This is a genomic window from Corynebacterium aurimucosum (genome assembly GCF_046895345.1).
Classification (GTDB): domain Bacteria; phylum Actinomycetota; class Actinomycetes; order Mycobacteriales; family Mycobacteriaceae; genus Corynebacterium; species Corynebacterium aurimucosum_G.
The window spans coordinates 1,428,435-1,483,740 of record NZ_CP160096.1 but is presented as its reverse complement, the minus strand read 5'-3'; the positions used below and the strand labels follow the sequence as shown (position 1 = coordinate 1,483,740).

Here is a 55,306-nt window from a genome sequence, read left to right as displayed (position 1 = left end):
CGCTATCATCCTCGGCGTTTCCGGCGGCTTGGCCGTGATCCTTATGGTTCTCCGCGCGGCTGGCCCCTTCCTTAAGACCGTTCTGCCGCCGCAGCTGGCGGCAATGCTTCCGCTCTAAAACTTAGGTGCCATTAGAGCGCGTAAAGCTCTTCCTGTACTACGCGTAAGGCCTTTCCAGCGCTACGCCTAAGGCCTTTAGGCTTTAGGCCCAATCGACGTTGGTGCGCAGGGAAGCCAAAAGGCCCCGCACGGCGTCGCGACGGCGCGCAGACGCCGTTCCTTCCTCTATGCTGAGGTCCAACCCGCATTCGGGGTCCGCGGGTGGCCCGGCGTGGGTGCAGCCACGCGGGCAATCCTCAATAGCCTCGGCAAGATCATCGAAGACCTCAATGACGTTTTCCGCATCAATGTGGGCTAAGCCGAAGGAGCGGATGCCTGGGGTATCAATGATCCACCCGCCATGCGGGGTGCTTCCGTCCGCCGGCAGTCGCAGCGCCACCGACTGCGTCGATGTATGGCGGCCTTTGCCCACGGCGGAGACTTCGCCGGTTTCGCGGTTGGCATCCGGGACGAGCCGGTTGACCAAGGTTGATTTACCCACACCGGAGTGGCCGATGAGGGCCGTGACATGTCCATCAATTGCGGCACAGACCTGCTCCAGTCCATCGTCCACGCCAGCTTCAACCACGGTGACATCCAAGTCCGCAAACTCTTGGGCGAACGGAGTGGGATCGGTGAGGTCGGTCTTCGTCAGGCACAGGACCGGGTGGATATTGCCGGCGAAGGCCGCGATGAGGGCACGCTCCACGAATCCGGAGCGCGGCGGTGGATCCGCCACAGCGCTCACGATCAGCAGGCGGTCCGCATTCGCCACCACGATTCGCTCATAAGGGTCTGTGTCATCTGCGGTGCGCCGAAGGACGGAAGTGCGCTCCTCTAGCTTCACGATGCGCGCGAGGGTGTCCTTCTTACCAGAAGTATCGCCCACGACGCCGACCCGATCACCGACCTCGACGGGCGTGCGGCCCATCTCGCGGGCGCGCATAGCGGTGACGACTGGGCCATCATTATCAAGGGCAACTCCCCAGCGCCCGCGGTCCTTGGTGATGACCATGCCGAACTTGGCATCCTTGTGCTTCGGACGGTCCTTCGTGCGGGGGCGCGACCCTTTGCCCGGCCGGATACGGACATCAGATTCGTCGTAGCTGCTCGCGCGCCTAGCCATGGATCATGGCCTCCCACATCTTGGCGAAGCCGGGCAGAGTCTTGGACGTGGTATCGATGTCCTCGACCTTGACACCATCGACTGCCAGGCCAATGATGGCGCCAGCGGTGGCCATGCGGTGATCGGCGTAGGAGTGCCACTGGCCGCCGTGGAGTGGGGCAGGGGTGATGCGGAGGCCGTCGTCAAGCTCAGTGACGTCGCCGCCCAAGCCGTTAATCTCTGTAGCGAGGGCCGCCAGACGGTCCGTCTCATGGCCGCGCAGGTGCGCGATGCCGGTCAGGGTCGACGGCGTTGAGGCCAGAGCACACAGCGCGGCTACGGTCGGGGTGAGCTCGCCGATATCTCCCATATCGAGATCGATGCCGCGCAGGCCTGCTAGACCCTCCTGCGGGCCAGTGACCTGCAGGTAGGGATCCTGGCGAGGTGCCTGCGGGACGTACTCAACCTGTGCCCCCATGTGCTCCAGGATGCCGCGGAAAGCATCACCTGGTTGGGTCGTTTCCTCCGGCCAATTCAGAATGCTCACGCTGCCGCCGGCGACTGCCGCTGCAGCCAGGAAGGGCGTGGCGTTAGACAGATCTGGTTCGATGTACCACTCGCGTCCCTCAATCTTTCCAGGCCGCACGACCCAATTATCCTCGCCCGCGAGCACATGCACGCCGGCCTCACGCAGCATACTAACGGTCATGAGAATATGTGGTTGGGAAGGGACGGTGCCGCCTTCGTGGCGCACGCTGATACCGTTGCGGTAGCGCGCCCCGGCCAGGAGCAAGCCGGAGACGAACTGGGAAGAAGCGGAGGCATCAATAGTGACTTCGGCGCCCTCCGGAACGCCATCGGGTGTGATAGTTAGTGGCAGGCTATCGCCTTCGATGTCGACGCCCAACTCACGCAAGGCCATGGTCATCGTGGACATGGGGCGCTTGCGGGCATAAGGGTCACCGTCGATGACAACGGGCCCATCGGCCAGCGCTGTCACCGGTGGTACGAAGCGCATAATTGTGCCAGCCAGGCCGCAATCGACCTTCGCTCCATGCAGCCTTCCGGGAGTCACACGAAGGTGCGGGCCTTGTTCGGAGATGCCCACGCCCATGGCCTGCAAGGCTTCTTTCATTAGATTGGTATCGCGGGAGACCAGCGGGTTATAGATGATCGACGGGGAGTCAGCCAACGCAGCGAGGATGAGGGCGCGGTTGGTCATCGATTTTGACCCGGGGAGGTTCTGCGTCCAGGACAAGGGCCCAGACGGTTGGGGTGCGCTCCAGAAATCAGACATGTAGTCCATAATAAAGGGCATGTGCGGAAGATTTGTTCTGTTCACCGAGTCCCTACTGGAGGAAGTAGGCGCGTGGGAGTCCATCACGGAGGTCCACGCGCCGGAAGGCTTGCCACCGGCTCGGTATAACATCGCTCCAACCCAGCCCATCGCCATCGTGCGAACTGAGGAGCATACCGCTCGCGTGGAACCTGCGCGCTGGGGGCTTATTCCGCACTGGAAGAAAGATCTGGACGGCCCGCCGCTGTTTAATGCCCGCGCGGAGACCGTGGCGAAGAAACCCTCCTTCCGTGATGCCTTCAAAGCACAGCGCTGCGTTATCCCGCTGGACGGCTACTACGAATGGAAAGCCGGTGAGGATAAGAAGGCCAAGAAGCAGCCCTATTATGTCACCGGTCCCGATGGCCTGCTGTGGGCAGCGGGTCTGTGGGCCACGGGGATGGATAGGCTTTCGGCCACGATGGTGACCACGGATGCCACGGAGGAGATGGCGTGGCTGCACCACCGGCTGCCCAAGCTCTTAACCCAAGAGGAAATTGCGCCCTGGCTGGCGGGGGAGGCGCTTCTAGAGCCGAGCTCTGTGCGCGGCTTTCAGGCATGCCCGGCCGACCCTGCGGTGGGCAATGTGCGCAACGACTACGCAGAGCTTATCGACGAGCCACCGGCCACTGCCTTGTTCTAGTGCACGAGAGGCTAGTCGGCGAGCACGTCGGCGAAGGAGAGCTCCAGCACGCGGGGGAGATCTTTCGGATTCATCTCAATGTCGAGGCCACGCTTGCCGCCGGAGAAGAAGATGGTATCGAAGAGCAGCGCGGTCGCGTCAACGACAGTGGGCAGGACGTGTTTGTGCCCTAACGGGGAGATGCCGCCGGGGATGTAGCCGGAGGACTTGGAGGCGTCGGCAGGCGTGGCCATCGTGGCCTTAGAAGCGCCGAAGGCAGCGGCGGCCTTCTTGAGACTGAGCTGGTGGGTGACTGGAAGGACGCAGACGGCGAGTTGGCGCTTGGGGCCTTTGCCAGCGCTCAGATCAATGACCAGGGTTTTGAAGATGCGCTCAGGAGCAACGTCGAGGGCCGCAGCGGCTGCCTCGCCGAAGTTTTCGCGACCGCCATCAAAGGTGGAGACGTGGTGGTCAATACCTGCCTCTTCGAGGAGTTTGAGAGCGGGGGTGGCGGCACGCCGGGTCTTCTTGGACATATAAACCACCCTAGTCCTGAGCGCTAGGATGGTCGGTATGGCCACAGAAACGACGAGCGAGACGCTTCAGAAACAGCGGTTGTTTGAGGAGCAAGCCTTGCCTTTGCTGGACCAGCTTTACGGCGGAGCGATGCGTCTGACACGCAACCCGCAAGACGCGGAGGATTTGATCCAAGAGACCTACCTCAAGGCCTTTAGCAATTTCGATTCCTTCAAACAGGGGACGAATTTGAAGGCGTGGCTGTACCGCATCATGACGAATACATACATCAATTCCTATCGGAAGGCCAAGCGCCGCCCGGTGGAATCCTCAGCGGATGAGCTTAGTGACTTTCAGCTGTATACCACGTCCGGACATGACTCCACGGGCTTAGAGTCAGCGGAGGTCGAAGCGCTCAAGCAGATGCCAGATTCGGAGATTTCCGAGGCCATGAATGATCTGCCGGAGGATTACCGCATGGTGGTGTATTACGCGGATGTGGTGGGGTTGGCCTATAAGGAAATCGCAGAAGTGATGGGCACCCCGTTGGGGACGGTCATGAGCCGACTCCATCGCGGAAGAAAATTGCTTCGTGCGGCGTTGAAAGACGTAGCACGAGAAAAAGGCATCGGTCGAAACCACCCAGAGATGGAGGAGAAGTAATGGAACGCGCAACAGGACGCAATTGCGGTGCGTGTAACTCTCCCGAGGTTGAAGCGCTCTTTCGGGAGCTGTTCGATGAATCAACAAGCTATGCGCGAGCACTGGAAATCCGCGAGCACCTCGCGCAGTGCGAAGCCTGTCAGCAGCGCGTCGAGAGTGAAGAAGTAGTCCGCGCACTCGTGCGCAAATGCTGTGGGGGACAGGCTGCACCGCAGTCATTGCGCCAGCGCATTTGCGTGGAGATTACGCGGACTGAAATCACCTGGGGCTAGGACCGCCGAGTCGCATAAGCAAAGGGCTCGTTTCCGTCCTCGGAATGAGGGAGGAAACGAGCCCTAATTGATTGCTGACGTTATGCGTTAGGACGCTTGCCGTGGTTAGCGGACTTCTTACGGCGATCCTTGCGCTTACGGCCACGCTTGCTCATCGCGTACTCCTTCTGTTAAGGGTAAATGAACTTATTTAACTGTAGCGGCAGGGTATGCCGAGGTGTTAATCGGGGGTGCAGCTTTTGAGGACTCTTTAAGCAGAGACGCGGGCACGGCCGCGGCTGCGGTTGCGACGCTTGATAGCGCGACGCTCCTCCTCAGAGAGACCGCCCCACACACCGGCGTCCTGTCCGGACTCGAGGGCCCACTTGAGGCAAGAGGAAGCAACCGGGCAGCGGTTGCAGACCAGCTTGGCCTTAGCGATCTGGGTGAGTGCAGGGCCGGAATTACCGACAGGGAAGAAGAGCTCCGGGTCTTCGTCGCGGCAAACAGCTTCGTGGCGCCAATCCATGATTGAAATCTCCTAACAAATTTTTGACAGCAGTAGATGAAAGCAGGCGCACCAAGGGCAGTTCACGGCAGTGAACTGTTCCGAGTGCTACGGGGTTTAAGTGAACTGGTCTGCGGTCAGTGGGGCCCTGTCTTGAGTTGGGGCCAGCGTCGCCGCCGCCATGGTTCACTTTTGGTTAACTTGGAGTTTTCTCCGAGTTAAGAACTGATTTAACAGCTCGTTGTTTTTGCTACCTGAGAATAATGACACGTTTACTCAAACTCCGCTAGGGGTAGAGACCAAAAAGTGTCCAAAGTCACTAAATAAATTCCGTCAATTCATGCATTTATTATGGATTGGGTCCTGTAAGAATCCTGTCAGAAACGCTTCCATCTGCGGTGATGGGGGTAAGGCGGTGAGTGTGGTGACCTGGATCGCGTCAAATCCGGATTGCTTCCTCTGCCCCCGAAACGCGGAGGGTGGGAAGCTGAAGCTGAGCATAATGAAGTTGTATTCGGAAAGGGGATATCCGTGGGCGCGTGAGGCACTGGCGTGGAGTAGTCCTAAGTACAAGGCTGAGAAGTAGACTAAATCTCCGTGAATAAGAAGCAGAAACAGTCCTCGACCACGCCTGTCCAAACTGAGGGAGGCCGTCCCCCGGGAACGGTGATAGCGGCTGCCGGCATCGCCGTGCTCCAGTCCATCGCGGTTATTATCTTCGGCATTTTCCTCATCGTCCGTGAGATAACCGGTGCTGAGAACGACTCCATGGTGTCCGATTCTGGGGCGACGGGCTTCGTCGGCCTAGGGACGGCCATCTTCATTTTTATCGTCTTCGGCTTTGTCATCGTCGCCTCGTGGGCCTTTGTTAAGGGCAAGCGCTGGGGCCGCGGAGCTATCGTGCTCGTGGAGTTTATTTTGGGTGCCATCGCCTTCCAGATGTTCAGCGGAGGCTCAGCAGCGCTCGGCGTCGTGACGCTGGCCAGCGCAGCGCTGGTGCTCTACCTGCTCATGGTGCGCCCTGAGGCAGCGCAATGGGCTGAAAGCCACTTCTAGGCGCGCTGCTTCTTAAACAACGAAGAAGTTAAGAGGCAGTGAGCGCCACGGCGGTGTTTCCACGCTGCTCGATGATGGCAGTACCCGCAAGAGTCAGCGAAACTGGACCGTTATAGCCGTCACGGTCGACGGGAATGCTGCGCTCGGTCTTTCCAGTAGCCCAGTCCACCACGTCGATCCCTTCTTCCGTGGGCACCAGTAGCCGTTCGCCGACGGCGATGCCGGTGCCGACTGCCTGCTCCAGAACATGGTCCACTTTGAGCTCGGTTGGGGTAAAGAGATAAAGACGTTCGCCGTCGAACCACGTCATGTGGTGGGGAAGATCAGCGACCGCGGGGGCGAAGGGGGAAGCTGAATCCATGATGGCCTTCGATGGCTCCACGTCCGTGGAGGAGAGCGTTTTACCCTCAAAGCTACAGGTGATGATGCGCGGGGTATCTCCTGGCAAGAAAATAGCAGCTGCTTCCTGACTAAAAGCGACGAGGCGCGCGCCTGGGGTCTCGATTTTTATTGCCGTTGTGATCTCTGGTGAGCGGGAATCTTCAGGTGTGACTTTCTGAATGCGCAGCCACGTGGAGTCCGGAGAATCTGGGCAGGATTCGGTGACCCCCATCGTCTCTGTACGAGTCAGGGCTGAGGTGATGGTGCAGTCTTCATGAGGCTGCAGATCGGGTTCTTGTTTGGCATCGACATCACCGTATTCAACGGTGCGTACCATGTCTGAGCGCCACAGCTCCACTCGCTCGGTAGAAACGGTTCCTACGCGGTCGTTCGACAGAATGGGGACCACCTGTTCGGAATTGCGGGAGCTACGGGTGTCGGAGTACTGGCCGGTGGCGGCATCGATCGATACCACATCGCCGCAGCCATTCCCAGCATCATAGGCCGCCACGACCTTGTCCCAAGCCGAACCGAGCACGCACAGATCAGCATCTCTGCGTTGATAGGTCCAGACCGTATCGCCAGAGGCATCCGAAGCGTTGAGCGTATCGCCGTCGTGGGTAATCAATAGCCCCTTTGCGGTTACTGCGCGGGTCTGGCCTGTCACTAGGGCGTTGGGAAGGCTAAAGGCTTCAGTCAAGGCGCTCGGGGCTGCATCGAGAAGTTGAGGGTGGGCCACCGCATTTACCGCTGGTGTGAGTTCAGCCTTATGAATCGGTGCCGTGATGATCGCGCCGCCAATTGCGACCGCGCAGACAGCGCTGATTGCGCCTACAGCTAGCCAGTCCGCCTTGGTGGCGCGCAAAATGGGAGTCCTCCCGGTATCAGGTTTGTTAGCCGGGAAGTTTCGTGCGTACTGGGTGCTCATCGGCGTCCTCCTTGAAAGGGAATACGTTTGCGGGAACGGGGGTGGTGGGAGGTGTGGTCGGATACCGGGGAAGAACGTTGGCCGCTTGCACGTGAATGTGAGCGCCGCGGTGCACCCAGCACTTTTGTGGGTGGGCCGACGGTGTCAGCAACCGCCTCTGGGATATCGAGGGCTTCCGCAAGCTCCGGGGAGGTGCTGAACCACTGCGGTGGCTCTGGCTGGCCCAAATCGAGATCATCGTTGATGACTTGCCATTTGCCCAGCTCGTCGTAGCCGACGAGAGTGATGGCTGTGCCGGTGTGCCCCGCGCGGCCAGTACGGCCTATGCGGTGGACGAAGGTCATGGGGTCATCGGGCACCTGGTAGTTGATGACGTGGGTGACATCGTCAATGTCGATGCCGCGAGCGGCGACGTCCGTGGCCACGAGAATCTCCACGGTGCCTTCCCGGAAGGCATCGAGCGAGCGTTCGCGTGCTTTTTGGTCCAAATCGCCGTGGACCGCGCCCACGCGAAAGCCGCGCTGTGCCAGCTCGTCCGCAACGGCGGCGGCCGAGCGTTTCGTACGCGTGAAGATGATGGTGCGTCCGCGGCCTTCTGCCTGCAGGACCTTTCCCAAGACCGCGATCTTATCCATACGGTGTGCCTGGAAGGTGACCTTGCGCGTGGAGGCATGCGTCTGCTGGGCGTCACCAGACTCGGCGCGGATGTGGACCGGCTTTTCAAGGAAGGTACGTGCCAAGGTCACGATGGGCCCAGGCATGGTGGCGGAAAAGAGCATGGTTTGGTGTGGATTGCCGTGCAGGAGTGAGAGGATCTTCTCGATGTCCGGCAGGAAGCCCAAGTCCAGCATCTCGTCGGCTTCATCCAGAACTAGAACACTGACGTGGTCGAAGGAGAGATGCTTCTTCTGGCAGAGATCGAGCAGGCGGCCCGGGGTGCCGACGACGACGTCTGCACCCGATTCAATCTGCTGGATCTGTTCTTCATAGGGGCGCCCGCCACACAGGGTGACCACGCTGAGCGGAAGATTCGCGGCGGCGAGCTCCAGGTCGCCGCTGACCTGGATTGCTAACTCGCGCGTCGGTGCAATGACCAGTGCGCGGGGAGTGCCATCAAGCTCCGGAATGTCAGCGTCATCGAAAACGCGATCCAGCAGCGGGACACCGAAGCCATAGGTCTTGCCCATGCCAGTGCGCGCTTGGCCGATGAGGTCCTGGCCATTCAGAGCGATAGGTAGGGTGAGTTCCTGGATGGCAAAGGTGTGCGTAATCCCGTTGTCAGCGAGGGCATCGCAGATCTCTACGGCGACGCCGAGTTCGGCAAAGGTAGGGGATTCGCGGGATTCGCGGGATGATTTCGGGGCAAGCACACCTTGATAGTAGAGGACGTGGCTATAGTGGGGCCATTAGAGCGCCGGGGGCGCAGTTCTCACGGCACCGATTAAAGAACACGATTTAAGGGAGACACACCACATGGATATCAAGTTTGGTTTTGCCGATACCGCCCGCGAGCTGGTTATTCACGCGGAAGGTGAGCGCGAAGAACTGACCCAGACCATCAATAACGCCTTGGCAGACAACTCCACCCTCGAATTGAAGGACACCAAGGGGCGCGCCTACATCGTGCGCACCGAGCGGGTGGTCTACGTGGAAATCGGTACCGCACGCGCCCATACCGTCGGATTTGCGGGCTAAGTACGCGAGCGCTGGCTCAGCGGGTAGCCTAAATGGCCATGGAGAATCCCGCGGATTTTAAGCAGCACCCACAGCGCCTTTCAGCGGTGGAGCGCTTCGCGCGCGAGTACGGCTGGTGGCGCGTGGTGGCGATCCCCGTCATGGTCGTCATCACTGTGTGGGTGCTGGTTGATGTTTTCCGCTCCCCGTCCCAGGAGTCGGAGTTGACGGCGGCAGGGGAGACGTCGGCAAGCAGCACAGCCGGATCCGCCTCCTCGCGTAAGGGGCCGGATCCCGCCAATGCCAGCGCGGTGGCCGCCGCCAAGAATGGTTTGCCCGCCGGCGGTGACTACACCGAGCAAGGTGAGGAAACTTACCGCGATGCAGGGCCGTCCACCATGCACGCGGGCAAGGGCGGGAAGCAAACCATCCGCTTTTCCGTTGAGATTGAAAACGGCATCGACACCTCCGCATATGGTGGGGACGGTGCTGTCGTTGCGCTTGTTGACGCCACTCTGGCCGACCCTCGCGGGTGGACGGCCAACGGTGACTTTGAATTCATCCACGTCAAAGCCGATGACAACCCTGATACGCACATCCGTCTGACGTCATTGGGAACCACGGCGAAGTTGTGCGGCGCGCAGTTGGAATCAGAAACCTCCTGTCACACGACCATTACGGGGGAATCCGCGGTCAACCTCAACGAGTCTCGGTGGGTGCGTGGCGCGACGCCCTTTGAAGGAGACTTGGGCAACTACCGCCAGTACCTGATCAACCATGAGTTTGGCCACGCTATCGGTTTTGCGTCCCATCAACCCTGCGGCGGGGACGGTAAACTTGCGCCGGTCATGATGCAGCAAACGCTGAGCTTGAACAACGCCAAGCTTTTTGAGAAAGAACCCAACGAGGTTTATCCGGACGAGGATGTCACGTGCGAGCCGAACCCGTGGCCCTATCCGAACCCGGCTAATTCTGATCACGCTAAGCCCGAGTAGGTCGCCCCAAACCTAAGGATTATTTTCCCATGCCATTGCCACCTGAGCCCGTTCTTGCCGCTTTCAACGCCGAATTTTACCCGCGCCGAACGCAGGGTGAGCTTGTGGGGCCTGCGTGGGATAACGGGATCCGCGTGGGCGATATTGTCTTCGCCGAGGCTCGGCCGTGGACTGGCTGGTCCGCCAAGGTCCGCGAGAAACTCAGCCTGCCAGGAGCACGTATTGCCCGGCCAGTGCTGACTGCGGATGGTCGCTACACTGCTGCCGGATGGAAGGCCACGCACTTCGTGGAGGGGCAGTTGCGGGGGCGTATTGATGAAACGGTGCAGATGGCACTGCGCCTTGATGAAGCGCTCGAGTTGGCGCCGTTGCCGACAGTGGACCGGCGCGATGATGTGTTCGCACGGGCAGAACGGGCAGCGTGGGAGGAGAGCGGCGAGGCCTATTCCGATGCTGAGCTTGCGCAGCTCCCACTTGTTACCGCCCACATGGACGTGCTGGGGACCACGGTTTTCTCTGGTGCGAACCCGCCAGCGCTGACCGATATCGTTCCTTCCGCGGCACCGCGCCCGGTTGGCTGGTCCGCCGCGCTGGTCATAGTGGATGGCCTCATCGCAGGCGCAGTGGATGATGATATTTCTGCCCGCTTTGCGTCGGTTCCCGGCATACAGCAGCTGCTCTTGCGCGCAGTGGCGTATCGCCGTTACGTCAATACCCTGCACCCGCGCTCCAAAGCGACCGTGCGTTCGAATATTGAAAGGGTCGAAGAGGCCCTCGTGTCCGCAGCATCTGACACACTATAGGGCGTGAAGTACAGCAGCGAATCCCCCACACGTACCGGCGTCACGCTTCCCCCCTCGCCGGAAGTCCGCCTCATTCCCCGAAGCCGCCGCGCCACGTCGCGCGAGTGGGATGTTCCCTTGCCACAGCAAGGTACCTGGCGGGTGCTTGGTGCGGCGGGGTCAGGGGTGTCGAGCCTGTTGATCGACGTTGTCTTGGCCCAACTCAATGCTGGAGCCGATGCCTCCGGCATCCTCGTCGTCGCCCCATCCAAGGAATCCGGCTCGTTGCTGCGCCGGGAGTTAGCAGAAAACCTCGATGACTACGCCGCACAGACTTCGATGGTGCGCTCGGTGCACTCGTTGGCTTTTGCGCTTCTGCGCCAAAGCAGCGAGGAGGAGCTGCGTCTCATCACCGGTGCGGAACAGGATGCAGTGATCCGTGAGCTGCTGCAGGGCCATGCGGCCGATCGCCGGGGCGCGTGGCCAGAGGAGATGCGCCCGGCCCTGGAGTATGTGGGCTTTGCGCGCCAATTGCGTGATTTGTTGCTGCGCGCCATCGAACGGGGGCTGGGCCCGACGGACTTGGAGGAGCTGGGACAACGCTACGGCCGGCCCATGTGGGTGGCTGCCGGAGACTTCCTGCGCGAGTATGAGCGCACTCAGGCGCTGGCGGGTTCGCATTCCTATTCCGCTGCGGAGCTGGTCAGCCAGGTGCTTTTGCGCCCAGAGCTGTTGCGCGAGCACCCCTGGCACACCATCGTGGTCGATGACGCGCAGTTGCTGGACCCGACCTCCGGCCAGCTGATCGCGGAGCTGGCGAAAACTGCACGCCTCACCGTGATCGGCGGTGACCCCGACCAAGCAGTCTTCGCCTTCCGTGGTGCTAATTCGGAATTCCTCACCACCTGGAAGGCAGAGAACGAACTTCGTCTGAGTTCTACGTACCGCAGGCCGTCCCCGGCGTGCGTGAGCGTCGTGGATTCCCGCGGCACCTTGCGTGATGTCCTAGCCAATACGGTTCGCCGCCGGCACTTAGAAGACGGCGTGGACTGGCGTGATATCGCAGTGATCGTGCGCTCTACCGGGGATATTGGACCTACCCGTCGCACGCTGCTTTCTGCTGGCGTGCCGGTGCACATTAACCCCACGGACGTGGTGCTCGCTGAGCAGCGCTTGGTCAAAGCAGTACTTCTGGCTTTGCGCGCTCTGGAGAATGAGCTTGAGCCCGTGGAGCTCGAGGACCTGATTATCGGTCCCGTGGGCGGTGCTGATCCGGTGACGCTGCGGAGGCTCATCCGCGGCCTGCGCCGTTGGAAGCCGGAGCAGCGCGGAATGAATACACTGCGGGAGTTGCTGGACGGTGAGTTGCCGGACTTCAATAACCTCCTCACCGAGCGCGAGGAAGCGATTTTGGCGCGTATTCGCGGGGTGCTGTCTGCCGGGCGTGAAGCCTTGCAGCAAGGCGCTGCTGTTGAGGAAGTCCTGTGGGAAGTGTGGCAAGCCACCGGTTTGGATACGCGCCTGCAGGCAGCCGCCCTGCGCGGCGGTGCCGCGGGTTCGCAGGCGGACCGTGACTTGGATGCGATGATGGCCTTGTTCGACGCCGCCGGCGATTACGCCGAGCGCCGTCCGGCGGCTTCGTTGGAGTCCTTCATTCTGCACATCACGGAGCAAGAACTGCCCACCGGCGTGCGGGATCGCCGCTCGGCATTGCCCAATGCAGTAGAAATCCTCACCGCGCACGGCGCAGTGGGGCGCGAGTGGGACACCGTCATCGTGGCGGGCATTCAGGAAGGAACGTGGCCCTCGGTAGGGGAGACCGGTTCTCTTTTTGGGCAAGAAGATCTCATCGATTTGCTGGATCGCAGCATCACTCCCGGCACCCCAGTCAGCCACGTGTCGGGGCGCTTGGCGGAGGAGCGCCGTCTCTTCCACGTGGCCACTACCCGTCACCGGCAACGGCTGCTCATCGTGGCGGTGGACTCACCGGAGAGCGATGTCGTGGAAGAACCCTCGCGCTTCATCGATGAATTCCTTTCCACTCGCGGTGTCGATGTACCGGGAGCCCAGGCGCGCCGAGAGGCGGGCAAGCGCCTCGCACGCCAGGCCTGGCCACGTGAGTTGGGCCTCGAGGTGCCGGAGCCGAATCCGGTGACGCTGCCCAGTGTTGCTAGTGGGGAGGAAGAGCTCGATCCTCTCGATGTCTCCGTACTCTCGGTGCCCGCGTTCGTGGCGCAACTGCGCCGTTGTGCAACTGATCCGGAGACCAATGAGGCGGAACGCTCCCAGGCGGTCCGGCAGTTGGCCCGTTTGGCGGAGGCCGGGGTCCCTGGGGCGCATCCGGATCAGTGGTGGGCCGCGCGTGGCGTGGCTTCGGAATTGCCGCTGCGTGGTTCAAGCACGGTGTCGCCTTCCCGGGTCGATGCCTTGCTCACGTGTCCGCTCAACGCGGTGCTCGGGCAGCTCGTGGAGGATGATTCTGCGAACATCAACCTGCTACGTGGTAATTTGGCGCATGCTTTCTTGGAAGCGCTGGGGCGCGGTGCTGCCGCCGAGCCTGCGAAGCTGCTAGTGCTCGATGCCTTCGATGCGCTTGTGGAGGGGCCAGCGTGGCACCGTGAGGCTGAGCGTGTGGACTTTGAGCGCCTTATCGACCGCACTCATAGTTGGGTGCTCTCGAGCTCTACATCACTCGAACCCGTTGGTGTTGAGGTCCCCGTCAGCGTGGACATCGACTCCGATGTCACCATTCGTGGGTTCATTGACCGGTTGGCGAAGGCCGGGGAAGACTACGTCGTGGTGGATCTCAAGACGGGGACAAAAGTCCCGTCGGTGGCCCGCGCCCAAGACAATACCCAGCTCATGACATATCAGTTGGCGCTAGCACACGGCGAGCTTGTCACAGCACCCGCGGAACCTGGCGGCGAGTCGCAGGCTGTGTCTATCCGGACGGGTGATGGCTTGCCGCGTGGCGGAGGTGTTCTGGTGTATCCGCGATCCAGTACTGCCGCCGTGTCCACCCGGGAGCAAGCCACCAAGCCTCCTGAGGAGCTCGAAGAGTTTGCGCAGTCGCTGCCCGCACTCGTGGCTGAGCTGCGTGGTCCGGACCTGACTGCACGTGAAAACGCTGATTGTGATCGCTGCCCGATCCGCTCTATCTGCCCTGTGATGAATGAAGGAGGTCTGGTGACCGATGCCTAAGAATCCCGCTCAACACTTCAGCCCTGAGGAGCTGGCTGCCGCGCTGGGCAAGCCCTTTCCTCCCACCCCGGAACAGGCCGCCGTTATTGATGGCCCGCTTGGACCGAAGCTCGTCGTGGCCGGCGCAGGCGCTGGTAAGACGGAGACGATGGCCTCGCGTGTTGTATCGCTCGTGGCCAATGGGCTCGTGCGGCCTGAGCAAGTCCTTGGCCTAACCTTTACCCGCAAGGCAGCCCAGCAACTAGAGCAGCGCATCCGCCGCCAGCTGCTAACCCTGCGCTCCTCTGGAATCCTTGCCCCGGGCAGCCCAGCGGCAGAAGCAGTGGAAAATATCGCGCCAAACGTGTCCACCTATGACTCTTATGCGGGTGATCTTGTCCGTGAGTATGGCCTGCTCATGCCGGTCGAGCCGAATGCCCGCATCATCACCGAGGCGGAGCGCTATGCCATCGCCCACGAGGTGGTCAGCAATTACTCGGGTTCGCTCAGCACAGATAATGCGGTGGCCACGGTCACCGCTACCTTGCTCAAGCTCGCGGAAACGATGGACGGGGAGCTTAAGAATCCGCAGGATCTCTATGAGCACGAGGACATCTTCCGCAAGACCGCTGAGGACCTAGAAAAGAGCAAGAGGACCAAAGGCGAGTTCGGCAAGGACTTGCAGAAATACCTGGATACCCAACGCCTGCGCCTGGAGTACCTGCCCTTGGTGGAAGCTCTCAAGAAGGAACAAGCGGAGCGCGGGGTCATCACTTTCGGTGAGCAGATGTCCATCGCCGCCACGCTGGCCAAGAACTTCCCGCTCTTAGGCGAGCAACAAAGCGCGCGCTACCGCGTCATCATGTTGGATGAGTACCAAGACACCTCCCATGCGCAGCGCATCTTGCTGCGCTCGCTCTTCGGAGGCGAGCGTGAGGGTCTATCAGTTACCGCGGTGGGTGACCCCATGCAGTCCATCTATGGCTGGCGTGGCGCGACGGCGGAAAACCTGGAAGCTTTTGTCACGGACTTTCCGCAGCCGGATGGCACCCCGGCCCCGAAGGATCAACTCACCACCTCCTGGCGTAATCCCTCGACGGTACTTAGCTTGGCTAATGACGTGGCGTCGAAGCTCTTCTCCTCAAGCCCCGGCGAGCGCCCAGTAGATGAGCTGTCGCCCAAGCCCACCGCGCCGGCCGGCAAGGTAGAGCTGAGCTATTTCGCTTCTGAGGACGAGGAGCGCGCTTTCATCGCTGAGCATCTCCGCCAGCTCTATGAGTCCACGCCGGAAGGCGAGGATTTCAATGCCGCCGTACTCGTGCGCACCAATAAGCAATCGCCGTTGATCGCCGCTGCTTTGGATGAGGTCGGTGTGCCCAACGAGATCTTCGGCCTGGGTGGACTTCTCTGGCAGCCGGAGATCCAAGATCTTGTGGCGGTAGCCACGCTTTTGGTGCGTCCACAAGACACCGCCGCAGCGCTGCGTGTGCTGACCGGACCGATGTGCGGTCTGGGCATCGCCGATATTCAGGCGCTGCATTCGCGTCAGCGTAATCTCGCCGGCGCCACCGAAGGCCGCACGCGGTGGGAAGGCGGTGATCCCCTGGCGCACCTAGCCGCCCAGGTTGAGGAGATTACCGCGGAGGGGCCGGACCAGGTGCTGGGGCTTGCCGACGCCCTCGCAGACCTCGGCGAACGCGATCGCTACAGCACCGAAGGCTTGGAGCGCATGGAGGAGGTCTCCTCTAAGCTGCGCTACCTCCGCACCTATTCTCTGGGAAAGTCGCTCAACGACATCGTGGCCGATATTGAGCTTCTCTTCGGCTTGCGCACCGAAGTCCTCGCCTCAGGCAAGCCGGGCGGGGCAACGCACCTCGACGCTTTCGCCGACTTTGTCGCGGGCTTCCACGGTGATGGCTTGGCCGGCCTTTTGGACTATCTTGAGTTGGCCAAGGAGAAGGAAGACGGGCTCGAACTGGGAGAGGTCCCGCTTGTGCGCAACCGCGTGCAGATCATGACGGTGCACAAGGCCAAGGGCTTGGAATGGGAACACGTCTGCGTGGCACATGCGGATTCCTCGAGCTACAAAGCGCAGGCGGAGACCTTCCTGACCAAGATCGAAAAGGCCCCAGGCGACGAGGACGTCATCGATGTGCCCGAGGATGCGGTGACGCGCTCTGACTTTGATAAGGCCTGCACGGCTTTCAAAGAACAGAACCGCGAGTTCCAAGCAGAGGAAGCGACGCGTCTTTTCTACGTGGCCATGACCCGCACCGAGTCCACGCTGACGGTGACTGGTTCCGGCACGAATAGACTCAAGGGAAAAAGCAAGAAGGGCCCCTATTCCTACCTGCAGTTGTTGGCGGATAAGCACCCAGAATTGGTCGGGCATTGGGATATCCCCGACATCCCTGTGGAAGAGGAGAAAGGAGGTGCAGTTGAGGCCTCCTTCCCTTCTTTGACCCCGCAGACGGAAGCGCTGCAGGCAGCAGAGGCGGTACGCACGGCAATGGAGAACCTCCCCCCGCTGCGCGATGGCGAAGTCTTCGGTCTCTGGGAACAAGAGGCGAGCGCGCTCATTGAAGAGCACAAAGCGCTGCAGGCCCCGGTGGTCGATGTAGAACTACCCGGCGAGCTGACGGCCTCTGACATGGTGGCTATGTCGGCGGATCCCACCCAATTCGCACGCCGCCAGCGCCGCCCCATCCCCTTCAAACCTAATTCCTACGCCAAGCGCGGCACTGCTTTCCACGCCTGGCTGGAGGATCGTTTCGGTTCGCCTGCCTTGCTGGGGGAGGATGAGCTGCCCGGTTCGCATGACGCACCGGACCACGACATGGAGTCCCTCAAGGAGTCCTTCCTAGCCTCGGAGTGGGCACAGCGCACGCCGGCTTTCGTGGAGGCCCCCTTCGAGATCACCATTGGGGACTCCGTCGTCCGCGGCCGCATGGACGCGGTATTCCAGCAGCCGGATGGCTCCTGGCTCATCGTGGACTGGAAGACTGGCCGCCGTCCACAGGGTGCCGCATTGGCCTCGGCGCAGATTCAGCTCGCCGTCTACGCGGAGGCATGGCGGCGCATCCATCGCGTGGAGACTGTCCGCGCGGCTTTCTTCTACGTGCATGAGAACTATCTTTTGGAGCCGGAGGACTTGCCCACCGGGTCACGGTTGGCTGAGCTTTTAAGCTCTGCAGTTTCCACGCCACCAGGGTTGAGTCTAAGGTAGTCTCACGAGGAAATCCGCATCATCTAGGGAGGTTGGCGTTTCGTGCCCAAGCACTTAGGCAAACGCATTACGTCGCGTTTCTTGTCGCAGGTAGAGCTGACCTCGCAGCCTGACCATGCGCTCATTGACGTCATCACGATTCCGCGCACGCAGAGCACCAGCCCGTGGAAGCAACTGGCGCGCCGAGTTATCTGGGCTATGGGGCTGATGGTCTTTGTCACCATCATCGTCTTTTTCGACGGGGATGGCTACAGCGAAGACCTGTCCTTCCTCGATGCCGCCTACTATTCAGCGGTGTCGTTGACCACTGTGGGCTATGGCGATATCGTTCCCGTCACCCCCACCGCGCGTTTCATCAACCTCATTATCGTTACCCCGGCCCGCCTGCTCTTCCTTGTTTTGTTGGTCGGTGCTACCTTGTCGGTTCTGACGGATCGAGCCCGCCGCACCTTTGAAATCCAGAATTGGAGAAAGCAATTGCGTAACCACACCGTTGTCATCGGCTATGGCACCAAGGGCGCAGGTGCGGTCGCCGCGCTTATCGCCGATGACGTTCCCGCCTCCCAAATCGTGGTTGTTGACAACAACCGCGCGGCCCTAGCCAGCGCCGAGCACCACGGCCTCGTCACCATTTACGGCTCCGGAACCAAGCAAGACGTGCTGCGCATTGCCGGCGCGCAGCACGCCTCGTCCGTGGTGGTGACTCCGTCCACGGACGATACCGCGGTGCTGTGTACCTTGTCCGTGCGCGAGCTCAACCCCAAGGCCAAGGTGGTCGCTTCCGTGCGTGAATCCGAGAACCGCCACCTTCTCCTCCAATCCGGTGCCGATTCGGTGGTCACCTCCGCAGAGACCGCCGGACGTCTCCTGGGCCTAGCCACCGTGACACCGACGGTGGTGGAGATGATGGAGGACCTCCTCTCGCCGAACGAAGGCTTTTCCGTGGCCGAGCGCGCGGTGCGCGAATTCGAAGTGGGCTCCAACCCACGTCACCTCGCAGACATTGTTCTGGCGGTCCTGCGCAACAACGAGCTACACCGCGTCGATACGGCAGACGCGTATGCACTCAAGCCTGGTGACCGCCTGCTCTATATCAAGCATGAGATGCAGCAGGCCGCGGAAGAGACCGATGAAGACGAGGACGAAGGCAACTAATGTTCCTGCCCGTCACCGAGACTGGCCGCGTCCCAGTTACGCCACAGGGCCAGCCGGTCTTTCTGACTGAGCCGACGGGGAACATCGTTGTCACGGCCGGGGATATTCACGCTTTCCTGGTGGAGTCCGAGGCCGCCGAGCGGCTCGGTACACTGCGCGATGCCACCTTCTTCAACGGTCAGCGCGACATTCTCAAAGCCCTGCATCTGATCCGAAACCGTCGGGAAGCGCGCTTTGATCCACGCACTGGGCGGGAGCTGTCTTACCCTGCGCCAGGGGCCGTGGGGCACGATGGCGAACGCCTCGTCTTTCCCCGCTTGGATCCCGCCGTCATCGGCATCATTCACCACGCGGAGTCGGACCGTATCCTGCTGGCTCGCAACCGTCACCGTCCAGGATTCTTTTCACTCATTGCCGGCTATGTCGATCCCGGCGAGACCCTTGAAGAGGCGATGGTCCGCGAGGCCTTGGAAGAAACCGGTCGCCGCGTTGAGTCAGTTTGCTATTGGGGCTCGCAGCCCTGGCCGCCTAGTGGCTCTTTGATGGTGGGCTTTTCCGCGGTTACGGAGGATGTCCAGCCCGTGTGCGATACTGACGAAGAGCTCGCAGAAGTGCGGTGGGTGTCCCGCGCTGAGCTGCCAGAACTGACCATTGCCCGCAAGGGGTCAATTGCACACACGATGATTATGGAGTGGTTCCACGGTGATGAGACCGGATCTGTCCCTGCTCGATGAAGACCAGCGGGCCGCAGCCACGGCGCCGCGCGGCCCAGTCTGCATCCTGGCGGGTGCCGGAACGGGTAAGACCCGCACGATTACCTATCGCATCGCTCACATGGTGGACCAGGGTTTCGTCAACCCGCAGCGCGTTCTGGCCGTCACCTTCACCTCTCGCGCCGCGAGTGAAATGCGCGAGCGGCTCAACCAGATGGGCGTTGGGGGAGTGCAAGCCCAAACCTTTCACGCCGCAGCGCGCCGCCAGTTGAAGTACTTTTGGCCGCAGGTTGCTGGGGATCTGCCCTGGCAGCTCATCGACAACAAGTTCAGCCTGGTCGGCCGCGCGGTCCGCTCGCTTGGTCTGGACAACAACAAGGACACCATTCGTGATTTCCTGGGGGAAATCGAATGGGCAAAATCTTCGCTGATTAGCCCCGAGGGCTATCCCGGTGTCATCGAATCCACGGACCGCGAGGCACCAGGGGATCCGGCCAAGGTGGCGGAGGTCTTCCGCCGCTATGAGGATATGAAGGCCACCCCGGATCTCATGTACCTCGATTTTGATGATTTGCTCATGCATATCGCCGGCGCCATCGAGAACGTGCCTGCGGTGGCGGAGGTCTTCCGTGAGCAGTACCGCACCTTTGTGGTGGACGAGTATCAAGACGTCACACCGCTGCAGCAGCGAGTACTGGAGGCCTGGTTGGGGGAGCGCGATGACCTGACGGTCGTGGGCGATGCCAACCAGACCATCTATTCCTTCAACGGTGCTTCCCCGGACTACCTTCTGAATTTTTCCCGCACCTACCCGCAGGCCACCGTGGTCAAGCTGCAGCGAGACTACCGCTCCACCCCGCAAGTGACGGACCTGGCTAACGAGGTCATCTCGAAGGCTTCGGGCCGCGCGGCGGGGACCCGTTTGGAGTTGCAGGGCATGCGCGAGCCTGGACCCGAGCCCACGTTTAAGGCCTATGAGTCTGAGGAGATCGAGGCCAAGGAGGTCGCAGGCCAGGTCCTGACGCTGCTCAACCAAGGCGTGAAGGCTTCTGAAATCGCCATCCTTTACCGCATCAACGCGCAGTCGGAGCAGTTCGAGCAGGCGCTTGCTGACGCTGGAGTGGTTTACCAAGTCCGCGGTGGCGAAGGCTTCTTCCGCCGCCCAGAGATTTTGGAGGCCATCCGCGTGCTCATCGCTGCCACGCGCCGTGATGATTTGCCGAATGATCCGGTGGCTGTGGCACGTGCGGCCTTCGTAGAGTTGGGGCTGTCCGCCACGGAACCGCAGGGTGCGCAGGCCCGCGAGCGCTGGCAGTCGCTCACGGCGTTGGTGGACCTCATCGCGCAGATCGTGGAGGACCACGAGGGGATAGACCTGCCTGGCGTGCTAGGAGAGCTGCACCGCCGCTCCGAAAACAAGCACAACCCCACGATGGAGGGCGTGACCCTCGCTACCATTCACGCTGCCAAGGGCCTGGAGTGGGATGCGGTGTTCCTCGTAGGCCTCACCGAAAAACTCCTGCCCATTAACCACGCCATCAAGGCCGGCGATGAACACGTGGAGGAGGAGCGCCGGCTGTTTTATGTCGGCATTACCCGTGCCCGCGAGCACCTAGCTTTGTCGTGGGCGCTGGCTAAGACCACGGGTTCGCGGGCCTCACGTGAGCGAACTCGTTTCCTGGACGGCGTTGTCCCGGGAATCGAGGAAAGCCAGTCATCAAACCGTCGCTATCGCCCGCGCCGTTGCCGAGTGTGCTCGGGGCAGCTCAGCAGCCCGGCGGAGAAGGTCCTCGGCCGCCACGAGTGGTGCGAGTATGAGGGTGATGAGGATGTCTTCAACGCGCTGCGCGCGTGGCGGGCGTCTGTGGCAAAGGACTCTCAGGTTCCTGCCTACGTCGTCTTTTCTGATGCGACTCTGCAAGCGATTTCGGAGGCTCTTCCCGCAAATGAGGCGGAGCTGCTGGATATCTCCGGGGTGGGCCCCTCCAAGCTGGAGCGCTATGGTGCGGAGGTGCTGCAGATCATTGCTTCTTCCCGCGGCTAAGAGGAGCTAAGAAGCAGCGCAGTACGTGCATCGAGGATGTTCCATGAGAAGCCTCCGCTGCTCTAGGCCGTAGAGGTCTATCTCCGTGAGTTCGCCGGCGAGCGGCTTGCCGCCGGGCGCTCCTGGCGGGGCCGGCCGTCCCAAGAGCCGGCGAATAATCACCACTGCATGCATCACTATCGCAGTGCGCACGATGGGGTCGCCCGGTGCTTCCACTGTCGCGGCGCGGTGGGCCACCTCGTGCCATAGCTCGTCTGATTCGATGCGGTGCAGATGCGCGCACAGCGGGCAGGGGCCAGCCCCGTCGATGCGAACTGGTCCGATGATGCCGCGGGCATCGATCATAGATACTGGCAACCAGGTGGCTGGGGTATTGCGCAGGGCCTGTGCCCATTCCGTGGCGCCATCCAGCATGTCGACAGCCACGATAGGCAGGTGCCCGGCCACGTTTGCGATGTACTCGGCGGGGGTTTCGCTGTGGAGAGGAGAGCGTGGTTGGAAGGAATCACCAAGTAGGACGTCGCGCAGCTCATTGGCCAGGGCGGAGGTCCCCAGCACAGCCACACGCTGCGGCCGGGGCGCCGGCCACAAAACACGGTAGCTAATCAGATCCTCCACTAAGCTGCGGGCAGCTGAGGGGCTCATGCCCGTATTCTCAATGGATTTTTCAATGGTTTGTCGGGTCAGCGGCGTGCGCAGTCTGTTGAGCAAGCCCGCTAGCTGCGGGTGGGCTTCGAAAACTCCGACTCGCGTGGCATCCATCCCACACTGGAGCATTCCGGGTTCGCGCTCAAGAATGGTGGTTTCCGGCGCCAGCATGTACGTCTGTGCACTCAAGACTGTCCTCCCCGTTTTGCCCCACCCCAGGTGTGTTTAGACACCATTGCACCACAGGTAGAATGCCCTGTCATGTCGAGCAATCCCGAGGTACGTGTCATCCGTTCGGCACGGCGCCGTCGCACCGTCCAAGCCCGCGTGGTCGACGGTGTTCTGGAGGTGCGCATTCCCGCGTGGATGTCAGCGGCGGAAGAGCGCGAAGCGGTGGATGGCATCGTGGCGAAGGTGCGCAAAAAGAACACTTCTTCGCAGCTTTCCGACGATTCCCTGGCCGACCGCGCCCGCACACTGAATGCCCGCTTTTTGGAGGGCCGCGCCACGGTGGGCTCCATCCGGTGGGTGAGTAACCAAAAATCCCGCTGGGGTAGCTGCACTACCTCAACGGGAGATATTCGGATTTCTGACCGGCTGCAGGATGTTCCCGACTACGTCCTCGACGCGGTCATCATCCACGAGTTAACGCACACCTTCATACCGGGCCATGGTCCGGACTTCTGGGAGTGGGCCGATCGAGCCCCCAAAGCCGAGCGCGCGAAGGGATACCTCGAGGCCTACCAGCGCTTCCGTTAGTTCTCGTCTTCCGGCTTGTCCTTTTTGTTTTCCTTATCCTCGTCGGCGTCCTTCTCCTTGCCAGCAGTATCACCGGCGTCCTGCTGGCGGAGCATCTCCTCCAGCTTGGAGAACTCCGCTTCAAAGCCCTCATCAGGGGTGTCATCGAGCAAACCGTCGATGAAGGAAGCCGGGTTCTCCAGGTGCTCTGCAGTGGGCAGCAGGTCCGGGTGGTCCCAGGCGGAATCGCGCTTGTCGGCGCCCACTGCGACGGTGGCGCGGCGCCACAGCTCAGCTGCTGCCTCCACCTTCGGGGCGTTCAGCTCAATGCCAACGACCTGGGAGAAGGCCTTTTCCGCGGAGCCACCGGTGGAGCGGCGATGAGCCCACGCCTCATTCATTGCCTTCGTAGACGGGATGCGCTCACCCAAGGCCTCCGTCACGACGTGCTCAACCCAGCCCTCGACGAGTGCCAGGAGGGTCTCCAAACGGGAAGCTGCTCCCGCGTTGCGGGAGGTGATCCGCGGGGACAGGTCCATGCCTTGCAGCTTGTTCATTGCGTCCTGGATGGCCTGCGGGTCACCGGATTCCAGGTTGAGCTCGCGGGTAGCCTCCTCGATATGGGAGGTATCGATAACTAAGCCCATGGCGTATTCCTCAACGGAGGAGACGAGGCGCTCGACCAACCACGGCACATGCTTGAACAGGCGCTGGCGGGCGGCTTCACGGGCGCCGATGTAGACGAGCACTTCCTGGCCCGGAACGTTGAGATCGCGCGCAATGGCCTGGATATTGTGCGGCAGGAGTGCAGTGGTGCCCGCGGGGGAGACAGGCAAGCCGAAGTCAGAACCGGTCAATGCCTGCGCAGCCAGATCACCCAGAGCGTGGCCCAGCTTCATGCCGAAGTTCATGCCGGACATCGAGTTCATCATCGAGGTCATCGGGCCCATCATCTCGCGGGCTTCCTCCGGCAGGGATTCCAGCTGCGCGGAGTTCATGTGCTCCGCAACCGGGGTGACCATGCGCTGCCACATCGGCAGCGTCTCATCCAGCCACTGCGCGGAATTCCACGCGGTGACGGTGCCGGATGCGGTGGGCAGGATCGTGGCATCATCTAGCCACAGTTCCGCCAGCCTCACGGCTTCCTGCACGGCGGTGCGGTCTTTATCATTGATCTCTTTATCGCCGGAGATCTGCTGGTGCGCGATGCGCTTGGCCAGGTCATAGTTGACCGGGCCGGCACCCTCCGGGGAGTTCATGGAGGAACCCATGCCGGAGAGCATCTGGCCAAATTGATTCAACATGTCGCCTAGGCCACCGTTGCCCGCGCTGAAGCCGAAGGCACCGAACGGGTTCTGGTCGCGACGATCGTTATCATCGTCATCGTCGTTGTTGGGGAAGGAAAAACCGAATCCGTTGCTCATGGGCCCCAATCTACTAGGTTTCCTAGCGCGGATTCTAGGACCACGGCAACGCTGAGAGCGAACAAGCTCCACAAGGCTGTAGGCTGATCCTCCGTGAAAACTCCGCAGAACCCCCGAGCCCGCCGCCTGTCCACTTTGACGTGGGGAGCCATCCCGGTGGTACTGACGGGAGCCCTGCTCAGCATCGACCACATCCCGGGCACCGATATCAGCTTGTCGGTGCCGTACGCCGCCGAGGGGCCAGGTCCTACCGTGGATACCCTGGGCAAGGTGGATGGGGAACCCGTCGTCAACGTCGAAGCCCCGGAAACATTCCGGCCGAAGGGGCATCTCAACATGACGACGGTCTCAGTGCGCACCAACATGACGCTGGCTCAGGCCCTGGGCCGGTGGCTGTTGACGGATGACACCATCGTCCCCATCGAGAACGTCATCCCACAGGGCAAGACGGACGAGGAAGTCCAGGAAGCTAATCAACAGGCCTTCACTCAGTCCGAGTCGGCGGCCACCGTCGCCGCCATGGACTATTTGAACAAGCCTGTGAGGATTGAGGTCGCGCAGGTACTCGATGACGGGCCTGCAGTGAGCGCGCTTGACGACGCCGACATCATCTCCACCATCAATGGCGATAAGGTCACGGAGCCTGGCCAAGTGCAGGAGAAGATTCGAGCGCTTAACCCTGGTGATGAGGTGAAGCTGGGCATCATTCGCGATGGCGAGGAGAAGACCGTCCCGGTGACCCTCGGCTCCCATCCCGAGCAGGAGGACGTGGCCCTGCTAGGCATCCTTATGACCTCGGTGCCCACCGAGGACATCACGGTGGATTACAACCTGCAGGACGTCGGCGGCCCCTCGGCCGGCATGATGTTTACCTTGGCGGTGATTGACAAGCTCTCTAGTGAGGATCTCACCGGCGGCCGGTTTGTCGCCGGCACCGGCACTATAGGTGAGGACGGCGAGGTCGGCCCCATCGGGGGTATCGTCCACAAGGTCCACGCGGCTCGGGAAGCGGGCGCTGAGCTTTTCCTTGCCCCAGCCGACAACTGCGCAGAGGCAGTAAGCCGCGAGACCGGAGACATGGTGGTGGCCAAGATCCACACGCTGGATGATGCCATCGAAGCCATGCACGACTTTGCCGAGGGAAGCCCCGTCGAGACCTGCGAAGGCTAGCCCTCTAAACCAGGCCTAGCTCCTTGAGTCGCTCTTCCGGATCGTCCTGGTCCGTGGAAATCATCTGCTGCATGATGAGGCCCTCATCGTTATCCACCACGGTGAGGATGGCCGTGTTGCCCAACATGGACCAGCCCACGACGCGGTTGCCGCTGTCCTCGATGACACGAGAGCTGCGCAGCTCGGTGAGAACCTGAGTGGTCTGGGAAGCCTTGGTCTTGGACTTGAAGAACTGGAACTGGCCTACCTCGGAACCGGAACAGTTGAAGGAGTCCGCCACGCCATTGGGATCGCAGCGGTCGAATTGAGCGAAGATCTCCTCCGGGACGAGCCCACCGAAGATCTCATAAGCCTGCTCCACGGAAGCATTAAACGCCCCGCTGGGCTCCGCGGACTCGCTGGCGTCCTTGTCTTTGTCTTTGCGGTCGGTGGAGCTGCGGGCTGAGGATTCATCCTTCGCGTCTGAGCTGGTCTCAGACTCGGATGCGGCAGGAGAGGTCGTCTCGGATTCCTCGGCGGACGTCGCCGGGGCCGGCGCGCTGGTCTTCTCCGCGGCGGCGGTGGTTGCTTCGCTCGCAGGCGCTGGGTCAGGGGAGGGGGCATCGTCCTTCCCACATGCGGAGAGCAGGCAGCCGGTGGCAAGCACGGCCGAAGCTGCGGCGGTGAAGCGGGATGTCAAGCGCACGAGAGACTCCTCTATCAATTGTGTGCCCAGCCCCGAGAGCTGAGCGCTAATGGCCACTGCAGTCTGAGTTTAGTCGATGAGAGGTTGAGCCGATTAGAGCATCTCCTCCGGATCCTGCTCCAACCCGTAGCGCAGCGCAGCGATGACCCCCGGTGCCACATTCGGTCCGCCACGCAATTGGATATCGTCCTCTGCGAAGGGGCCGGCCTCCGCTAACTCCTCCTCGGTCGGACGCAATTGCAGCAGGGTCAGCTCCGCGCCATCGTTGTCGACACTCTCCGCATCGGCTGTGGAGCTTCCGTCCAGGGCGGTAGCCCGCAGGACTCCGGAGAAGAGGCGGGCGGGGCGGGCGCCGCCAAGCGCGGCGTCCGAGGTGTCCTTAAACATGATCTCCTGGGCTAGGATGACGCCGGCGATCTCCCGCGGCCATGCTAGCCGCGAGACGTAGTCCGCGAGGTGCTCCGATCCCGGTTCGATGCCTTCCGGCAACTCTTGCACCACGAGGGTGAGGGGAGAGGAGTCATCGACGTCCCCAAGCTGGGCGGCCACCAGCTCAGTGGGGACGAGAGCAAAAAGGGTAGGAGGCGCATCCCAGCCTTCGGCGTGGATGAAATCCACGGCCTCGCGCATCGCCTTGTTGAGCGCGCGGTGTACAGCGGGCTGGGAGGAAGGTTGGGAACTCATAAGCGTCCTTGTTCGTTGACGGTCATAGTGCTTCTCTAGACTAGAAGCTTGATACCTCTATATTCGCACGACACTTGATTGGAGCTGGAGTTGGCTTCCGGACTCAACCGACCCGCCGCCCCGATGAAACGTCCGCCCAAATTTCTCTCGTGGGTTGTCGCCATCATCGCGGTCCTCTTGTTCATTGGCCCCATGTTGGTGGGCTTCTATACGGATTGGAAGTGGTTCGGCGCGATTGAGTACCGCGGGGTCTTTACCAAGACCCTGATCACGCGCATCGTCCTCTTCATCCTCTTCGGCCTCGTAGCAGCGGCTGTTACGTACGTTGCGGGCCTGATTGTGTGGCGGGGGCGCGGTGACTCGATGGACATGGCGGACTTCAATTCCCCCGTTTATCAGTACCGCAAGTCCATTGAGAGCACGATGAGTGTCTTCCTCAAGGTCATCCCAGTCCTCGTCGGCGTCGTCTCCGGACTGTTGGGGCAAGCCAACTGGCGGACCGTCATGCTCTTCCTCAATTCTCATGACTTTGGGGTGACGGACCCGCAGTTCAACCACGACCTCGGTTTCTACGCCTTCCGTTTGCCGGTGTGGTCAATGCTGGTCAACGCTGCTTCCATGTTGGTCGCAGTGTGCTTCCTCATCGCACTTGTGGGGCACTACATTCTTGGCGGCATTCGTTTGGGCAATCGCGCCGCTGGCGTGCGTGGTTCGTTGTCGAAGGCGGCCCGCACGCAGCTCGCCGTCACCGGTGGTATCTGGATGCTGCTCCAGGTGGCTGGCTACTGGCTGGGGCGCTACGAGTTGCTGTACAACCAGCACTCGCTGTTTACGGGTGGTTCCTACACGGACATCAATGCCTACCTGCCGGCAAAGATCATTCTCATGATCATTGGCGTGTTCGTGGCCGTGGCGATTTTCTCTGCTGTGGTGATTAAGGATCTGCGTATTCCAGGTCTGGCCGTGGTGCTCATGGTGCTGTCCTCTTTGGTCATCGGCCAGGGCTGGCCACTCATCATGGAACGTTTCTCCGTTAACCCGAACCGCCAGGCTAAAGAGGCGGAGTCCATCTCCCGCAACATCGAGTCCACTCGTTTTGCTTATGGGCTCACAGACGACAAGGTGACCTATGAGGAAAACTGGGGTGCCGACGAGGTCTCCGATGACAAGGTTGCCTCGGATGATTCCACCATCTCCAACCTGCGCCTGCTGGACCCAGACATTCTGGCTCCGACGTTCACCCAGATGCAGCAGCTGAAGAACTTCTACGGCTTCCCGGAAACCCTGGCGATGGATCGTTATGAGATCGACGGCGAGCTGCGTGACTTCGTGGTCGCTGCCCGCGAGCTGGATCCGAACGAGCTGCAAGAAAACCAGCAGAACTGGATTAACCGCCATACCGTGTACACCCACGGCAATGGTTTCATTGCGGCGCAGGCCAACACCGTCGATGAGGTGGCTCGTGACGCAGGTTCCGCGCGCGGTGGCTTCCCCATCTTTACTGTGGCGGACCTGCAGACCCAGGCGGGCAAGGACGCCGAGGGCGAGGGCGAAACCCAGAATGCTGAAGAATCCCTCGGCATCAAGGTAGACCAGCCGCGAACCTACTTCGGCCCGGTTATCGCTAGCGCCCAGGATGGTATGGATTACGCCATCGTGGGCAAGACGGGTGATGAGGACGTCGAATATGACACCGATACCTCCACCTACACCTACGACGGTAAGGGTGGCGTCGACATCGGAAACATCGTTGACCGCACTGCTTTTGCGCTGAAGTACCAGGAACTCAACTTCCTGCTGTCGGACCGCGTGGGGCCGGAGTCCAAGTTGCTCTATGACCGCGACCCGCGCGAGCGCGTGGAGAAGGTCGCCCCGTGGCTGACGACGGATTCCTCCACCTACCCGGCGGTTATCGACGGCCGCGTCAAGTGGATCGTGGACGGATACACCACGCTGGATTCCTTGCCGTACTCGCAGCGCACCTCCCTGACGGAGACCACCCAGGACGCACAGAACCCGACGGGCACGACGCAGCGCTTGGTCAACGATCAGGTGGGCTATATCCGTAACTCCGTCAAGGCGACTGTCGACGCCTACGATGGCACCGTCGACCTCTATGAGTTCGACACCGAAGACCCCGTGCTTAAGGCATGGGAGGGTGTCTTCCCGGGCGTCGTCAAGCCCGAGTCGGAGATCTCCGACGAGCTGCGTCAACACATGCGTTACCCGGAGGACATGTTCAAGGTGCAGCGCAACCTGCTGGCCAAGTACCACGTAGATGACCCGGGCGTCTTCTTCAATAACGACGCCTTCTGGTCTGTGCCAGAGGACCCCACCGCCGGTGAATCTCAGGGCCTGAACCAGCCGCCGTACTACGTGCTGGCTTCCGACCCGGAGACCAACAAGCCGAGCTTCCAACTCATCACCTCCTACCGCGGTCTGAACCGTCAGTTCCTCTCTGCGCACATGGCGGTATCCTCCGACCCGGATACCTACGGTGATATCACCGTGCGCGTGCTACCGACGAATACCCAGACCCAAGGTCCGAAGCAGGCGCAGGACGCCATGATGTCTTCTGATCAGGTGGCTCGTGACCGCACACTGTGGCAGGGCTCGAATGACCTGAAGAACGGTAACCTGCTGGCCCTGCCGGTGGGTGGGGGAGAGATCCTCTACTTGGAGCCGATTTACTCGCAGCGCAAGGGGCAGGAGTCTGCGTTCCCGAAGCTGCTGCGCGTGCTGGTGTCCTACAAGGGCCGCGTGGGCTATGCCCCGACGATTGGTGAGGCCTTGGAACAGGTCGGCATCGACCCGAAGGCAGCCCAGGACATCACCGAAATTGAGGGTGACTCCGGTAAGCAGACGGAGAAGGATGAGCAATCCACCGATGGCGAGAAGAAGGATGCAGAGGACGCTAAGGACTCCGACGCTTCTGCACCGGCCTCCGCTCCGAGGGCATCTAACGAAGGCGAGGCTATCGACGCCATCAACAAGGCTCTCGATGGCGTGGACAAGGCCAAGGACGGCTCCTTTGAGGAGTACGGCAAGGCTTTGGACGAGCTGGACAAGGCAGTGGAGGACTACCGCTCGCTGCAGTCTCAGAAGTAACTCCACATAGTCCGGAGAAATGGCGCCTGCCCAGGGGATTTGGGTAGGCGCCATTGCATCTGTATAGTTACATGAGTCGCCGGCACACGGGGTAACAATCCCAGTGACTAACCACAGTGTGCTGAAGCGCTTGATGTTCGGAAGTACATCTCGACGCGGGGTGGAGCAGCTCGGTAGCTCGCTGGGCTCATAACCCAGAGGTCGTAGGTTCGAATCCTGCCCCCGCTACCAACTTCCAAGCCCCTACCAGTGGAAACGCTGGTAGGGGCCTTCTTCATTTTCTGTCCAAATCGCCATTTGGTGCACTAGATGGGCTTAAGGGACATTTCGTGTGGATTTGCGGCGTGTCGCACTAAGGGACATTTCGTGTGGATTTAGGAGCGTCCGGCCCAGCCTTTTCTTACGCCTAAGCTGGGGTTCCACTCATTGTCGATGCCGGTATCGAATGTGGCAGGTCGCCCGTCTGGGTGGCCGCGTCGTTTGAGTTCTTCTTTTGCCCAGGCTGCGCGTGCTGCTTTTTCTCCTTGGCGTCCGAAGTCTTGTTGCTTGGCTAACTCCAGTGGCGCTACAGGGTCTTCGGTGTGGGTGTAGAGCCACCAGTCCATGGTGATGCGCTGATGCTCATCGAACATGCCACGATGGTTTCCTGCTAGGTCTTTGAGCTGTTTGTTGATGCCGCCTTCTAGTAGGTTCGTGGTGGCTTTTAAGTCTTGTGTGACGCCTTCAGGCGGGTCAAGGAAGGTAAATAGCTGTCCAACATGGATGAGCTTTTCTAACCGCTTTAGTGCCCTGCGGGCGTTGCGGTGGGTGTACCACCATTTCTGGTTGGGGCTGACCCATTTCGGTACTTGGCCTGCCGGTATAGCACTGCGGTAGGTGCGCTCTTTAAGCCAATCAGCAAAGGTGATGCGGGTGTGGTGGACTGCAGCGGTAAACCGCGCAGCATCTTCACGGTTGTGTACTTGGATAAGCATGTAGCCCAGTTTCCGGATTGCTTTATGCGCTGGGTGAATCGGGTTGCGGCTGATATCAGCAAAAGTGTTGCGCTGGACGTGAACTAGGCAGCGCTGAATGGCAACGTCGGGCCATTTAATGCGCAGTGCCTTGAGCGCTCCGCCTGCCCCGTCGGTGGTGACGATGAGTGGTTGCGCGATTTTGTCGAGCAGTTTCAGGGACCTGACCCCTGTTTGGTAGACACCTGATATCCAGCCCGGTTGGGTTGGGAAGAAAGGTAATCTACCACCATGCCTAGGTACTCCGAACAGTTCAAACGTGATGCTGTGGCCCTCTACGAAAACAATGAGGACCTCTCACTTCACGCGGCTTCAGCAGAGCTTGGAGTCAATCGTTCCTCACTTTATTCCTGGCTTAAGCAGTACGGCACCGGCAAGCGTGCCCGCACGAAGACCATGCGTGACAAGGCGAAGGCGACGACTGATTCTGAACGGATCCGCCAGCTAGAAAAAGAAGTCTCGAAGCTTCGTGAAGAACGCGACATCCTGCGCAAGGCCGCGAAATATTTTGCCGAAGAGACACGCTGGTAATCCGCTTCCAGTTTGTCGATGACCATCGAACCGAATACTCGGTCAAGCGGATGTGCCACGTGTTAAAGCTCAATCGCTCCTCGTTCTACAAATGGGCCAACACCCGCGAAAAACGCAGGTTAAAGACGTGTTCCGATGCCCTTATTGGTGCGAGAATCAAGACCATCTTCGATGATGAGCACGGGCTTTATGGTGCTAAACGCATCGCTGCAAGTCTCAACGACGATACGGACTTTCCTCCGATAAATCACAAGAAGGTCGCACGCATCATGAAATCCATGGGGCTGAAAGGCTTTACTAAACGCCGTCGATGCATCACCACCAGACGAAAGTTTGGCCACCGAGTCATGCCAGACTTAGTAGGCCGCAGATTCACAGCTGATAGGCCGAACCACGTCTACGTAGGCGATATCACCTACCTGCCGTGTAAGGGAGGCAAGAACATGTACCTGGCCACGGTCATCGACGTCTACTCGCGCAAACTTGTCGGCCATGCACTCGCCGATCACATGCGGGTATCGCTGGTTATCGAAGCTTTATCTCATGCAAGGAAAGTCCGCGGAAGCCTGAAAGGGGCAATTTTCCATTCTGATCACGGCAGTGTGTACACCTCACAAGCATTTAGGGACCACTGCACCCAGCTTGGTGTTCGCCAATCCATGGGAGCGGTGGGAACGAGTGCCGATAATGCCCTGGCAGAATCGTTTAACGCCACTCTAAAGCGTGAAGTTCTGCGTGATCGGAAAGTCTTTGACAATCCCATTACCTGCCGCCAAGAAGTCTTCCGATGGTGCATGCGCTACAACACGCACAGACGGCACTCCTGGTGCAATCTTCTAGCCCCCGATACCTTCGAAGCATTCACATCAGCTACACTGGCCCAAGCAGCATAGCTAACCCCCGACGTGTCTACTTTCCGGGGGTCAGGCCCCAGGTACTCGTATGAGCTTTCACGCAGGCACCAGTGCCAGGCGATGACGTGTGTTTCGGTGCAGGCTACCAGCAGGCATTTCTTGTGAAAGTAGGTGCCGTCGATAAAGACCTGGTCATAAACACGATAGGGGTCAGTAGACGTGGGCACGGTGATAAACCACAGCAGCTTGAACCACCGGGTCAACGTGCGCCTTGTTACCCCAAGGCGCTTGGCTAAATGGTCTGCAGATTCGCCGGAAAGAATCCAGTCAATAAAGATTTTGAAATGCCGAATCTCGCTGGTGTGTGCGCGGGTATTAATCGATGAAACGTTGCATTTAGGACATAGCCAGCGTTGGGTTCCTGCCGCGGTCTTGCCGTTCTTAACCAGTCCATGGCCGCACATGTCACACGACGGCCGATTCCTATTAGCCATAGGAATTGGCCTTACCGCACCAGCAGCAGTCCTCCTATCACAGACCTAGGACTATCCAGTGTTGATTTCACAGATCGGGCCGTTGGAACCGATCCAAAATCAAGATCACCGCATTATCCCAGGCTGCCCCGGAAATCCGTATCGGTTTATCCACACGAAATGTCCCTTAAGCCGGACGGTTGAGGATCACTTTCTCGTGCAGCTTCTCCCAGTACTGCTCTTCCCCTAGATGGACGGAGTTCAGTGCTCCCAGAACGGCATCTGGAATCCAGAGCAGGGGATCATCGCCACCGCGTACGTGTCGCAGTCGGATGCCAGCACTTTGTCCCTGGCCCTGCAGGGCAACTATATGGGCGACGTCTCGCCTGTTTTTGTGCTTCTTGCCGGCTTTCCAAAGTGACGTTGTGGACGTGCATCTCGGAGAGCTCGAGGTACATCTGCTCCAAGCATTTCCTGCGGTGCCTCTCCGTCTTCTTGCTCACTTCACTCCGGTGGGTGATGATCGCTTGCATGGAGTCGATCTCAGAAAGGGTGTCCACGATTTTTCGGCGTCGGCTATTACGTTCGTCGGTCCAGTGAAGTTTGATCTGGCCAGGAAGTCGTAGTGGACGCAGCTCCTCGCGTATTTTTTCCAAGTCTTGAGTGTCGATGATGGCTGCACACACCATGTACTCCTGCCGGTCTGGGGGTCTAAGGGCGGAGGACTCATCGATGTAGGCGACTAGCTGTGATTCCACCCTGAAATTGTAGCCTAGCCTTCAAAGACAACTTCCATATGGCGGGATGCAAGCCACGATCGCTGTGGTCAGAAAACAGCCACCAGGGAACTAGACAGCCGTTGTCTGTGTATAAGGAGAAACGATGGAGTACACCTCAAAAAACAGTTTTAGAATTACTGTCAGAGTCAGAAGGCGTTGGCACAGATGGCCCCGGTGACCAGGGTTGTGACGACGGCTTCGGAACACCATCCGGTCAGTACTCGTGTGCACTAGGCTGAAAATGTCAGAGCTCCCGGGCGCAAGGAGACAGGGATGGACAGCAGCCACACGGACATTGCTGCGACATCACACCTGACTATGCCTGAAGCTGAGTGGGAACAGGCCTGAGCACAGGGACGGGTAATCGCTAGGTTGGCTGAGTACGAGAAAGTCGGAGTAAGCACTGCTGATGCGGTCGCCGAAGAGCTGGGATGTCCCGGCGATAGATATACCGACTTCTTACACGCCACCGCGAGGGTTCAGGGGTAGTAACTGATCTTCTCGCGGATTTTCCCGCGCGGTGCGCAGCTTGTCCCCGCTGAGCAGTGGTGGCCGGCTTTCCGTGCGGCCACGAACCCAGGCAGGCTCCAGACCGGCCTGTCTCCGCCCCCGGATCAGATCACATTCAAACTCCGCCGGGCGGGAAGATGTGGAACACTTTTCGGCCCCCGGAGGATGAGGTGCCGGTGTTTCCTGCAGCGATCGAAACTCCACTCCTCTCGTTGTGCTGACGACAGAATGCCCCTCGGGGTTGTCAGCCAGGCGGGGATTACTTGACGGTCATGCCGAATGAGTCCGCGATGGTCCGCGCGGTCTGCTTGGCGTAGGGGCCTACCCCGGTGAGCGTGGCGGATCCGGGGCCGGTCCAGTCGCCGTAACCGACCAGGTGCAGGCCCGGGTATTTTGGGGTCGTGCCGTCCAGGAGCCGGCGCACCGGCCCGAGGGACGGCCGAAACCCGGTACACCAGATCAGATGATCGGCCCGTACTTCGTTGAGGGAGTTAAACATCGGCGTCGCCGCCAACCATCCGGCGTCGCGGGCAGCGCGCACCTGAGGCAGCACGACAATGTCGCCGAGCTCCGAGTCGGCCCCTGGATCGGTCTCGCCGCGCTGGACGGCCAGGGCGCGTTGCCGGTTCCGGCGAAACAGCACCCGCCCGTCGACCTCATCGGGCATCCACCGTGGTGGATGGCGGGTATACCAGGTGACTTCGGCAACACCTGTGAGCTCGGCGGCGATCTGCGCGGCGGAGTTCGCCGCCCCCACCACAGCCACGGACGACCCCCGGAAGGGGCCCACCCCCGGATAGTTCGCCGAATGCCACTGCGTGCCGGTAAACAATCCCGGGTAGGCCGGAACGAAGGGAGTAGACCAGGTACCGGTGGCGGCTACGACATGGGGAGCCGTCCACGACCGATCACCGGCGTGGAGGCGGTAGCCTCCAGCCACCCGCTCGACGCGGTCCACGTGCACGGGGCGCTCGACGGGGATCCGGTAGCGCTGCTCATAGTCGGCAAGGTAGTCGATGACATGGTCCGACGGTGGAAACCCCTCGTAGGCTGGCATAGGCTTGCCCGGCAGGCTGGAAAACTCCGCGGTGGAAAACAACGTCATTGATGGCCACACATGCCGCCACGCCCCACCCGCATCCTCCTGATCGTCGAGGACCAGTATGTCCACGCCTGCTCGCAGCAGGTAGTAGGCGGTGGCCAGCCCCGCCTGGCCACCGCCAATAATGATCGCCTCGAAGTCTTTGCTGGTCACGTGTATGGTCATCTCCTTCTCGTCGGTGGTGATTCAGTCCATTTGCAACACGGTGCGCAGCTCCGCGAACAGCTCCGGGCGCACCTGATGGGTCACCGTCCGACCGACCCGGACCTTGTCCAATAACCCGGCCTCGGTCAACCGCTTCAGGTGGTGCGACACGGTAGGCTGACTCAATCCCGACGTCTCTGTCAGCTCCCCGACGCTGACCGGGCCGCAGCCTTCGGCCGCTAACTGCGATAGCAAGCGCAGGCGGGCGGGATCGGCCAACACCTTGAACAATGTGGCGTAGCGTTCGGCCTCAACACTGGTCAAGGGGCCAGCACCCAGTGAGCAACAGTCGGACAAGTCCGCCAGCGGGAGAGTCTGCGAGAGTGTCATACCAACCATTCTATATTGACAAACATCAATATGAAAGCTACTTTTTGTATTGATGCTTGTCAATACTGTGAAAGGCTCGTATGAATATGAATGTTGATAACCGCCCACGCATGACCTTTTTAGATCGCTTCCTGCCGGTCTGGATCATTCTGGCCATGGCCGCTGGCCTACTCATCGGCCGGGTGGTCCCCGGTATTAGTGACGCCTTGGGCGCTTTAGAGGTCGGTGGGATTTCCCTGCCGATAGCGCTTGGCCTCCTGGTGATGATGTATCCGCCACTGGCGAAGGTTCGCTACGACAAGGCCGTCGAGATCGCCGCCGATAAACGCCTGATGACGGTGTCCATCGTCCTCAACTGGCTGGTCGGTCCGGCTTTCATGTTTGCCTTGGCTTGGATCTTCCTGCCAGATCAGCCGGAACTGCGCACCGGGTTGATCATCGTCGGCCTGGCTCGGTGTATTGCGATGGTGCTCGTCTGGAGTGATCTGTCATGTGGTGACCGGGAGGCCACGGCCGTGCTGGTGGCGATTAACTCGGTGTTCCAAGTCATCATGCTCGGCGTACTCGGCTGGTTCTACCTCCAGGTCCTGCCGGCTTGGCTGGGCCTGGAGACTACCTCGGCCGAATTTTCCTTCTGGTCGATCGTGGTTTCCGTGCTCGTATTCCTTGGCATCCCGCTGGCCACCGGAGTGGCCTCCCGGATCATCGGTGAAAAAACCAAGGGCCGTGCCTGGTACGAAAACACCTACCTGCCGAAGATCTCCCCGCTGGCACTGGTCGGCCTGCTCTATACCATCGTGCTGCTGTTTTCCCTGCAGGGCGAGCAGATTACCTCCCAGCCGTGGACCGTGGCCCGCGTAGCTGTGCCGCTGCTGGCCTACTTCGTCGGCATGTTCGCCATCGCACTGATTGCCGCGAAGGCGTCGGGAATGAATTACGCCCAGTCGGCGTCGGTGTCGTTTACGGCCACGGGCAATAACTTTGAGCTGGCCATCGCCGTGGCCATCGGCACCTTCGGGGCGACCTCCGCACAGGCGCTGGCCGGTACGATCGGCCCGTTGATCGAGATCCCGGTGCTTGTCGGCCTGGTCTACACCATGCGGTGGCTGGGACCGAAACTCTTCCCCCAGGATCCGACCCTACCCGTATCCTCGACACTGTCCTCGCAGACTGCTGTATCCGAGAAGGAGAACTTCACCTCATGAGCACCCACCCAACAGTTCTGTTCGTTTGCGTCGGCAACGGCGGCAAGTCCCAAATGGCCGCAGCCCTAGCCGCTAAGCACGCTGGTGACCGGATCGAGATCCACTCCGCCGGCACGAGACCCGGCACGAAGCTCAACCCCCAGTCCGTCGAGGTCATCGCCGAGGCCGGTGCCGACATGTCCGCAGGCCACCCTAAGGGTGTAGATCCACAGCTGTTGCGCGAGGTTGACCGCGTGATCATCCTGGGAGGTGATGCCCAGCTGGAGCTTCCCGACGACGCCCACGGAACGTGCGAACGGTGGGTGACCGACGAGCCGTCTAGGAGGGGGATAGAGGGGATCGAGCGCATGCGTCTGGTCCGTGACGACATCGACACGCGTGTACGCCGGCTCGTTGCCGAGCTGCTCGAGAACTGACCACCCCACCTCACACCATCAACGACCCCGCGCGAACTCGCGCGGGGTCGTTGATGCCTGAACTGATCATCAGCGTCGTCGGCCTGAAACCGGACATGCTGGTAGATACCAGGAGCGTGGCAGGTTAGGACTGAGCCTGCGGATGCTCCTCCTCCTGGTCACTGGTGGTGTCGGTGTCGTCGTCGGCGACGATCTCGACACTGCAGCAATCGGAGTTCGTATTCTTCGTGTGAAACAGGTCTTTGAAGCCCATGAGGGTCTCCTTTCGTTAGAGGTACGTGGTTTAGAGGATGATCGTCATCGCGTAGCCGGCCAGCATGGCCGCCAGCAGAATGGTGATCACGAAGGTGGCCAACAGTTTCGGCTTGAGCACTGCCGCCAACATCGAGATTTCCGGTGGCGAGGCCCCGGACCCGCCGATCATCATCGCGAAGATCGGGCCGATGGCCACCCGGCACCCGATAAAGCCAGGGCGACCGGCAGCATCGTCTCCAGTCGGACATACAGCGGGATACCGATCACCACAGCCAGTGGAATCAGCCACCAGACGTTTCCACCGGCCATAAATCTCAGGCCGTCTTCGGGCACGACCCCGTAGATGAATGCACCGATGGCCACGCCGATGATCATCGGAAGGAGCATGGGGCGCAGATCGTCCCATGCCTGACGGATTGAACTTGCCTCCGAAAGCTGGACTGGTTTAATTCTAGGCGGTTAGGGTTTCAAGGGTCTGACTCCGATATTGCATCGGGGCCAGGCCCTTGAGTCGTTGTTGGAGTTGTTGCGTGTTGTACCACTGGATGTACTCGTCGACTGCAGCGGTGAACAAAGCTATTCAAGTCTCAGAATAAAAACGGCCACCTCGTCTATCTAACAGTTTAAAACTGGCTGAAGAGACGAGGTGACCTATACGACTTAGCTTCGGCAAATCGTTATTTGCATAGTTCTTAGTCGGGTATGACGGGTAGTTGAACCACTTGTACCCCTGCCTGGTCAACGACCGAATTAATTACCTCCTGTTGCGCATTGGCTCGTCGTAACAGGAACGGTGAGGAGGTCTCGGTTGCAGGGAGCGACTGGTTGATTACCCATGCCCACGGCTCAATACCTGCTCGCGACAGGTCAGCTGCGAGGGATTGTGCCTCGAGCATTGGCGTGGTTTCTGGCAGTGTTACGAGGATTGGCCGGGTCACTTCCGCATTTTGCAAGTGTTGGAGCGTGCTCGCAGAATCGTCACGTCCAGATTGACGCATGAGTTCGCGGTGGTAGGACCCAGTGGCGTCCAGTAACAGCAGGGTGTGCCCAGTGGGGGCGGTGTCGAGGACAACCCACTGGTTTTCGGCCGTTGATACGACTTCAGAAAATGCGTTGAAAACGGCCACTTCTTCTGTGCACGGGGAGCGCAGGTCTTCCTCCAACTGTGCGTACCCGTCGGCATCGAGAGAAGCGCCTTTGCTGGCGAGCACTTCTTCTCGGTAGCTAGCCGTCACCGCGTCAGGATCGATAGATGACACCGTCAAACCTTTGACGCTGTCTTCGAGGGAACCATCGAGGTGATTCGCAGGGTCCGTGGTGGACAGATGTACCGGCTTGCCGCGCTTAGCGAGCTCCAATGCCAGCATTTGCGCCACGGTGGTTTTGCCAACCCCACCTTTGCCCATGCACAAGACGAGTTTCGGTGTCCCCTCTGCTAGCTCATCCACCAGATCGGATAAATCAACGTGCGCATTTGAAACGGACTGCGTCAAGCCCGGCTCTAGGGCGGGACCCGCGTTCGAACTTTCATTACCGTCAGGCTCGCCCAGGTGTAATAGGCCGTCTACCCCCATCACCGGGTTAGCCTTCAACTCGAGCCGTACCGTTGGAATACTATTGATCGCGCTCAGCTCAGGATTTGTGGCAAGGCCATCAAGTAATGCCTGCTCCCTGGCATAAATTGACTCCGACAGCTGATCAGTAGCGGCGCTTACTGGCAGGATGCCGTTGATCACCAACAGTGCCGGTTTGATTCCCATCTCAAGTAGTTCACCGGTGGAACGGTTAGCTTCCTGCAGAGTCGAGATTTGAGCTCTGGCCACCAGAACCAGTGAAGTTTGTGCCGGGTCAGACAGAGCGGCGACCGCCTCGTGATAGGTTTGCCGATTCTTCTCCAGCCCCGACATCGGCCCCAAACACGAGGCATCGCCCGCGCCTTTATCAATGAAACTTGACCAATCGCCAGGCAAGGACAGTAACCGCAGAGTGTGTCCGGTCGGAGCGGTATCGAAAATGATGTGGTCATAGCGGCTAGTAATGTCTTCGTTAGTTAGATAATCGACGAATCGATTAAAGCTAGCGACTTCAACGGTGCAGGAACCGGACAAGGTTTCTTCGGTTGTTGCTAGCACCTCGGGCGGCAGCAAGCCACGAACCGGACCCAGGATAGATTCGCGATACCGCTCCGCTTCTGCCTCCGGATCAATCTCTACCGCATCAAAGCTGGTAGCGCCGGGCACAAGGTCGGTTAGCTCTGCTCCGCCCGATCCGATCTCACGGCCGAATACCTGCCCAATGTTCGAGGCTGGATCAGTTGACACTAGCAGCACTCGTTTACCTTCACCTGCCGCACGGGTGGCTAGAGAACAAGCAACCGTGGTCTTTCCGACTCCACCTTTACCAGTGAAAAACGCAAACTTGGTGCTCAGTTCAGGAAGGGGCATTAGCAGCACCCACTTTCGCCACAGCAGCCAGACTCAACGACGGGCAAAGTGGTCTTTTCCTCCGGGGATACCCCGGCGAATTGACGGAGCTGATCGACTTGCGGGTAAGAACCAGTAGCAACGATAGTGCCATCGACCACAGTAACTGGCAGGCCGTCTGCACCCGCCACCTCGACATATGCGCGAACTGGCTCGCACGTCGCAAAATCAGTAGGGGCAGACGCCAGATTATGCCTAGTCACGGTAATACCCTCCTTTTCCAAAGCGGTCAACGCTGCATTGAAATCAACGAGAGCTTGGTCTACGTCGGTTCCGCAGACCCCAGAAGAACAGCACAAAGCCGGTTCATAAATATCGATTTGACGCACAATTAACTCCTTGCATTTCGATGGTTGCCGTACTGACTCGAACTCTATCACGTTTCGATGTTTATCGAAACGTGATAGAGTCCTTGCATGACCAACCAATATGCTCCGAATTGCTGCCCCGCACCTGCAGTTGCCGACGAAGGACGATGCCGGGACGTGACGAGTATTTTTGCGGCACTTAGTGATGTCACGCGGCTGCAAGTGGCTCTGTTCATATACCGCTGTTCACCGAACCCGGTGTGCGCATGTTCATTCCCCGAGGTTTTTAATATCAGCCGGTCAACCATTTCGCACCATCTCACCAAGCTGGTAAATGCTGGCATATTAGGCCGTGAACAGCAGGGTAAGTGGGCCTACTATTCGATCGCCTCGGACTTTGATACTCAATTCCTTGACGTTGTTGCTAAACACGTGCCTCAACAAACCACACGCCGAAAGGAAGCCGCCGTGACCAAAATCCTTTTCGCCTGCAGGCAAAACGCTGGTCGCTCACAAATGGCAGCTGCCATTGCGCAAGAACTAGCAACATCTGACGTGATCATCATGAGCGCAGGCACCGAACCGGCTGAGGAAGTACACCCCGAGGTACGCGACGCCCTCGCCGAAATTGGGTTAGAGCCGTTTGCGCAGCCAGAAAAACTGGATCCGGCGAAAGTGAAGATGGCCGATTGGGTGATCACGATGGGATGTGGCGAATCATGCCCAATTTTCCCCGGAACCCACTATGAAGACTGGGAGATCGCTGATCCGTCGGAGGAACCCACAGAGGTCGTACGCGAAATCCTCGACGATATTACCAAGCGCGTAAAAGAGTTGTTGAGCCGAATTTCTTAAGGAAAATCTGCGCACCCCTAAGGGTATTTGCACTTCACGATGCTCCGTTGCTGGCCACCGTCAAGACGATCCCACTGCTCGTTCAAAGCCGCGACGATGATCGCCTGGGCGTGCTCGCCACTACTTAAGGTTGCATCGTCAGGATCATAAACAGGCACACCGTGAGTAGCGAGTAGATCATTGATTGGTTTCATGGGTATCAGTCTTTCCTTAGTGGTGGACGTGCATGCGCAATCACTAGAAAATATTTTCTATAAGTGCTTTATTAAACAGGATGCTGCATCGGTCGTCGCGTGCACGCTGACCCCAATCTGAGTGTTCCCGATACTGCCCAGGAGCAGCGAGCCCATATGACTACTTGTTCAAGCCGGTTAGAGTCCAAGCACTACCCGGATTATCCAGAGAAAAACTGAGAGCAACTGTCGTTGACTCCATGATTAAAGAAGGCGGACTTGATGGAGAACACAGATCGAGAGCCTGTCGAGAGAACCTCACCCATTGTTCGCTGTCGCCCTTTCCTCTAAGAAAGAGGAAGTTTGCCTCTTCGGTGAAGCCGTGTTCTGGAACAGGGGGATCATCAACCACAAGTGTTTCTTTGACTGTTTGATACGGAGTGTATGGGCACACGAGCGAAAACTCAGTCCACTCTGGTCCGTAGAGTTCCTCCAGTGTGATGGACTCAGTAACGGGGATTGCATGTCCCGATCGTTCTACGGACGCGAGATGAGAAGCCAATGGGTCATCAAAACTACAAGAGGAGAGTAATAGGGAGACAATACTAGTGAACCCTATCCGCGCCATCATGCGTCTCATTAACATAACCCCTTTCTCGTGCCTATCCTAGGAAAGTGTAGATAGCAGTTCAATGCTAGCCCAGAGGGCGCACTGGTTCAGAGCGTTTCTTCTATGAGATCACACGCCTGGCGCACGGTACTCAACAACCGAGCAATCGCTCGCGGAGTTGCCTCCGAGATTCGCAGCGCATTCTTTGGTCACACTGAGGCCATGAACGCCCGAAACTACACGGACCTTACCGACGTTTTGGCCATGCAGTCGGCACTTGAAGGTGGTGCACTAGATGGTGCACTAGAGGGATGATTCTGGATGATTCTCAATGGTTCTAAATGATCGAAAATTCCTCTAAACAGCATGGTCAGAATCGAATAACGCCTGTTAGGCTCGAATGTAATCCGATAACCCAGAGGTCGTCGGTTCGAATCCGGCCCCCGCTACCAACTTCCAGAACCCCATCAGTCAACGTGACTGGTGGGGTTCTTCTTCGTTTTGAGGCGAGCCCGAGGCCAGCCCAGGGTTAAGGGCCAGACCTTTACCCCCAGCCCAAGCCAGAAATCCCGTGGCAAGAACTAAAGGGGATAGAGTGGGCTCACATATCAACCGCAAGGTAATGGAGGATTGTCATGTCTGCTTCGGCTCCACGCGTCTTACTCCTTGGTTTTGGCGCAATCGGGCGCCAATTGGTGGCGCTTTTTGACCCATCGGAATTCGAAGTCAGTGCCTTTGTACGTGATGCTGCCACGCACCGGGAACGCGGTGCCCTGGGAGTAGCACTTTATGATGACAATCTTCCGAAGCTCATCGATGCCCACGATATCGTGGTTGAATGCGCAGGCGTTGCGGCGGCGAAAGAACACGGACCGGCGGTGATTACACGTGGCAAGGATCTGGTGTTGACTTCGGTAGGCGCTTTGGCCGATCCTGACGCGCGCCAGGCGCTGCTTTCTGGGCTTGGAAAGGTGCACGTCACCTCCGGTGCGATCGGCGGATTCGATTTGTGGGCAGCATTAGCAGAGTCGAATGCCGTGGATACCGTAAGGATTCGGACGACCAAGAATGCGGAGTCTCTCATTCAAGGATGGATGAATGATGACGAGCGCGCGCAATTAGTAAACGCAACAGAACCGTTTGTACTTTTCAGCGGCAGGCCTAGTGACGCGATTGCACAATTCCCTGGCAACGTCAATGTTTCCGTTGCTCTTGCTTGGGCAACTCGCGGCAGGGGCTCCAGCGATGACGAGTTGCTTGCGCGATCGCTCGAGCGCGTATCGGTGGAACTAGTTGCTTCTCCGAATCTGATTAAAACACGCCATGACATCGAGGTATCAGGCTCGGCCGGTACGTTCTCTCTGGTTAGCAAATCTTCTCCACATCCAGTGAATCCTAAGACCTCTGCCATTACGGCGTTGTCGGTTGCGCACACTTTAAGACAGGCAATGGGGCCGCTTCAGTAGCGGAGGTGGTGCCCTGCAGGGTGGAGTACTACGTCACGACAGTCACCGTAAATAAGCCCCGAAATCTTTGAAGATTCGGGGCACTATTTACCGTGAACGACATTCGTCGCGAGCGTGGCTAGCGGTTGAGGCTCCTGATGACAACAACCAGAGCGATGACGAGGCCGAAAAGGACCAGAAGGCCGAGCCCTACCAAGAGGAAGGGGAAGCCGGAGAAGAGCGATGAATCATCGTTGTCTTGTGCGCGGTTCTCCGTGTCTTCTTTATTATCTTTTTCCGCTGGCGCAGAGGGCTTCTCGGTCTCGAGTTTGATTGGCGCGAAGGTTGGCTCCGGAACGGGATCGCCCACGGCGTCCGCAACCAAATCATAAGTAAGCACCGGCAGCTGTGTGTTTTCGTCGATTTCTTGGTCGGTGAGGAGCTTCTCGTAGTTGACGGCGATGTATTGCTCGCCGCCCTGCCACACTTTTTCGATTTCCGGAGTCCCAGAACCATCGTTGTGCGAGCCTCCATAGCGGTTGGCAAAGAGGATCGGTGCTGGGTAACTGAAATCAATTGTGCCGTCTTTAATTACGACGGCGCGGGAACCCTCCAGATCAATTTTTGCGCGTGCTTCGTTGTAGCCGGTAAGAACGAGGGAGTCACCCGGCCCATTGTTGTCAAAATCTTCGGCCTCTTCGACCATGGAGACCGTGCCGGCAACCTGTTGTCCGTGTTCGGCAGAGATGCGATAAAAGTGTGTTTCACCAGGCACAATTTGCGCACGTACTGGCTGCTGTGGGGTGAGCTCAGCAGCGTTGGTGAACCACGTTCCGGGAGTAACCTCAGTGGCGTCGCCAGAAGCCGTGACATGGCCGGGTTCGGTCTTTTCCTCGGCCGGGTCCGGTTGTCCCTCCATGTCCGGCTCACCAAAGCGGGTGATGGTCACTTCCACCCCCAATTCTTCGTCCTGCTTCCAGTCACCATTTCTTTCGATGGCGAAGGCAAGCTCATCGGAGTCGCAAGCCTCTTCACCGCCTTGGGTGCTAAACAAGGTTGCGGTCTGGTACTGGTTTACCCCCAGTTCATTGGCCGTCGCGGTGTCGAGCTTGCAGGATAGCTCGGCTGCATCAATACCTAAGTGGAACGATCCACCTTTTCGGAAGTTATTGATGCTTGGTGTTTGCGTCGTGTTGGCGCTAATCACCACGCGCTCGCCTTCAGCAATGGGGGTGGTGAAGAAGGTAGTGGATTCAGCTGAGTGCCCTTTACCCTCCGTCGGAAGAAGAGTGGTGGAGAAGGCCTCTACGTCACGGTCTACCTTGGCCGGGGAACCTTCGGTTTCGCTGCCTTCGATCTCCTCTAAGTCTGACTCGTAGGCGTTGAAGGTACGGGGTGCTGCGCGGTTCAGTTCCTTGACCAAGCTATCGGCGTCGGAGGCGTCGGCGTAGGTGCCGCCGGTGGCGTCGGCAATGCACTGCAGTTCCTGCTGTGCTTCAGGCTCCACATTGAAGCCGACGGTGTTGATGACCAAGTCGATGCCCTGCTCCTTCAGCTCTTTCGCCACATCACACACGGGTGGCGGGGTGCAGGTGGCAACGCCATCGGAGACCAAGATGATGCTGCGCTGGCCTTCCTTTGGAAGTTCGGCCGCTGCCTTGCGCAGGGACTCGCCGATGGGCGTAAAGCCACGCGGTTGCAGGCCATCCATATGGGTGATCATCTTCTCAGAGTTACCGGCCTCGGGTGGTGTGACCACGGTGATGTCCTGGCAACCGGCCGCCTCATCTTCGGGGGCTTCGCCGGTGTTGCCGCCGTAGGTGACAAGCCCCAGAGGGGCGTCATCCCCGGCTTCGGTGATGAAGGCGCGGGCAGCCTCCTTGGCGGCATCGATGCGGGTCTGGCCGCCGGCATCGTTGGTGATCATCGAGCCGGAGGAATCGAAGACCATCATGGTGGGGGCCATGCTGCTGGAAGTGGAGTTGGCCGATTCGGAAGGTTTGTCTTCCGCGGCGGCTAAGGGAAACAGTCCGGTTGCAGCTGCCGCGGCTAACACCGCGAGAATGGCCGCTAAGGCCGCCGATAAGGAACGGAAAGTATGGTGAGGGAAAGTGTGCATGTGAGTTAAGTTACATGCCAGGTGGTTACCTCGCTAGGCGAACGCGGAACTGAGGGGAATGGGCCCCATCGATACCCCGCTATTAGTCATCCAAAGCGTGCAGGTAGAAAAAGCGGATCAGCGCGCGCCGGGGAATATCGAGCAGCGGGCGCAGAAAGGCGAGGCGGGCAGGCTGGGAGGAGGCGTCGACAAGCAGCAGCGTGCGCCCATCCCGCAGGCGCTCCAGGGTAAAGGTCTCCTCGCCGCGCTCAATATGGCCGGGGAGGGTGCCGTAGGTAAAGCCGCAGCGCCCCTCCTCGCGGAATACATTCACCACTCGGCAGCGAAAATCCCACGGTCCAAAACCGAGGCTGACCTCGACTCCTTCTTCTACGATGGCGTGGCTGGGATTAACCCGGAAAAGGCCGCTGCGCTGGAGTCCCCAGCGGAAGAGTTTGTCCGCGGCGTCATCGAATTCAGCGTCGATGACGCGGGACATGTGCAGCTGCGGGAAGCCCTCGGTGGAGGAGTAGGAGAGTGGTTCGGGCATCGCTTAAGCCCTGTCGCCTGCACGGCGAAGCCAGGCGCAGAGTTCCTTCTGTGCGCGGTCCACGCCGCCGGGGTAGCTTTCCTCAAGCTCGAGTTTGACGTTATCGAAAATGCGCTCTGAGATGAGCTCCGCGCGCTCTCTACTCAGTTGTCCTTGTAGTTCATCGAGCGGCACCTTGGGCTCCGTATAGGGGCTCGGGCGGAAGTACCACGACCGCATGTCCTCCGAATAAACGGCAATAGTTGTCTTCGTCATGTGCGATTCCAGCACAACGTTCCCAAACACCAGCGACGTCAGCTTCTTGGATTCCATGGCCGCGAGTGTAGACCGATGTGAACGCCTGCTGCTTTTAAGCGGGTTTAACCTGCGGTAACCGGTTGGATAGAGAGGTAGTTGGCATCGCCAGCGCACCCTTCGAAGCCGGAAATGCGGATGAAGGTGCTGGCGGTTTCGCCGGGCGGGTAAACGCGCAGACCGTCGGCTGCCTGGGGCTGGCAGGAAGTTGGGTCGAGGACACCGATGTTGGTCATCTTCAGGCCCGCACGGGCAGAGTGCCCGGGCTCGAGCGTGACGGTTGCTGTTTCTTGGCCCGATTCACGCTCGGCGGCGGGGCCGAGCTGGGTGCCGTCGTCATTGGTGACGGCGGAGACTCCAGGAAAGCCTTGCAACGTACACGGTGCGGGGGAAGTGTTGGTGAACGTAATGTCAGCCAAGCGTGAGCCGGCGGCCCCCTGCTCGTTGGCAAGACTGATATCGAGCTGTTTCGTTGCGCAGGCGCTGTCGGCGCCAGCCGGGATTGTGTCTTGGGCGCTGTGCGCGTCTTCGCCGGTCTCGGGTGACTTCTGTTCGGCGGCCGCTGAATCTGCGTCGTGTGACTGCGGGTCTGCGGATGTTGAAGCCCCGGATTCGGCGTCGGCGGCCTGGGTGGTTGTAGGGGAGACGTCGGAAAGCGTGGCATCAGTGCTGTCGTCGGTGGCGCAGCCGGCCAGTGCAAGGGCAAGGGAACCGGCCGCGAGAACGGGGAGTAGTCGCTGCGTAATCATGGTGGGGAGTCTAGACGCTATGGGCTTAGAGGTCCTGCAGAGCGGGGAATACCCTCTCCCTAAGTAACGGGGCGACGGTGACGTCCGGGGCAGCGGGATCGACCCAGGCTAGCTCTGCAATCTCCTTGTCAGGATGGGCGACGGAAATCTCTTCTTCACAGACATAGACGTGAGCGTGGATCGTCTGAGGTGCGTCATTGGCCGCAGGCGAGACATAGGTAGCTAGGCGGCGCAACTTCGACATATCAACCGCGGCACGTACAGCCTCGTGGGCGATGAGCTGGGCAGCGTGGGCTGGGTTAATCGTGTCATTGATGGAGCCAAACGGCAGGACGAATTGTGGAGTATCGGTGGCGCGGATGACAAGAACGCGACCATGGTTATCGCGCAGGATTACAGCGACCATCTCAGCAATGCCTGCAGGAGATGACGAAGAATTGGCAGTCTCAGACATGCCTCCATAGTAGGTCTGCGGAGGCGCGGCAGGCGGTGAAAGAAGAGAGGGGGCACCCGAAAACTGTCAGTAATGTAACGGGTTGGACACAGTCTCACACGTTAGAAACGGCCGCTTCGATGCGCGTGCCATCATGGGTAGGTCTGATAGACCAATACGAGAAGAAGTGAGAGAGGAATTGCTCAATGCGAAAAATTCCGCACCTTAAGAAGGTCCTCGTGGGCTCGGCTTTCGCAGGTGCGTTCTTCCTGGGTAACCCAGCGGCGGGTGCCCAGGAGCTCCCCACCATCCCGGAGATTGATTCAGCAGGTTTTGTCGACCAGGTACGCGCTGATCTGCAGTCTGTGGGCATTGAGACCAAGCCTGTGGACAAAGAGGTGACCGACGCCGTCAATACCGCCGTCAACGGTGCAACCGCGGCGGCATCGAAGGATGTGAACCAGGCTGTCGCTGGCGCTGTGAACTCGCCAGCGGCGCAACGTGTCACGCAGCAGGCGAACCTGAACACCCAGCTGCCGGCTCCAGCAGTCCCGGAGGATTACGCGGGCGCTGACGCCATCACGGGTGAACCGTTGACAAACCCGACTCCCATCGGATTGCTGGAGGAGGCCACTCAGCCGGAATTCGTGCCACAGGGTACGGATCCGAACTACGTGTGGAAGAATGACCTGTTCTCCAAGATTGCTGCCGGCAAACCCGAGGCGGACTATATCCTGCACCGGGTGCCTGGATCTTTCTACGATGCGCCTCAGATTCCCGAGGAATCCAATGTTGCGATGACCGAAGGCAAGTCCCTGTACGGCCCGGGTACTCCGCTGTACATCCGTGAGGACACGATGTGCACGCTGACGGCGGCTGGCACCGATGCTGAAGGCCGCAAGGTTGGTATTACTGCTGGCCACTGTGGAAATGTCGGCGACCCGGTGTCCTCGGCGGACTCCTGGCAGGTAGGCCCCACCGGTACCGTGGTGGCGAAGAACGCCAACCTGGACTACTCGCTTATCGAGTTCGGCTCCCAAGCCGAGGTAACCCGTAGCTACAACGGTGTGACCGCTCAGGGAATCGGTGGCACCACGCAGCCGGGCGATATTACCTGTAAGCAAGGCGTGGCCACTGGCCGCACCTGCGGTATGACCTTCCAGCACAGCAAGCGCATCACCATCAATCAGGTGTGCGCAATGGTCGGTGACTCCGGCGCTCCGGTCTTCCGCGATGGCCGTATCGTCGGTTCCGTATCCCGCGGGCTCATCCCGGGCCTGCCGTCGTGCCGTACCCCGTGGCAGGGCGCGCTGCACAACCCGACGGTCGTGTCTAATACCGATGCCATCATCGCGGATCTCAACCGCCGCGAGGGCGTAGGTTCTGGATTCATGCTTCCGGAGAATTAGAAGTACGTTTCTAACAAATAGTGCCCCAGATCTTTAAAGATCTGGGGCACTATTTGATCGAAGCGACCTCTATGCGGCACGGTTCGCAGGCCGGTGCCGGCCCGCGGCGCCGCGCAGAAGCTAGGACAAGGCGCTGAGGGTGGCGTCGTGAAGCTTGGCGTTGGAGGCCAGCGCTGAGCCGCCGTGGGGGCCGTCTTCGCCGCGGACGTTGGTGAAGCGGCCACCGGCCTCAGTCACAAGAAGCGCTGGGGCTGCTAGGTCCCAGAGGGAGACTTCGGGCTCGGCAGCGATGTCGACGGCGCCTTCGGCTACGAGGCAGTAGTTCCAGAAGTCGCCGTAGCCGCGCAGACGCCACACCTTGTCCGTGAATGAGATGAAAGCGTCGCGGTTCGGCCGCCACCCAGACAAGGAGCTCATGGCCAGGGAGGCATCTCCCAGTTTGGAGACCTCGGAAACGCGCAGGCGTTTCGGCTCCCCACCGAAGACTCGGTAGGCGCCGCCACCTTTGGCCGCGTACCAGCGGCGGCGCAAAGCGGGGGCGGAAATGACGGAGACGACGGGTTCACCGTCTTCGAGGAGAGCGATAAGCGTGGCCCAGACAGGGACGCCACGCACGAAGTTCTTGGTGCCGTCGATGGGATCGATTACCCACTGGCGGCCCTCGAAGCAGGCCTCGCCGCCGAATTCCTCCCCCAGCACTTCATCGCGTGGACGCGAGCGCTTCAGAGCCTCACGGATTGCCTTTTCGCAGGCCAGATCCGCATCGGAGACCGGCGTCATGTCCGGTTTTTCCTTGACGGACAGGTCTGCAGCCTCAAAACGGTGCATCGTAATGGCGTCCGCATGGCCTGCCATCTCCAATGCCAAGCCGAGGTCTTCTTTGTACTTACCCACGGAGCCATTCCTCCATCTGATCAACTACCTGTTTATTACCCGCGATACACCATTCCACACCGCCGGCTTCAACCTTGCGCGCCGCGCCGCCGGCGGCCAGCACCAGTGCCTGGCCCGGGAACCAATCCCAGTCCTTGACGGAGTGCTGCATCCACGCTCCCCACGTACCATCCGCCACGCAGGAGAGATCCACGGAGCCCGCACCCAACATGCGGACGGTAGCGAAGTGCGGGGCTACTTTTTCCCAGGCGGAAGCGATTGCGGGATCCGTCATGGACGTAGGGTGCAGGTACGTCGACAAGCACAGCTTGTCGGCGGGGGTGTCGGCGAGCGTGGTGACCTCTTTGCCGTCCAGACTGGTGGGGAAGTCACGGCCGCCGAACCAGGTATAGCCCATGGCGGGGCGGTGGACGGCGCCGAGGATGACCCCTTCAGCGTCGACAAGCGCGAGCGCAGAGCACCAATAATCGGATCCGGAGGCAAAGTTGTAGGTGCCGTCGACGGGGTCGATGACCCAGGTCCGGCTGGACTTCGACTCGCGGTTGGCACCCTCTTCGCCCACGATGCCGTCCTCTCCGCGCAGGGCTTCGAGCACACCGGCGACGAAACGCTCGGCGGCGAAGTCAGCGTCGGTGACGACATCAGAGACGGAGGTCTTTTGCTCTATGTCTACTCCCTGCTCGCGCAGGCGCCAGGCCAGGCGGCCTGCGTTATAAACAAGTGCCTGGGCAAGGTGGGCGTCGGTATCGTCTGCGTGGGCGACGATGAAGGTCTTGATGATGGCATCGATCATCTCGGTGAGGCTTGGCTGGTCACTCATGCCGCCTATTGTCGCGCTAAACGCGGCCGATGGCTAATCAGGGAGAAAGAATAAGTAGAGTAGGGGGCTATGCGTCCGGAACAAACAGTACGACTTGAGGAACTCAGCGCCACTTTGACCTCCATTGAAAAGGTGATGGACCCGGAGGCGGTGTCCGAGCGCGTGCGCGAGCTTGAGGCCCAGGCTGGGGACCCGTCGCTGTGGGATGACCCCGACCATGCGCAGAAGGTGACCTCGGAGCTCTCGGCGCAGCAAGCAAAACTGCGCAAGCTGAATTCTTTGCGCGGGCGGATCGAGGACCTTCCGGTCATGTCTGAGCTCGCGGAGGAGGAAGGCGATGAGGCCTCCAAAGAACTCGTGGACACGGAGCTGAAAGAGCTTGGCTTGGCCATTGAGGCGCTTGAGGTAACCACGATGCTCTCCGGCGAATATGACGAGCGCGAGGCGGTCATCAACATCCGCTCCGGCGCGGGTGGTGTGGATGCCGCGGACTGGGCGGAGATGCTCATGCGCATGTACACGCGCTGGGCGGAAAAGCACGGGCACAAGGTCGATGTCTACGACATCTCCTATGCCGAAGAGGCCGGCATTAAGTCCGCCACTTTCGTGGTGCATGGCGAATACATGTATGGCCAGCTTTCCGTGGAGCAGGGCGCGCACCGCCTCGTGCGTATTTCTCCTTTTGATAACCAGGCCCGCCGCCAGACTTCCTTCGCGGAGGTCGAGGTGCTGCCGGTGGTGGAGCAAACCGACTCCATCGAAGTGCCGGATTCGGAGGTGCGCGTGGACGTCTACCGTTCCTCGGGCCCGGGCGGACAGTCGGTCAACACAACGGATTCGGCGGTGCGCTTGACGCACATCCCGACCGGCATCGTGGTGACCTGTCAGAACGAAAAGTCCCAGATCCAGAACAAGGCCTCTGCTATGCGCGTGCTGCAGGCGAAGCTGCTGGAGCGCAAGCGCCAAGAGGAGCGCGCGGAGCTCGATGCGCTGGGTGCGGGTGGCAATGCTTCCTGGGGTAATCAGATGCGTTCTTATGTGCTGCACCCGTACCAGATGGTCAAGGATCTGCGCACGAACTATGAGGTGGGGGATCCCTCCAAGGTCTTGGATGGTGATATCGATGGTTTCCTGGAATCCGGGGTCCGGTGGCGTATGGCGCAGCAGGAGGCCTAGGCCCGAGTAACAAATGTTGCTAATGTGGCTTAAGTGATCACTTTTGAGAATGTGTCCAAGGTCTATCCGACCTCCACAAGGCCCGCGTTGGACAACGTGTCCTTTGAGATTGAAGACGGAGAATTCGTCTTTCTCATCGGCCCGTCCGGCTCCGGCAAGTCGACCTTCCTCCAGCTCATGGTGCGCGAAACCAATGTCAGCTCGGGAGATATCTACTTCGGGGACTTCCACGTCAACGCGTTGAAGGGGCGCGAGGTCAACCGCCTGCGCCAGTCCATCGGCTACGTTTTCCAGGACTTTCGCCTGCTGCCCAAGCTGAACGTTTATGACAACGTGGCCTTTGCCTTGGAAGTCATCGGCAAACGCAAGGCGCGGATTGCCAAGCAAGTCCCCGAGGTCCTCGACATGGTCGGCCTGGGTGCCAAGCAGCATCGCATGCCGCATGAACTCTCCGGCGGTGAGCAGCAGCGCGTGGCGATTGCGCGGGCCTTTGTTAACCGTCCCAAGTTGCTGCTTGCCGACGAGCCCACGGGCAACCTTGATCCCTCCACGGCTGCGGAGATCATGGCCTTGCTCACCAAGATCAACCGCCGCGGAACCACCGTGGTGATGTCGACGCACAATGCGCGCGCAGTTAACGAGGCCCGCCAGCGCGTCATTGAGCTGCACAACGGCACGCTGGTGCGCGATGAGAAGAGCGCGATGTACGGGGAGGCGGTCTAGGTGAATCTGGGCTTTGTATTCAGGGAAGCTTTTAAAGGGCTAGGGCGTAACATCACCATGACTATCGCCATGGTGATCACCACGGCCATTTCGGTGGCGCTTGTGGTGGCTGGTGTGCTGGTTACCCAGATGACCAACGAAACCAAAAACATCTACCTCGAACGCGTCGAGGTCATGGTCCAGCTCAACGAGGATATTTCTGCCAACGATCCGCAGTGCAAGGACTCCGCCTGCGCCGGGCTGAAGAAGAAGCTAGAGGCGGATGAAGATATCGAGTCCGTCAGCTACCGCAACCGTGAGGATTCCTACGAGCGCTTTGTGGAACTGTTCAAGGAAACTGATCCAGTCATGGTTGAGGAAACCTCCCCGGATGCGCTGCCGGCGGCCTTCCATGTGCGGCTGAAGGATCCGACGGATACCGCGCCAATCGACGCCATCGCGTCCGACCCTGCCGTTAGCGACATCATCGACCAACAAGAGGAGGTCCGCAGCGCCGCAGGCAACCTCGACGCCATCCGGAATGCCACCTTCGTCTTAGCTGCTGTCATGGCGCTGGCCGCCATCATGCTGATCGCGAACATGGTGCAGATCGCCGCCTATCAGCGCCAGCGAGAGACCGCGATTATGCGCATCGTCGGCGCATCGCGGTGGGTGACCCACGCCCCCTTCATCATGGAGGCGGTCCTCGGCGCCGTCGGTGGTGTCGTTCTCGCCGGGATAGGCGTCATCGTAGGAAAGAACACGGTGATCGATCCCGCGCTGAAGGACCTGTACCACAACCAGCTTCTGGCCCCGGTGACCGCAGGCGACGTGTGGACGGCTCTGCCTATCGTGGGGCTTGTGGCAATCCTGTGCGCTGCACTGACCGCGCAGGTGACCATGCGCGCCTACGTGCGGACATAGGCCAACAGGCCTGTTGTGGGCTGTGCCTGGCAGTAGCGTAATATAGTTCGAACTATGGCGAAGAAGGCAAAGAAGAAAAAGGCGGCCGTCGACAATAACTCGACCTTGGCCACCAACCGACGTGCCCGCCACGACTACACCATCCTCGACACCCTGGAATGCGGCATGGTGCTCGTGGGCACCGAAATTAAGTCGATGCGCGAAGGTAAAATCTCCTTGGCAGATGCCTTCGCCACCATTGACGACGGCGAGGTCTATATCCGCAACCTCCACATCCCGGAGTATTCCCAAGGCTCGTGGACGAATCACTCGCCCAAGCGCACACGCAAGCTGCTGTTGCACCGCAGGGAGATTGACAAGCTCATGGGCCAGGTGCGCGACGGCAATAAGACGCTGATCCCGCTCAAGGTGTATCTGAAGGACGGCCGCGCCAAGTGCGAGCTCGGTTTGGCCAAGGGTAAGCAGGACTACGACAAGCGCGAAGCAATCAAGCGCCGCGACCAGGACCGCGACATCACCCGCGAGCTGGGCCGCCGCGTAAAGGGGATTAACGCCTAACCTGGAAGCCATGATTTATACGGCTAAGGTTCATGATGTTATTCGGGAAGGTGAGCAGCCGCGTGGGGTAGCGGTGCTCGTCGATAAGCTCTGGCCCCGTGTCGTGGCCAAGGAGCGTCTGTCCTATGACCACTGGTTCAAGGATGTCGCGCCCAGCCCGGGGTTGCGTAAGTGGTGGGGGCACGATGCTGACACCTTCGAGGAATTTGCCCGGCGCTATCGTGCGGAGCTCGACGAGAACGACGGCGAGGAGTTGGCGCGCTTGCGCCAACTAGCGGAGGATGGTGACGTCACCCTACTTTTCGCCGCCAAGGACCGCGAGGTCAACCACGCCACTGTTTTGAAGGCGTGGTTAGAGGAACGCTAGGAGAAAAGGCTCCAGATGGTGGCGCCCACGGCGATGAGACCCGTGATGACGACGAAGACGTTGCTGGGGCGGCCGCGGAATTGCTTCAGAGCGTCGATGCGGTGGATGGCATACATCGGCAGCAGGTACAGGATCGAGGCGATGAAGGGGCCGCCGATGGCCTCGATGAGACCCAGAATTGAAGGGTCGATGATGGCCACGATCCACGCACAGACAAAGATGATGCCGTGCATGATGGAGTTGAGCTGCTTTTCCGAGAGCTTCTCGGTGGCGCGCGGCGCGGCGCTGCGCAGCAGGAAGTTGCCGCCCTCGGTAGCTCCCAGCACGTGGCCGAAGTAGGAGGAGATAATCGCAATCATCGCGATGATCGGGGAGAGGAAAGCCAAGACCGGGACACCGGTGACGTTGGCCAGGTAAGACAGGACCGGCAGGTTTTGCTCGCGGGCCTCGGCGAGACCGTCCGCACCAAGCGTGAGGGTACAGGACCACACGAAGAACATGGTGAATACGGTGAGCAGAATTGCGGTTAGTGCCAGCGCGCGCGAGGCGTTCTCCGAGCTCTTCTCGCGGCCGTGTGCGGCGACCATGGCCAAGGAGAACTGGGAAATCGCGGGGGAGTGGTTAAAGGAAAACACCAGCACGGGGATGATAAGCGCAACGGAGCCGACGATGCGCCAATCACTGTTGCCCACCTCCATGAAGGAAGCGACGTCCCAGCGCGGGATGAGGTAGATGGACAGCGCGCCGAGGCAGAAGATCAGCGGGTAGACCAAGAACTGCGTCACGGCGAGCACGATGCGTTGGCCGAAGGCGAAGACGATGGTCATGATGCCCACGAGAAGGAACGACAATAGAGGACGCGGAACCGAGGGCCCGTGTAGCTGGTTGACGATGAAACTATCAACCGTATTGGTGATCGAAACGCCATAAATGAGGACGATGGGGAAAATTGCGCAGAAATAAACCACCGAGATGATAAATCCTGCGCTTTTGCCGAAGTAGTCCGTGACCACCGCGGTGATGTCCTCACCCTGGCGTGGCGACGCACAAATCATGCGGGCGAGCCCGCGGTGGGAGAAGTACGTCATCGGGCCG

The 55,306-nt window shown here is 59.9% G+C and carries 56 protein-coding genes, 1 tRNA gene and 3 pseudogenes (2 of these 60 only partly in view); 30 read left to right on the top strand and 30 right to left on the bottom strand.

What is annotated here, in order from left to right:
* Positions 1-118, top strand: partial view of a hypothetical protein gene (locus ABZS45_RS07120; RefSeq protein WP_412099227.1) — the final stretch only. Its footprint begins 488 nt before the window's first position; only the last 118 of its 606 coding nucleotides appear in the window; its start codon lies off the left edge, out of view; the stop codon is at positions 116-118.
* Between the two features lie 84 nt (positions 119-202).
* Here the strand turns inward: ABZS45_RS07120 and rsgA are convergent, their stop codons facing one another.
* Together rsgA and aroA are read right to left on the bottom strand one after the other, a co-directional pair.
* Positions 203-1,225, bottom strand: a complete 1,023-nt coding sequence (rsgA, locus tag ABZS45_RS07115) for a ribosome small subunit-dependent GTPase A (protein WP_412099225.1) — start codon at positions 1,223-1,225, stop codon at positions 203-205.
* Entirely contained in the window at positions 1,218-2,522 is a 1,305-nt protein-coding gene (gene aroA / locus ABZS45_RS07110; RefSeq protein ID WP_412099224.1) for a 3-phosphoshikimate 1-carboxyvinyltransferase, read from the bottom strand. The genes rsgA and aroA overlap by 8 nt, the downstream gene beginning before the upstream one ends.
* Here aroA and ABZS45_RS07105 point away from each other — a divergent pair.
* Positions 2,521-3,183, top strand: a complete 663-nt coding sequence (locus tag ABZS45_RS07105; protein ID WP_412099223.1) for an SOS response-associated peptidase — start codon at positions 2,521-2,523, stop codon at positions 3,181-3,183. The genes aroA and ABZS45_RS07105 overlap by 2 nt on opposite strands.
* An 11-nt stretch (positions 3,184-3,194) precedes the next feature.
* On the opposite strand, the gene ybaK is transcribed toward ABZS45_RS07105, so the two are convergent.
* Positions 3,195-3,698, bottom strand: coding sequence for a Cys-tRNA(Pro) deacylase (gene ybaK / locus ABZS45_RS07100; protein WP_412099222.1), 504 nt, complete (start codon positions 3,696-3,698; stop codon positions 3,195-3,197).
* Positions 3,699-3,735: 37 nt separating this feature from the next.
* Here ybaK and ABZS45_RS07095 point away from each other — a divergent pair, with 37 nt between their 5' ends.
* Positions 3,736-4,341 (top strand): sigma-70 family RNA polymerase sigma factor, encoded by a 606-nt coding sequence (locus ABZS45_RS07095; protein WP_293775077.1) that lies wholly within the window; start codon positions 3,736-3,738, stop codon positions 4,339-4,341.
* Complete coding sequence (rsrA, locus tag ABZS45_RS07090; RefSeq protein WP_412099221.1) at positions 4,341-4,613, top strand: mycothiol system anti-sigma-R factor; 273 nt, start codon at positions 4,341-4,343, stop codon at positions 4,611-4,613. Before ABZS45_RS07095 ends, rsrA begins: the two co-directional genes overlap by 1 nt.
* 80 nt (positions 4,614-4,693) lie before the next feature.
* Here the strand turns inward: rsrA and ABZS45_RS07085 are convergent, their stop codons facing one another.
* Both ABZS45_RS07085 and ABZS45_RS07080 read right to left on the bottom strand, forming a co-directional pair.
* A complete protein-coding gene (locus ABZS45_RS07085) occupies positions 4,694-4,768 on the bottom strand; it encodes a 50S ribosomal protein bL37 (protein WP_012714902.1) in 75 nt (24 codons plus the stop codon).
* A gap of 95 nt (positions 4,769-4,863) precedes the next feature.
* Entirely contained in the window at positions 4,864-5,121 is a 258-nt protein-coding gene (locus ABZS45_RS07080) for a WhiB family transcriptional regulator (protein ID WP_010189168.1), read from the bottom strand.
* Positions 5,122-5,697: 576 nt separating this feature from the next.
* On the opposite strand from ABZS45_RS07080, the gene ABZS45_RS07075 reads away from it, so the two are divergent.
* Positions 5,698-6,156 carry a hypothetical protein gene (locus ABZS45_RS07075; protein WP_412099220.1) on the top strand — a complete coding sequence of 153 codons (459 nt, stop codon included), beginning with the start codon at positions 5,698-5,700 and terminating at the stop codon, positions 6,154-6,156.
* Between the two features lie 28 nt (positions 6,157-6,184).
* Here ABZS45_RS07075 and ABZS45_RS07070 read toward each other — a convergent pair whose 3' ends face one another.
* Together ABZS45_RS07070 and ABZS45_RS07065 are read right to left on the bottom strand one after the other, a co-directional pair.
* On the bottom strand, positions 6,185-7,465 hold the full coding sequence (locus tag ABZS45_RS07070; protein WP_412099219.1) for a hypothetical protein: 1,281 nt from the start codon (positions 7,463-7,465) through the stop codon (positions 6,185-6,187).
* Positions 7,462-8,835: a DEAD/DEAH box helicase gene (locus tag ABZS45_RS07065; protein ID WP_412099218.1), complete on the bottom strand. Its 1,374-nt coding sequence runs from the start codon at positions 8,833-8,835 to the stop codon at positions 7,462-7,464. The genes ABZS45_RS07070 and ABZS45_RS07065 overlap by 4 nt, the downstream gene beginning before the upstream one ends.
* A 103-nt stretch (positions 8,836-8,938) precedes the next feature.
* Here ABZS45_RS07065 and ABZS45_RS07060 point away from each other — a divergent pair, with 103 nt between their 5' ends.
* Genes ABZS45_RS07060 through ABZS45_RS07025 form a run of 8 tightly spaced genes read left to right on the top strand, consistent with a single transcriptional unit; the run spans position 8,939 to position 21,234 of the window.
* Positions 8,939-9,160, top strand: a complete 222-nt coding sequence (locus ABZS45_RS07060) for a DUF3107 domain-containing protein (protein ID WP_412099217.1) — start codon at positions 8,939-8,941, stop codon at positions 9,158-9,160.
* A 32-nt stretch (positions 9,161-9,192) separates the two neighbouring features.
* Positions 9,193-10,134 (top strand): DUF3152 domain-containing protein, encoded by a 942-nt coding sequence (locus ABZS45_RS07055; RefSeq protein WP_412099216.1) that lies wholly within the window; start codon positions 9,193-9,195, stop codon positions 10,132-10,134.
* 29 nt (positions 10,135-10,163) lie between these two features.
* A complete protein-coding gene (locus tag ABZS45_RS07050) occupies positions 10,164-10,937 on the top strand; it encodes a hypothetical protein (protein WP_412099215.1) in 774 nt (257 codons plus the stop codon).
* A 3-nt stretch (positions 10,938-10,940) separates the two neighbouring features.
* Complete coding sequence (locus ABZS45_RS07045) at positions 10,941-14,117, top strand: PD-(D/E)XK nuclease family protein (RefSeq protein WP_412099214.1); 3,177 nt, start codon at positions 10,941-10,943, stop codon at positions 14,115-14,117.
* On the top strand, positions 14,110-17,322 hold the full coding sequence (locus tag ABZS45_RS07040) for an ATP-dependent helicase (RefSeq protein WP_412099213.1): 3,213 nt from the start codon (positions 14,110-14,112) through the stop codon (positions 17,320-17,322). The genes ABZS45_RS07045 and ABZS45_RS07040 overlap by 8 nt, the downstream gene beginning before the upstream one ends.
* Before the next feature lie 42 nt (positions 17,323-17,364).
* Positions 17,365-18,477 (top strand): potassium channel family protein, encoded by a 1,113-nt coding sequence (locus tag ABZS45_RS07035; protein WP_412099212.1) that lies wholly within the window; start codon positions 17,365-17,367, stop codon positions 18,475-18,477.
* Positions 18,477-19,211 carry an NAD(+) diphosphatase gene (locus ABZS45_RS07030; RefSeq protein WP_412099211.1) on the top strand — a complete coding sequence of 245 codons (735 nt, stop codon included), beginning with the start codon at positions 18,477-18,479 and terminating at the stop codon, positions 19,209-19,211. The genes ABZS45_RS07035 and ABZS45_RS07030 overlap by 1 nt, the downstream gene beginning before the upstream one ends.
* Positions 19,183-21,234 carry an ATP-dependent DNA helicase UvrD2 gene (locus tag ABZS45_RS07025; protein ID WP_412101151.1) on the top strand — a complete coding sequence of 684 codons (2,052 nt, stop codon included), beginning with the start codon at positions 19,183-19,185 and terminating at the stop codon, positions 21,232-21,234. The genes ABZS45_RS07030 and ABZS45_RS07025 overlap by 29 nt, the downstream gene beginning before the upstream one ends.
* Before the next feature lie 6 nt (positions 21,235-21,240).
* Here ABZS45_RS07025 and ABZS45_RS07020 read toward each other — a convergent pair whose 3' ends face one another.
* On the bottom strand, positions 21,241-22,071 hold the full coding sequence (locus tag ABZS45_RS07020; RefSeq protein ID WP_412099210.1) for a hypothetical protein: 831 nt from the start codon (positions 22,069-22,071) through the stop codon (positions 21,241-21,243).
* Between the two features lie 72 nt (positions 22,072-22,143).
* On the opposite strand from ABZS45_RS07020, the gene ABZS45_RS07015 reads away from it, so the two are divergent.
* On the top strand, positions 22,144-22,641 hold the full coding sequence (locus tag ABZS45_RS07015) for a M48 family metallopeptidase (RefSeq protein WP_412099208.1): 498 nt from the start codon (positions 22,144-22,146) through the stop codon (positions 22,639-22,641).
* Here the strand turns inward: ABZS45_RS07015 and ABZS45_RS07010 are convergent.
* On the bottom strand, positions 22,638-24,044 hold the full coding sequence (locus ABZS45_RS07010) for a zinc-dependent metalloprotease (RefSeq protein WP_412099207.1): 1,407 nt from the start codon (positions 24,042-24,044) through the stop codon (positions 22,638-22,640). The two genes, ABZS45_RS07015 and ABZS45_RS07010, sit on opposite strands and share 4 nt — an antisense overlap.
* Before the next feature lie 93 nt (positions 24,045-24,137).
* On the opposite strand from ABZS45_RS07010, the gene ABZS45_RS07005 reads away from it, so the two are divergent.
* Positions 24,138-25,214 carry a PDZ domain-containing protein gene (locus ABZS45_RS07005; protein WP_412099206.1) on the top strand — a complete coding sequence of 359 codons (1,077 nt, stop codon included), beginning with the start codon at positions 24,138-24,140 and terminating at the stop codon, positions 25,212-25,214.
* Positions 25,215-25,218: 4 nt separating this feature from the next.
* Here the strand turns inward: ABZS45_RS07005 and ABZS45_RS07000 are convergent, their stop codons facing one another.
* Positions 25,219-25,899, bottom strand: coding sequence for a beta-N-acetylglucosaminidase (locus tag ABZS45_RS07000; RefSeq protein ID WP_412099205.1), 681 nt, complete (start codon positions 25,897-25,899; stop codon positions 25,219-25,221).
* Between the two features lie 93 nt (positions 25,900-25,992).
* Positions 25,993-26,583, bottom strand: coding sequence for a PPA1309 family protein (locus tag ABZS45_RS06995; protein WP_412099204.1), 591 nt, complete (start codon positions 26,581-26,583; stop codon positions 25,993-25,995).
* 123 nt (positions 26,584-26,706) lie between these two features.
* Here ABZS45_RS06995 and ABZS45_RS06990 point away from each other — a divergent pair, with 123 nt between their 5' ends.
* Together ABZS45_RS06990 and ABZS45_RS06985 are read left to right on the top strand one after the other, a co-directional pair.
* A complete protein-coding gene (locus tag ABZS45_RS06990) occupies positions 26,707-29,691 on the top strand; it encodes a UPF0182 family protein (RefSeq protein WP_412101150.1) in 2,985 nt (994 codons plus the stop codon).
* A gap of 154 nt (positions 29,692-29,845) precedes the next feature.
* Positions 29,846-29,922: transfer RNA gene (locus ABZS45_RS06985), tRNA-Met, on the top strand.
* A gap of 143 nt (positions 29,923-30,065) precedes the next feature.
* Here ABZS45_RS06985 and ABZS45_RS06980 read toward each other — a convergent pair.
* A pseudogene (locus ABZS45_RS06980) lies at positions 30,066-30,866 on the bottom strand (transposase); the annotation flags it as partial.
* A gap of 69 nt (positions 30,867-30,935) precedes the next feature.
* Here ABZS45_RS06980 and ABZS45_RS06975 point away from each other — a divergent pair.
* A protein-coding gene (locus ABZS45_RS06975; RefSeq protein ID WP_412099203.1) for an IS3 family transposase occupies positions 30,936-32,128 on the top strand; the annotation gives its coding sequence in 2 pieces (ribosomal slippage) (positions 30,936-31,218 and positions 31,218-32,128; 1,194 coding nt in all).
* Between the two features lie 38 nt (positions 32,129-32,166).
* Here the strand turns inward: ABZS45_RS06975 and ABZS45_RS06970 are convergent.
* Positions 32,167-32,583, bottom strand: a pseudogene (locus ABZS45_RS06970) (IS256 family transposase); the annotation flags it as partial.
* Between the two features lie 1,527 nt (positions 32,584-34,110).
* Positions 34,111-35,037, bottom strand: a complete 927-nt coding sequence (locus ABZS45_RS06965; protein ID WP_412101149.1) for an NAD(P)-binding domain-containing protein — start codon at positions 35,035-35,037, stop codon at positions 34,111-34,113.
* Between ABZS45_RS06965 and ABZS45_RS06960 the strand changes: the two genes are divergently transcribed.
* Positions 34,969-35,232 carry a hypothetical protein gene (locus ABZS45_RS06960; RefSeq protein ID WP_412101178.1) on the top strand — a complete coding sequence of 88 codons (264 nt, stop codon included), beginning with the start codon at positions 34,969-34,971 and terminating at the stop codon, positions 35,230-35,232. The genes ABZS45_RS06965 and ABZS45_RS06960 overlap by 69 nt on opposite strands.
* Here the strand turns inward: ABZS45_RS06960 and ABZS45_RS06955 are convergent.
* Positions 35,140-35,487, bottom strand: a complete 348-nt coding sequence (locus ABZS45_RS06955) for an ArsR/SmtB family transcription factor (protein ID WP_239207748.1) — start codon at positions 35,485-35,487, stop codon at positions 35,140-35,142. The two genes, ABZS45_RS06960 and ABZS45_RS06955, sit on opposite strands and share 93 nt — an antisense overlap.
* A gap of 86 nt (positions 35,488-35,573) precedes the next feature.
* On the opposite strand from ABZS45_RS06955, the gene arsB reads away from it, so the two are divergent.
* The gene (gene arsB / locus ABZS45_RS06950; protein WP_412101148.1) at positions 35,574-36,692 is read left to right on the top strand and encodes an ACR3 family arsenite efflux transporter; all 1,119 of its coding nucleotides are present in this window, start codon (positions 35,574-35,576) and stop codon (positions 36,690-36,692) included.
* A complete protein-coding gene (locus ABZS45_RS06945) occupies positions 36,689-37,108 on the top strand; it encodes a low molecular weight phosphatase family protein (RefSeq protein WP_063279266.1) in 420 nt (139 codons plus the stop codon). Before arsB ends, ABZS45_RS06945 begins: the two co-directional genes overlap by 4 nt.
* Positions 37,109-37,232: 124 nt before the next feature.
* On the opposite strand, the gene ABZS45_RS06940 is transcribed toward ABZS45_RS06945, so the two are convergent.
* From ABZS45_RS06940 to arsD, 6 genes and pseudogenes are all read right to left on the bottom strand, one after another.
* Positions 37,233-37,361: a hypothetical protein gene (locus ABZS45_RS06940; RefSeq protein WP_412099202.1), complete on the bottom strand. Its 129-nt coding sequence runs from the start codon at positions 37,359-37,361 to the stop codon at positions 37,233-37,235.
* A gap of 30 nt (positions 37,362-37,391) precedes the next feature.
* The gene (locus tag ABZS45_RS06935) at positions 37,392-37,559 is read right to left on the bottom strand and encodes a hypothetical protein (protein ID WP_412099201.1); all 168 of its coding nucleotides are present in this window, start codon (positions 37,557-37,559) and stop codon (positions 37,392-37,394) included.
* Positions 37,532-37,738 carry a permease gene (locus ABZS45_RS06930; RefSeq protein WP_412099200.1) on the bottom strand — a complete coding sequence of 69 codons (207 nt, stop codon included), beginning with the start codon at positions 37,736-37,738 and terminating at the stop codon, positions 37,532-37,534. Before ABZS45_RS06930 ends, ABZS45_RS06935 begins: the two co-directional genes overlap by 28 nt.
* Before the next feature lie 76 nt (positions 37,739-37,814).
* Positions 37,815-37,934: pseudogene (locus ABZS45_RS06925) on the bottom strand (IS3 family transposase); the annotation flags it as partial.
* Between the two features lie 121 nt (positions 37,935-38,055).
* Positions 38,056-39,807, bottom strand: a complete 1,752-nt coding sequence (arsA, locus tag ABZS45_RS06920; RefSeq protein ID WP_412099199.1) for an arsenical pump-driving ATPase — start codon at positions 39,805-39,807, stop codon at positions 38,056-38,058.
* Positions 39,807-40,175: an arsenite efflux transporter metallochaperone ArsD gene (arsD, locus tag ABZS45_RS06915; RefSeq protein ID WP_286205852.1), complete on the bottom strand. Its 369-nt coding sequence runs from the start codon at positions 40,173-40,175 to the stop codon at positions 39,807-39,809. Before arsD ends, arsA begins: the two co-directional genes overlap by 1 nt.
* 87 nt (positions 40,176-40,262) lie before the next feature.
* Here arsD and ABZS45_RS06910 point away from each other — a divergent pair, with 87 nt between their 5' ends.
* Positions 40,263-41,009: a metalloregulator ArsR/SmtB family transcription factor gene (locus ABZS45_RS06910; protein WP_412099198.1), complete on the top strand. Its 747-nt coding sequence runs from the start codon at positions 40,263-40,265 to the stop codon at positions 41,007-41,009.
* A gap of 17 nt (positions 41,010-41,026) precedes the next feature.
* Here ABZS45_RS06910 and ABZS45_RS06905 read toward each other — a convergent pair whose 3' ends face one another.
* Positions 41,027-41,203 carry a hypothetical protein gene (locus tag ABZS45_RS06905; RefSeq protein WP_412099197.1) on the bottom strand — a complete coding sequence of 59 codons (177 nt, stop codon included), beginning with the start codon at positions 41,201-41,203 and terminating at the stop codon, positions 41,027-41,029.
* A 712-nt stretch (positions 41,204-41,915) separates the two neighbouring features.
* Between ABZS45_RS06905 and ABZS45_RS06900 the strand changes: the two genes are divergently transcribed.
* Together ABZS45_RS06900 and ABZS45_RS06895 are read left to right on the top strand one after the other, a co-directional pair.
* Complete coding sequence (locus tag ABZS45_RS06900; protein ID WP_347948909.1) at positions 41,916-42,107, top strand: hypothetical protein; 192 nt, start codon at positions 41,916-41,918, stop codon at positions 42,105-42,107.
* Positions 42,108-42,427: 320 nt separating this feature from the next.
* Positions 42,428-43,258 carry an aspartate dehydrogenase domain-containing protein gene (locus ABZS45_RS06895; RefSeq protein WP_412099196.1) on the top strand — a complete coding sequence of 277 codons (831 nt, stop codon included), beginning with the start codon at positions 42,428-42,430 and terminating at the stop codon, positions 43,256-43,258.
* A 118-nt stretch (positions 43,259-43,376) separates the two neighbouring features.
* On the opposite strand, the gene ABZS45_RS06890 is transcribed toward ABZS45_RS06895, so the two are convergent.
* From ABZS45_RS06890 to ABZS45_RS06870, 5 genes are all read right to left on the bottom strand, one after another.
* Entirely contained in the window at positions 43,377-45,356 is a 1,980-nt protein-coding gene (locus ABZS45_RS06890; RefSeq protein ID WP_412099195.1) for a vWA domain-containing protein, read from the bottom strand.
* Positions 45,357-45,438: 82 nt separating this feature from the next.
* Positions 45,439-45,885, bottom strand: a complete 447-nt coding sequence (locus tag ABZS45_RS06885) for a DUF1990 family protein (protein WP_412099194.1) — start codon at positions 45,883-45,885, stop codon at positions 45,439-45,441.
* A 3-nt stretch (positions 45,886-45,888) separates the two neighbouring features.
* Entirely contained in the window at positions 45,889-46,197 is a 309-nt protein-coding gene (locus ABZS45_RS06880; protein ID WP_412099193.1) for a hypothetical protein, read from the bottom strand.
* 47 nt (positions 46,198-46,244) lie between these two features.
* Positions 46,245-46,928 (bottom strand): DUF4232 domain-containing protein, encoded by a 684-nt coding sequence (locus tag ABZS45_RS06875; RefSeq protein WP_412099192.1) that lies wholly within the window; start codon positions 46,926-46,928, stop codon positions 46,245-46,247.
* A 25-nt stretch (positions 46,929-46,953) separates the two neighbouring features.
* Positions 46,954-47,382: an NUDIX domain-containing protein gene (locus ABZS45_RS06870; protein ID WP_412099191.1), complete on the bottom strand. Its 429-nt coding sequence runs from the start codon at positions 47,380-47,382 to the stop codon at positions 46,954-46,956.
* A 185-nt stretch (positions 47,383-47,567) separates the two neighbouring features.
* Between ABZS45_RS06870 and ABZS45_RS06865 the strand changes: the two genes are divergently transcribed.
* Positions 47,568-48,770 (top strand): S1 family peptidase, encoded by a 1,203-nt coding sequence (locus ABZS45_RS06865; protein ID WP_412099190.1) that lies wholly within the window; start codon positions 47,568-47,570, stop codon positions 48,768-48,770.
* A gap of 120 nt (positions 48,771-48,890) precedes the next feature.
* Here the strand turns inward: ABZS45_RS06865 and hisN are convergent, their stop codons facing one another.
* Both hisN and ABZS45_RS06855 read right to left on the bottom strand, forming a co-directional pair.
* Positions 48,891-49,664, bottom strand: a complete 774-nt coding sequence (gene hisN, locus ABZS45_RS06860; RefSeq protein WP_412099189.1) for a histidinol-phosphatase — start codon at positions 49,662-49,664, stop codon at positions 48,891-48,893.
* Complete coding sequence (locus tag ABZS45_RS06855; protein WP_412099188.1) at positions 49,657-50,484, bottom strand: inositol monophosphatase family protein; 828 nt, start codon at positions 50,482-50,484, stop codon at positions 49,657-49,659. Before ABZS45_RS06855 ends, hisN begins: the two co-directional genes overlap by 8 nt.
* A gap of 69 nt (positions 50,485-50,553) precedes the next feature.
* On the opposite strand from ABZS45_RS06855, the gene prfB reads away from it, so the two are divergent.
* From prfB to ABZS45_RS06830, 5 genes are read left to right on the top strand one after another with little or no spacing between them, the layout of a single operon-like run.
* Positions 50,554-51,660, top strand: a complete 1,107-nt coding sequence (prfB, locus tag ABZS45_RS06850) for a peptide chain release factor 2 (RefSeq protein ID WP_412099187.1) — start codon at positions 50,554-50,556, stop codon at positions 51,658-51,660.
* A gap of 33 nt (positions 51,661-51,693) precedes the next feature.
* Complete coding sequence (gene ftsE / locus ABZS45_RS06845; protein ID WP_071409422.1) at positions 51,694-52,383, top strand: cell division ATP-binding protein FtsE; 690 nt, start codon at positions 51,694-51,696, stop codon at positions 52,381-52,383.
* Positions 52,384-53,286: a permease-like cell division protein FtsX gene (gene ftsX, locus ABZS45_RS06840; protein WP_070444180.1), complete on the top strand. Its 903-nt coding sequence runs from the start codon at positions 52,384-52,386 to the stop codon at positions 53,284-53,286. It begins immediately after the preceding gene.
* Positions 53,287-53,340: 54 nt separating this feature from the next.
* Entirely contained in the window at positions 53,341-53,844 is a 504-nt protein-coding gene (smpB, locus tag ABZS45_RS06835) for an SsrA-binding protein SmpB (protein WP_010189093.1), read from the top strand.
* 10 nt (positions 53,845-53,854) lie between these two features.
* The gene (locus ABZS45_RS06830; protein WP_412099186.1) at positions 53,855-54,211 is read left to right on the top strand and encodes a DUF488 domain-containing protein; all 357 of its coding nucleotides are present in this window, start codon (positions 53,855-53,857) and stop codon (positions 54,209-54,211) included.
* Here the strand turns inward: ABZS45_RS06830 and ABZS45_RS06825 are convergent.
* Positions 54,208-55,306, bottom strand: the 3' portion of a protein-coding gene (locus tag ABZS45_RS06825; protein WP_412099185.1) for a septum formation initiator. 173 nt of this gene lie beyond the right edge of the window; the window shows 1,099 of its 1,272 coding nt (coding positions 174-1,272); the start codon falls outside the window, past its right edge; it ends in the stop codon at positions 54,208-54,210. The two genes, ABZS45_RS06830 and ABZS45_RS06825, sit on opposite strands and share 4 nt — an antisense overlap.

What these genes read in the sequence shown, in the direction of transcription:
- ABZS45_RS07080 (WP_010189168.1), bottom strand. Translation starts at nt 5,121, where the DNA reads ATGGATTGGCGCCACGAAGCTGTTTGCCGCGACGAAGACCCGGAGCTC.
- ABZS45_RS06880 (WP_412099193.1), bottom strand. Translation starts at nt 46,197, where the DNA reads ATGGAATCCAAGAAGCTGACGTCGCTGGTGTTTGGGAACGTTGTGCTG.
- rsrA (WP_412099221.1), top strand. Translation starts at nt 4,341, where the DNA reads ATGGAACGCGCAACAGGACGCAATTGCGGTGCGTGTAACTCTCCCGAG.
- ABZS45_RS06875 (WP_412099192.1), bottom strand. Translation starts at nt 46,928, where the DNA reads ATGATTACGCAGCGACTACTCCCCGTTCTCGCGGCCGGTTCCCTTGCC.
- ABZS45_RS06900 (WP_347948909.1), top strand. Translation starts at nt 41,916, where the DNA reads ATGAGATCACACGCCTGGCGCACGGTACTCAACAACCGAGCAATCGCT.
- ABZS45_RS06940 (WP_412099202.1), bottom strand. Translation starts at nt 37,361, where the DNA reads ATGGGCTTCAAAGACCTGTTTCACACGAAGAATACGAACTCCGATTGC.
- ABZS45_RS06990 (WP_412101150.1), top strand. Translation starts at nt 26,707, where the DNA reads ATGAAACGTCCGCCCAAATTTCTCTCGTGGGTTGTCGCCATCATCGCG.
- ABZS45_RS06870 (WP_412099191.1), bottom strand. Translation starts at nt 47,382, where the DNA reads ATGTCTGAGACTGCCAATTCTTCGTCATCTCCTGCAGGCATTGCTGAG.
- ybaK (WP_412099222.1), bottom strand. Translation starts at nt 3,698, where the DNA reads ATGTCCAAGAAGACCCGGCGTGCCGCCACCCCCGCTCTCAAACTCCTC.
- rsgA (WP_412099225.1), bottom strand. Translation starts at nt 1,225, where the DNA reads ATGGCTAGGCGCGCGAGCAGCTACGACGAATCTGATGTCCGTATCCGG.
- ABZS45_RS07010 (WP_412099207.1), bottom strand. Translation starts at nt 24,044, where the DNA reads ATGAGCAACGGATTCGGTTTTTCCTTCCCCAACAACGACGATGACGAT.
- ABZS45_RS07055 (WP_412099216.1), top strand. Translation starts at nt 9,193, where the DNA reads ATGGCCATGGAGAATCCCGCGGATTTTAAGCAGCACCCACAGCGCCTT.
- ABZS45_RS06865 (WP_412099190.1), top strand. Translation starts at nt 47,568, where the DNA reads ATGCGAAAAATTCCGCACCTTAAGAAGGTCCTCGTGGGCTCGGCTTTC.
- ABZS45_RS06955 (WP_239207748.1), bottom strand. Translation starts at nt 35,487, where the DNA reads ATGACACTCTCGCAGACTCTCCCGCTGGCGGACTTGTCCGACTGTTGC.
- prfB (WP_412099187.1), top strand. Translation starts at nt 50,554, where the DNA reads ATGCGTCCGGAACAAACAGTACGACTTGAGGAACTCAGCGCCACTTTG.
- ABZS45_RS07105 (WP_412099223.1), top strand. Translation starts at nt 2,521, where the DNA reads ATGTGCGGAAGATTTGTTCTGTTCACCGAGTCCCTACTGGAGGAAGTA.
- aroA (WP_412099224.1), bottom strand. Translation starts at nt 2,522, where the DNA reads ATGCCCTTTATTATGGACTACATGTCTGATTTCTGGAGCGCACCCCAA.
- ABZS45_RS07015 (WP_412099208.1), top strand. Translation starts at nt 22,144, where the DNA reads ATGTCGAGCAATCCCGAGGTACGTGTCATCCGTTCGGCACGGCGCCGT.
- smpB (WP_010189093.1), top strand. Translation starts at nt 53,341, where the DNA reads ATGGCGAAGAAGGCAAAGAAGAAAAAGGCGGCCGTCGACAATAACTCG.
- ABZS45_RS06855 (WP_412099188.1), bottom strand. Translation starts at nt 50,484, where the DNA reads ATGAGTGACCAGCCAAGCCTCACCGAGATGATCGATGCCATCATCAAG.
- ABZS45_RS06995 (WP_412099204.1), bottom strand. Translation starts at nt 26,583, where the DNA reads ATGAGTTCCCAACCTTCCTCCCAGCCCGCTGTACACCGCGCGCTCAAC.
- ABZS45_RS07040 (WP_412099213.1), top strand. Translation starts at nt 14,110, where the DNA reads ATGCCTAAGAATCCCGCTCAACACTTCAGCCCTGAGGAGCTGGCTGCC.
- arsB (WP_412101148.1), top strand. Translation starts at nt 35,574, where the DNA reads ATGAATGTTGATAACCGCCCACGCATGACCTTTTTAGATCGCTTCCTG.
- ABZS45_RS06905 (WP_412099197.1), bottom strand. Translation starts at nt 41,203, where the DNA reads ATGAAACCAATCAATGATCTACTCGCTACTCACGGTGTGCCTGTTTAT.
- ABZS45_RS06930 (WP_412099200.1), bottom strand. Translation starts at nt 37,738, where the DNA reads ATGATCATCGGCGTGGCCATCGGTGCATTCATCTACGGGGTCGTGCCC.
- ABZS45_RS07030 (WP_412099211.1), top strand. Translation starts at nt 18,477, where the DNA reads ATGTTCCTGCCCGTCACCGAGACTGGCCGCGTCCCAGTTACGCCACAG.
- ABZS45_RS06895 (WP_412099196.1), top strand. Translation starts at nt 42,428, where the DNA reads ATGTCTGCTTCGGCTCCACGCGTCTTACTCCTTGGTTTTGGCGCAATC.
- ABZS45_RS06960 (WP_412101178.1), top strand. Translation starts at nt 34,969, where the DNA reads ATGCCGCCACGCCCCACCCGCATCCTCCTGATCGTCGAGGACCAGTAT.
- ABZS45_RS06945 (WP_063279266.1), top strand. Translation starts at nt 36,689, where the DNA reads ATGAGCACCCACCCAACAGTTCTGTTCGTTTGCGTCGGCAACGGCGGC.
- ABZS45_RS06890 (WP_412099195.1), bottom strand. Translation starts at nt 45,356, where the DNA reads ATGCACACTTTCCCTCACCATACTTTCCGTTCCTTATCGGCGGCCTTA.
- arsA (WP_412099199.1), bottom strand. Translation starts at nt 39,807, where the DNA reads ATGCCCCTTCCTGAACTGAGCACCAAGTTTGCGTTTTTCACTGGTAAA.
- ABZS45_RS06830 (WP_412099186.1), top strand. Translation starts at nt 53,855, where the DNA reads ATGATTTATACGGCTAAGGTTCATGATGTTATTCGGGAAGGTGAGCAG.
- ABZS45_RS07095 (WP_293775077.1), top strand. Translation starts at nt 3,736, where the DNA reads ATGGCCACAGAAACGACGAGCGAGACGCTTCAGAAACAGCGGTTGTTT.
- ABZS45_RS07060 (WP_412099217.1), top strand. Translation starts at nt 8,939, where the DNA reads ATGGATATCAAGTTTGGTTTTGCCGATACCGCCCGCGAGCTGGTTATT.
- ABZS45_RS06910 (WP_412099198.1), top strand. Translation starts at nt 40,263, where the DNA reads ATGACCAACCAATATGCTCCGAATTGCTGCCCCGCACCTGCAGTTGCC.
- ABZS45_RS07025 (WP_412101151.1), top strand. Translation starts at nt 19,183, where the DNA reads ATGAGACCGGATCTGTCCCTGCTCGATGAAGACCAGCGGGCCGCAGCC.
- ABZS45_RS07050 (WP_412099215.1), top strand. Translation starts at nt 10,164, where the DNA reads ATGCCATTGCCACCTGAGCCCGTTCTTGCCGCTTTCAACGCCGAATTT.
- ABZS45_RS06885 (WP_412099194.1), bottom strand. Translation starts at nt 45,885, where the DNA reads ATGCCCGAACCACTCTCCTACTCCTCCACCGAGGGCTTCCCGCAGCTG.
- ABZS45_RS07070 (WP_412099219.1), bottom strand. Translation starts at nt 7,465, where the DNA reads ATGAGCACCCAGTACGCACGAAACTTCCCGGCTAACAAACCTGATACC.